The 57,671-nt window shown below is 57.4% G+C and carries 50 protein-coding genes (1 of these 50 running past the window's edge); 24 read left to right on the top strand and 26 right to left on the bottom strand.

Features of this window, described 5'->3' with window-relative positions; all coding sequences use genetic code 11:
- Positions 1 to 974: the 5' portion of a diguanylate cyclase gene (locus A462_RS23680; protein ID WP_003211472.1), read on the bottom strand. Its footprint begins 85 nt before the window's first position; only the first 974 of its 1,059 coding nucleotides appear in the window; its start codon is at positions 972 to 974; its stop codon lies beyond the left edge, outside the window.
- 189 nt (positions 975 to 1,163) lie between these two features.
- Entirely contained in the window at positions 1,164 to 1,784 is a 621-nt protein-coding gene (locus A462_RS23685; RefSeq protein ID WP_003211473.1) for a TetR/AcrR family transcriptional regulator, read from the bottom strand.
- 124 nt (positions 1,785 to 1,908) lie between these two features.
- On the opposite strand from A462_RS23685, the gene A462_RS23690 reads away from it, so the two are divergent.
- From A462_RS23690 to A462_RS23695, 3 genes are all read left to right on the top strand, one after another.
- The gene (locus A462_RS23690; protein WP_008432945.1) at positions 1,909 to 2,967 is read left to right on the top strand and encodes an MBL fold metallo-hydrolase; all 1,059 of its coding nucleotides are present in this window, start codon (positions 1,909 to 1,911) and stop codon (positions 2,965 to 2,967) included.
- A gap of 123 nt (positions 2,968 to 3,090) precedes the next feature.
- Entirely contained in the window at positions 3,091 to 3,879 is a 789-nt protein-coding gene (locus tag A462_RS0132360) for a hypothetical protein (protein WP_008432942.1), read from the top strand.
- Positions 3,880 to 4,090: 211 nt separating this feature from the next.
- Positions 4,091 to 5,473, top strand: coding sequence for an amidase family protein (locus A462_RS23695; protein ID WP_157222829.1), 1,383 nt, complete (start codon positions 4,091 to 4,093; stop codon positions 5,471 to 5,473).
- 6 nt (positions 5,474 to 5,479) lie between these two features.
- Here A462_RS23695 and A462_RS23700 read toward each other — a convergent pair whose 3' ends face one another.
- Complete coding sequence (locus A462_RS23700; RefSeq protein WP_008432939.1) at positions 5,480 to 6,274, bottom strand: SDR family NAD(P)-dependent oxidoreductase; 795 nt, start codon at positions 6,272 to 6,274, stop codon at positions 5,480 to 5,482.
- 116 nt (positions 6,275 to 6,390) lie between these two features.
- Here A462_RS23700 and A462_RS23705 point away from each other — a divergent pair, with 116 nt between their 5' ends.
- Positions 6,391 to 7,329: a GlxA family transcriptional regulator gene (locus A462_RS23705; RefSeq protein ID WP_008432938.1), complete on the top strand. Its 939-nt coding sequence runs from the start codon at positions 6,391 to 6,393 to the stop codon at positions 7,327 to 7,329.
- A 17-nt stretch (positions 7,330 to 7,346) separates the two neighbouring features.
- On the opposite strand, the gene A462_RS23710 is transcribed toward A462_RS23705, so the two are convergent.
- Positions 7,347 to 7,727: a helix-turn-helix domain-containing protein gene (locus A462_RS23710; RefSeq protein ID WP_008432936.1), complete on the bottom strand. Its 381-nt coding sequence runs from the start codon at positions 7,725 to 7,727 to the stop codon at positions 7,347 to 7,349.
- Between the two features lie 103 nt (positions 7,728 to 7,830).
- Positions 7,831 to 8,601 (bottom strand): AraC family transcriptional regulator, encoded by a 771-nt coding sequence (locus A462_RS23715; protein WP_032899076.1) that lies wholly within the window; start codon positions 8,599 to 8,601, stop codon positions 7,831 to 7,833.
- 115 nt (positions 8,602 to 8,716) lie between these two features.
- Between A462_RS23715 and A462_RS23720 the strand changes: the two genes are divergently transcribed.
- Positions 8,717 to 9,523: a sulfite exporter TauE/SafE family protein gene (locus tag A462_RS23720; protein WP_008432934.1), complete on the top strand. Its 807-nt coding sequence runs from the start codon at positions 8,717 to 8,719 to the stop codon at positions 9,521 to 9,523.
- On the opposite strand, the gene A462_RS23725 is transcribed toward A462_RS23720, so the two are convergent.
- From A462_RS23725 to argH, 6 genes are all read right to left on the bottom strand, one after another.
- On the bottom strand, positions 9,520 to 10,467 hold the full coding sequence (locus tag A462_RS23725) for a hypothetical protein (protein WP_008432933.1): 948 nt from the start codon (positions 10,465 to 10,467) through the stop codon (positions 9,520 to 9,522). The two genes, A462_RS23720 and A462_RS23725, sit on opposite strands and share 4 nt — an antisense overlap.
- A gap of 64 nt (positions 10,468 to 10,531) precedes the next feature.
- Positions 10,532 to 11,701, bottom strand: a complete 1,170-nt coding sequence (locus A462_RS23730) for an MFS transporter (RefSeq protein WP_003211499.1) — start codon at positions 11,699 to 11,701, stop codon at positions 10,532 to 10,534.
- A 147-nt stretch (positions 11,702 to 11,848) separates the two neighbouring features.
- Positions 11,849 to 12,670: an ABC transporter substrate-binding protein gene (locus A462_RS23735; RefSeq protein WP_008432932.1), complete on the bottom strand. Its 822-nt coding sequence runs from the start codon at positions 12,668 to 12,670 to the stop codon at positions 11,849 to 11,851.
- A gap of 25 nt (positions 12,671 to 12,695) precedes the next feature.
- The gene (locus A462_RS23740) at positions 12,696 to 13,460 is read right to left on the bottom strand and encodes an amino acid ABC transporter ATP-binding protein (protein WP_003211502.1); all 765 of its coding nucleotides are present in this window, start codon (positions 13,458 to 13,460) and stop codon (positions 12,696 to 12,698) included.
- A 24-nt stretch (positions 13,461 to 13,484) separates the two neighbouring features.
- Complete coding sequence (locus tag A462_RS23745) at positions 13,485 to 14,363, bottom strand: amino acid ABC transporter permease (RefSeq protein ID WP_003211504.1); 879 nt, start codon at positions 14,361 to 14,363, stop codon at positions 13,485 to 13,487.
- Between the two features lie 138 nt (positions 14,364 to 14,501).
- Positions 14,502 to 15,929 (bottom strand): argininosuccinate lyase, encoded by a 1,428-nt coding sequence (gene argH, locus A462_RS23750; RefSeq protein WP_003211505.1) that lies wholly within the window; start codon positions 15,927 to 15,929, stop codon positions 14,502 to 14,504.
- A 262-nt stretch (positions 15,930 to 16,191) separates the two neighbouring features.
- Between argH and A462_RS23755 the strand changes: the two genes are divergently transcribed.
- The 3 genes from A462_RS23755 (at position 16,192) to vapC (ending at position 18,072) form a co-directional block, all read left to right on the top strand.
- Positions 16,192 to 17,151, top strand: a complete 960-nt coding sequence (locus A462_RS23755) for a LysR family transcriptional regulator (protein ID WP_032899067.1) — start codon at positions 16,192 to 16,194, stop codon at positions 17,149 to 17,151.
- Between the two features lie 284 nt (positions 17,152 to 17,435).
- Positions 17,436 to 17,675 carry a type II toxin-antitoxin system VapB family antitoxin gene (gene vapB / locus A462_RS23760; protein WP_008432930.1) on the top strand — a complete coding sequence of 80 codons (240 nt, stop codon included), beginning with the start codon at positions 17,436 to 17,438 and terminating at the stop codon, positions 17,673 to 17,675.
- On the top strand, positions 17,668 to 18,072 hold the full coding sequence (gene vapC, locus A462_RS23765; protein WP_008432929.1) for a type II toxin-antitoxin system tRNA(fMet)-specific endonuclease VapC: 405 nt from the start codon (positions 17,668 to 17,670) through the stop codon (positions 18,070 to 18,072). Before vapB ends, vapC begins: the two co-directional genes overlap by 8 nt.
- A 41-nt stretch (positions 18,073 to 18,113) precedes the next feature.
- Here the strand turns inward: vapC and A462_RS23770 are convergent, their stop codons facing one another.
- On the bottom strand, positions 18,114 to 18,755 hold the full coding sequence (locus A462_RS23770; protein WP_008432928.1) for an HAD-IB family hydrolase: 642 nt from the start codon (positions 18,753 to 18,755) through the stop codon (positions 18,114 to 18,116).
- 345 nt (positions 18,756 to 19,100) lie between these two features.
- On the opposite strand from A462_RS23770, the gene A462_RS23775 reads away from it, so the two are divergent.
- Positions 19,101 to 19,586 (top strand): Hcp family type VI secretion system effector, encoded by a 486-nt coding sequence (locus A462_RS23775; protein WP_008432927.1) that lies wholly within the window; start codon positions 19,101 to 19,103, stop codon positions 19,584 to 19,586.
- Complete coding sequence (locus A462_RS23780; RefSeq protein WP_008432926.1) at positions 19,583 to 20,296, top strand: DUF4225 domain-containing protein; 714 nt, start codon at positions 19,583 to 19,585, stop codon at positions 20,294 to 20,296. The genes A462_RS23775 and A462_RS23780 overlap by 4 nt, the downstream gene beginning before the upstream one ends.
- A 365-nt stretch (positions 20,297 to 20,661) precedes the next feature.
- On the opposite strand, the gene A462_RS23790 is transcribed toward A462_RS23780, so the two are convergent.
- Entirely contained in the window at positions 20,662 to 21,195 is a 534-nt protein-coding gene (locus tag A462_RS23790; RefSeq protein ID WP_008432923.1) for a BRO-N domain-containing protein, read from the bottom strand.
- Between the two features lie 358 nt (positions 21,196 to 21,553).
- On the bottom strand, positions 21,554 to 22,003 hold the full coding sequence (locus A462_RS33185) for a very short patch repair endonuclease (protein WP_008432920.1): 450 nt from the start codon (positions 22,001 to 22,003) through the stop codon (positions 21,554 to 21,556).
- A gap of 809 nt (positions 22,004 to 22,812) precedes the next feature.
- On the opposite strand from A462_RS33185, the gene A462_RS33180 reads away from it, so the two are divergent.
- From A462_RS33180 to tnpC, 7 genes are all read left to right on the top strand, one after another.
- Positions 22,813 to 24,768: a UvrD-helicase domain-containing protein gene (locus A462_RS33180; protein ID WP_083853189.1), complete on the top strand. Its 1,956-nt coding sequence runs from the start codon at positions 22,813 to 22,815 to the stop codon at positions 24,766 to 24,768.
- Position 24,769: 1 nt separating this feature from the next.
- Positions 24,770 to 28,054 carry a helicase-related protein gene (locus A462_RS0132350; protein WP_032899065.1) on the top strand — a complete coding sequence of 1,095 codons (3,285 nt, stop codon included), beginning with the start codon at positions 24,770 to 24,772 and terminating at the stop codon, positions 28,052 to 28,054.
- Entirely contained in the window at positions 28,006 to 29,952 is a 1,947-nt protein-coding gene (gene drmB, locus A462_RS33175; protein WP_202948675.1) for a DUF1998 domain-containing protein, read from the top strand. The genes A462_RS0132350 and drmB overlap by 49 nt, the downstream gene beginning before the upstream one ends.
- Positions 29,953 to 29,955: 3 nt before the next feature.
- On the top strand, positions 29,956 to 31,686 hold the full coding sequence (locus tag A462_RS23795; protein ID WP_032899063.1) for a nuclease-related domain-containing DEAD/DEAH box helicase: 1,731 nt from the start codon (positions 29,956 to 29,958) through the stop codon (positions 31,684 to 31,686).
- Between the two features lie 505 nt (positions 31,687 to 32,191).
- A complete protein-coding gene (gene tnpA, locus A462_RS33165; protein ID WP_008432906.1) occupies positions 32,192 to 32,524 on the top strand; it encodes an IS66-like element accessory protein TnpA in 333 nt (110 codons plus the stop codon).
- On the top strand, positions 32,521 to 32,856 hold the full coding sequence (tnpB, locus tag A462_RS34825; RefSeq protein ID WP_008432904.1) for an IS66 family insertion sequence element accessory protein TnpB: 336 nt from the start codon (positions 32,521 to 32,523) through the stop codon (positions 32,854 to 32,856). The genes tnpA and tnpB overlap by 4 nt, the downstream gene beginning before the upstream one ends.
- Positions 32,857 to 32,917: 61 nt before the next feature.
- A complete protein-coding gene (tnpC, locus tag A462_RS23805) occupies positions 32,918 to 34,444 on the top strand; it encodes an IS66 family transposase (RefSeq protein WP_008432901.1) in 1,527 nt (508 codons plus the stop codon).
- A gap of 17 nt (positions 34,445 to 34,461) precedes the next feature.
- Here the strand turns inward: tnpC and A462_RS33160 are convergent, their stop codons facing one another.
- Positions 34,462 to 34,827 (bottom strand): hypothetical protein, encoded by a 366-nt coding sequence (locus A462_RS33160; protein WP_083853187.1) that lies wholly within the window; start codon positions 34,825 to 34,827, stop codon positions 34,462 to 34,464.
- Positions 34,828 to 35,008: 181 nt separating this feature from the next.
- Between A462_RS33160 and A462_RS23810 the strand changes: the two genes are divergently transcribed.
- Positions 35,009 to 35,809, top strand: coding sequence for an HAD-IIB family hydrolase (locus A462_RS23810; protein WP_008432899.1), 801 nt, complete (start codon positions 35,009 to 35,011; stop codon positions 35,807 to 35,809).
- Positions 35,810 to 36,068: 259 nt separating this feature from the next.
- Here A462_RS23810 and A462_RS23815 read toward each other — a convergent pair whose 3' ends face one another.
- Together A462_RS23815 and A462_RS23820 are read right to left on the bottom strand one after the other, a co-directional pair.
- Positions 36,069 to 37,739, bottom strand: a complete 1,671-nt coding sequence (locus A462_RS23815) for a DNA cytosine methyltransferase (protein WP_238544219.1) — start codon at positions 37,737 to 37,739, stop codon at positions 36,069 to 36,071.
- A 397-nt stretch (positions 37,740 to 38,136) separates the two neighbouring features.
- Positions 38,137 to 39,387 (bottom strand): ribonucleotide-diphosphate reductase subunit beta, encoded by a 1,251-nt coding sequence (locus A462_RS23820; protein WP_008432895.1) that lies wholly within the window; start codon positions 39,385 to 39,387, stop codon positions 38,137 to 38,139.
- Between the two features lie 333 nt (positions 39,388 to 39,720).
- Here A462_RS23820 and fae point away from each other — a divergent pair, with 333 nt between their 5' ends.
- From fae to A462_RS23840, 4 genes are all read left to right on the top strand, one after another.
- Positions 39,721 to 40,233 carry a formaldehyde-activating enzyme gene (gene fae, locus A462_RS23825; RefSeq protein ID WP_003212394.1) on the top strand — a complete coding sequence of 171 codons (513 nt, stop codon included), beginning with the start codon at positions 39,721 to 39,723 and terminating at the stop codon, positions 40,231 to 40,233.
- A gap of 10 nt (positions 40,234 to 40,243) precedes the next feature.
- Entirely contained in the window at positions 40,244 to 41,278 is a 1,035-nt protein-coding gene (locus A462_RS23830; protein WP_003212397.1) for an aldo/keto reductase, read from the top strand.
- A complete protein-coding gene (locus A462_RS23835) occupies positions 41,275 to 42,708 on the top strand; it encodes an NAD-dependent succinate-semialdehyde dehydrogenase (RefSeq protein ID WP_008432891.1) in 1,434 nt (477 codons plus the stop codon). The genes A462_RS23830 and A462_RS23835 overlap by 4 nt, the downstream gene beginning before the upstream one ends.
- 174 nt (positions 42,709 to 42,882) lie before the next feature.
- Positions 42,883 to 44,256: an MFS transporter gene (locus A462_RS23840; protein ID WP_023658895.1), complete on the top strand. Its 1,374-nt coding sequence runs from the start codon at positions 42,883 to 42,885 to the stop codon at positions 44,254 to 44,256.
- Here the strand turns inward: A462_RS23840 and A462_RS23845 are convergent.
- From A462_RS23845 to A462_RS23880, 8 genes are all read right to left on the bottom strand, one after another.
- On the bottom strand, positions 44,203 to 45,078 hold the full coding sequence (locus A462_RS23845) for a LysR substrate-binding domain-containing protein (RefSeq protein ID WP_008432889.1): 876 nt from the start codon (positions 45,076 to 45,078) through the stop codon (positions 44,203 to 44,205). The genes A462_RS23840 and A462_RS23845 overlap by 54 nt on opposite strands.
- 143 nt (positions 45,079 to 45,221) lie before the next feature.
- On the bottom strand, positions 45,222 to 46,391 hold the full coding sequence (locus A462_RS23850) for a hypothetical protein (protein ID WP_003218578.1): 1,170 nt from the start codon (positions 46,389 to 46,391) through the stop codon (positions 45,222 to 45,224).
- 84 nt (positions 46,392 to 46,475) lie between these two features.
- A complete protein-coding gene (locus tag A462_RS23855) occupies positions 46,476 to 48,113 on the bottom strand; it encodes a dipeptide ABC transporter ATP-binding protein (RefSeq protein WP_008432887.1) in 1,638 nt (545 codons plus the stop codon).
- A gap of 2 nt (positions 48,114 to 48,115) precedes the next feature.
- Positions 48,116 to 48,952 (bottom strand): ABC transporter permease, encoded by an 837-nt coding sequence (locus A462_RS23860; RefSeq protein WP_003218574.1) that lies wholly within the window; start codon positions 48,950 to 48,952, stop codon positions 48,116 to 48,118.
- A complete protein-coding gene (locus tag A462_RS23865) occupies positions 48,949 to 49,902 on the bottom strand; it encodes an ABC transporter permease (protein ID WP_008432886.1) in 954 nt (317 codons plus the stop codon). The genes A462_RS23860 and A462_RS23865 overlap by 4 nt, the downstream gene beginning before the upstream one ends.
- Before the next feature lie 68 nt (positions 49,903 to 49,970).
- Positions 49,971 to 51,596 (bottom strand): ABC transporter substrate-binding protein, encoded by a 1,626-nt coding sequence (locus tag A462_RS23870; RefSeq protein WP_008432884.1) that lies wholly within the window; start codon positions 51,594 to 51,596, stop codon positions 49,971 to 49,973.
- Positions 51,597 to 51,985: 389 nt separating this feature from the next.
- Positions 51,986 to 53,212 (bottom strand): M24 family metallopeptidase, encoded by a 1,227-nt coding sequence (locus A462_RS23875; protein ID WP_003218567.1) that lies wholly within the window; start codon positions 53,210 to 53,212, stop codon positions 51,986 to 51,988.
- Positions 53,213 to 53,262: 50 nt separating this feature from the next.
- Positions 53,263 to 54,144, bottom strand: coding sequence for a HalD/BesD family halogenase (locus A462_RS23880; RefSeq protein WP_008432881.1), 882 nt, complete (start codon positions 54,142 to 54,144; stop codon positions 53,263 to 53,265).
- 114 nt (positions 54,145 to 54,258) lie between these two features.
- Between A462_RS23880 and A462_RS23885 the strand changes: the two genes are divergently transcribed.
- Complete coding sequence (locus A462_RS23885; protein WP_008432880.1) at positions 54,259 to 55,173, top strand: LysR family transcriptional regulator; 915 nt, start codon at positions 54,259 to 54,261, stop codon at positions 55,171 to 55,173.
- Here the strand turns inward: A462_RS23885 and A462_RS23890 are convergent.
- Positions 55,111 to 56,343 carry an MFS transporter gene (locus A462_RS23890; RefSeq protein ID WP_023658894.1) on the bottom strand — a complete coding sequence of 411 codons (1,233 nt, stop codon included), beginning with the start codon at positions 56,341 to 56,343 and terminating at the stop codon, positions 55,111 to 55,113. The genes A462_RS23885 and A462_RS23890 overlap by 63 nt on opposite strands.
- A gap of 280 nt (positions 56,344 to 56,623) precedes the next feature.
- Between A462_RS23890 and A462_RS23895 the strand changes: the two genes are divergently transcribed.
- Positions 56,624 to 57,553 carry a LysR substrate-binding domain-containing protein gene (locus A462_RS23895; RefSeq protein ID WP_032899060.1) on the top strand — a complete coding sequence of 310 codons (930 nt, stop codon included), beginning with the start codon at positions 56,624 to 56,626 and terminating at the stop codon, positions 57,551 to 57,553.
- Positions 57,554 to 57,671 lie beyond the last annotated feature (118 nt).

Raw genomic sequence — 57,671 nt, 5'->3', positions numbered from 1 at the left:
GCGTTGAGCCACATGGCCGCGTCGGTGAAGGTGCTCTGGAAAGACGCCAGGCCAATGCTCAGGCTGACCCGCAGCTCGGGGATTTCCGGGTTGCGGTAATTGCTGAACACCTCGCGCATGCGTTCCATGACTTGCGCGGCCTGTTCCATGGGCATGTCCGGAAGAATCACACAGAACTCGTCGCCGCCGTATCGCCCGGCCAGGTCGTTTGCCCGCAGGTTGCGTCGAAGTTCCAGGCTTAGTTGGCGCAGAACCTGGTCACCGATGATGTGCCCATAGCTGTCGTTGATCTGCTTGAAATGGTCGATGTCGATCAGTGCGATGGTGGCGTTCCCATGTTGTTGCTGGCACTTGTGAAACTTCAGGTGCAGCAGGTCTTTCCACGAACCGTGGTTGAGCAGGCCGGTGAGGCTGTCGGTGCGGCTCAAGGCGCTCAGGGCGCGTTTGTGTTCCGACAATTTGATCGCCAGGCGGTAGCAGACCATGCCCAGCGCCATGGGATACAGGGTCAGCATCGGCAGGCAGGCGTAGACCTGGACCAGGCTGACGTCGGGATTGAAGTGGATGCCAAACAGCAGCCAGGACACGCCGATACCTGCCAGTTGCGCCACGATGCCGTGGAGGAACAGGCGTTTGCCGCCGGCGGCGACGTTGTTCATGGTCATCATCGACAGGATGGTCACGGCCGTCAGTGGCGTGAACTGTGTAGTCGCCGCCCAGAACCCGCCGAGCAGTGAGTCGTAGAGCAGGTTTCGCCGTTCCGCCTTGTAGGGGAAATCGGAGCGGGTCGAAAGTTGATAGGCCAGGTGCGCCCAGCCAAAACCATTGAACAGCAGCAACGCCCAGACCCAGCCTGGCATTTGCAGTGGGTAGAGCGCGGCGATGACGCTGATGCAGCCGATGCCCAGGCCGATGATCCTTGGCCTGTAGATACGTCTGGCAAATGACAGCCCTTTGCCTCGTTGGTTTTCCATAGATTCCTGGGTCGATTCTTTTTTTGCAGCTACGACGGCACACGTGATCGGGAAAACCACTGGTCGGATAATACGTGTGAATATTGTCAGTTATTCGCGTGGGAATAATCAGTGTCCTTCCAGGCCATTTGCAAAGGACACGCGGCGAATCAGATAAAAAACGACCTTGGATGTCGTTCCTGCAACAGGTCAGTGCTGCGGCACGACCTCATAGCCTGCGAGGAACAGGTCGATGGCTGACTCGATGACGTTCGCTTGAGCGTCGGCGTCCAGGGTCGGCTGGCCGAGGGTGATCTGTGGCCAGAAGGCAAAGGCCTTGAGCAGGCTTTGCACCTGATGGGCGGCGAAGCATGGGTCGGTGCAGCTCAGCCGGCCGTCTTCCTGGGCGGCGCGCACCCATTGGGTGAAGCCTTCTTCACGCTTGCTCAGGCGGTTGACCATGTCCTGGGCACGTTCCGGCGAGTGGATGGTGGCGGCAATCGCGACCCGGGCCAGGTCGAGGAAGTTGGCGTCCGACATCATCGTCATCTTGGCCTGCAGCAACCCGCGCAGTTGCTCTCGCAGCGGGCGGTCGCTGGCGTAGCTGACGTCCAGTTGCGCAACACTGCTGGCCCACAGTTGATGCAGGATCTCGGCGAACAGCTCTTCCTTGCTCGGGAAGTGGTTGTACACCGTGCGCTTGGAAACCCCCGCCGTGGCCGCAATCTTGTCCATGCTGGTGACCTCGAACCCGTTGTCACGAAACTCGGCAATGGCGGCTGCCACGATGGCTTCGCGTTTACGGTCGGTGAGGCGCAGGGGTACAGTCATGGTGGGAGTTCGGCTCTGAAGGGAAACTTACACTCGGTAGTTTACTTGCTCCCGGTTTTGTTGCAATCTAGAAACTACACTGTGCAGTGTAATTTTCAGAGCAGTCTGCAGGAGTTCCTCGGTAATGGCCACGATCTCAACCCGTCTCGACAGTTCTTCTACAGCGCCCAAGTCTTCCGAACAGCATCAAGGTCACTTCACCAATCAGAAGCCCATCCAGCATGGCGGCTTGGGCAAGACCCTGGGCATCATGTGGAAGATGCTCTTCCAGAAGCCCCGTAGCACGCGCCCGGTGGGTGAGATCCCGGTGCAGCCGCTGACTCGCGAGCAACTGTTTGCCGCCCCGGACCATAGCGTTTTCCGCCTCGGCCATTCCACCGTGCTGCTGAAAATGCGCGGCAAGTTCTGGCTGACCGACCCGGTGTTCGCCGAGCGTGCTTCGCCGTTCAGTTGGGCGGGCCCCAAGCGTTTCCATCAGCCGCCGATCAGCCTTGAGGACCTGCCGCCGATCGAGGCGGTGATTCTTTCCCACAACCACTACGACCATCTGGACCACAAGGCGGTGGTGCAACTGGCGGACAAGACCCGCTATTTCCTCGCGCCGCTGGGTGTGGGCGATACCCTGGTCAAGTGGGGCGTGGATGCCAGCAAGGTGCGGCAGCTGGATTGGTGGCAGGGCACTGAAGTGGACGGGATTCGTTTTGTGTCCACGCCGGCCCAGCACTTTTCCGGGCGCGGCCTGTTCGATGGCAACCAGACGCTGTGGTGTTCGTGGGTGATGATCGACGGCTCACGGCGAATTTTCTTCAGCGGTGATACCGGCTATTTCGAGGGCTTCAAGCGTATCGGCGAGCAGTACGGCCCGTTTGACCTGACCCTGATGGAGACGGGTGCCTACAACGTCGACTGGCCCCACGTGCACATGCAACCGGAAGAAACCCTGCAGGCGCACATCGACTTGAAGGGCCGCTGGCTGCTGCCGATCCATAACGGCACGTTCGACCTGGCGTTTCATGCATGGCACGAACCCTTCGACCGCATCATGGCGCTGGCATGGGAGCGTAACGTGTCGATCACCACACCGGCGATGGGGCAGGCGTTCATGCTCAACCAGCCGGAGCGCGGGCAGGCCTGGTGGCTGGACGTCGAGCATCAGGGCAGTGAAGCGCACGTCAGCGGATAATCACCGTCTGATCGCGCGCTCAGGGATTTTGAACGAGCCATAACCAGCCATTTCCGACAGACATCCACCTCGCTTAAGGGATGCAATCACGCCTCGAAACTCTATTCCGGGGCGTGGGAGTGTATGGACGATAAGAGTAGGAAGGTCACGGGGCCGGGCGTGCGCTGCCTGTTCAAGCCTTCAGGATCGGTGGACAGTTGTACTCCCCAGCCTTGCGCCCCCACTGCCAGCCAGGGCGTCGTGTTTGGCAGTCATGCGGCCGGTACGATCGTCAATTCGGCCACTCACCAGGGCGGCCTGGAGTTCGGCTCCACGGGCGGTTACGGCCCCAGGCTCGACCTCCCTGGTCCCATGATGCACAGCGTGCGCGATCCCGCGTTATCACTGATTGCCCTCAGCGGTGTCGACCCTGAGGGGCGGGTGATGGTGGAGATTCCACCCGTCGCTGATCCGGGTCATCTGATCAACACACCGCCCCTGGCTGGCAGCCGTATTGGTTTTGCCAGCGAGTACGTTACCGGTGATGTGCGCAAACCCGCCAAACACAGCCCGCACTTTGCCCGGGTACTGGACGTACTGCGTGCAGCCGGTGCGCAATTGGTGCCTGTGACGGCGCGGGTGACCGATGACACACGTCACTTCACCCTGGACCCCGGCAATGAGATTAACGACCGGGTCACGGAAAACCGCCTGGATGGGGTGGTGGCGGATGCGCAAGGTGTTGCTTTCCACAAAGCAGCGACTGCCGATAACCCACGCTTCAGCGTGCCCGCGGGCACCGACGTCGACGGGGTGTCGAGGGTCGTCTGGTTCTATGGTGCGCACTGGTCCAGAGATCGTCTGGCGGCGTTGGTGCGAGGTTGTCAGCAGGTTCTAGGGCGGCTTCAAGGGCCTACGCCATGGGGAGAGTGATCGTACGCCGCGGTAAGAGTTGCCCCCGAGTCATCGAGTATTTCGCTTCTTAGACTGAGGCAGGGATATCGAACGGTATCCCCAACATTCAGGCAGGCGGGGAGTATTTATGATTGGACCAGGTTTGGGCGCGGGATGGGCAGCGGGGCTTTTCGATGCAGTGGTGAACCCGCCACAGGCCTACAGGAGTGCCGACGATTTGGCGGCGGCCATGACCCGGCCCAATGGGGCCAGTTCCGATTCGGTGGTGAGGGATTCGCTGAAGCTGATCGCCACCATGGACAAGGGCTTGCAGGGCGGCAATGCGTTCATTGAGATCAATCCTGACGCTCGTGTGAAAGCCCGTGCGCTGGATCTGGACCGGGCCGAAGGCAAAGTGCGCGGGCCTTTGCATGGCGTTCCGATAGCGCTCAAGGATGTGTTCGAAACCGGCGACAAGATGCAGACCAGCGGTGGCTCCATGGCGCTGGTGGGCAGGCCCGCTTCAAGGAACGCCAAGGTGGTGGACAACCTGCTGAAGGCTGGCGTTGTGATTATTGGAAAAACCAACATGAGCGAATTGTCCAATTTTCGCTCTGAGGCGCCGGTTGATGGCTGGAGCTCCAGGGGCGGCTTGACCCTCAACCCGCATCGGCTGGATGGCCAGGCGGCGGGGTCGAGTACGGGCTCTGCGGTAGCCGTTGCACAAGGGATTGTGCCCTTGGCATTGGGGGTCGAAACCAATGGTTCAATCATTACGCCGGCGGCTTACAACGGTGTTATTGGTTTCAAACCGACCGAAGGATTAGTGAGCACTGAAGGGGTGATGACCAGTTCCCGCAAGGACACGGTGGGCACCTTCACCCGTAACGTACGTGATGCGGCGCAAGCACTGGATGCGATGACGGATACCAACCGCTACACCCAGGGAATCAAGCCTGACGCCTTGGTGGGCAAGCGCATCGGCTATACGCCGTTGCCTGAGTTATCAGCAGAAGATGCCAACGACCCGGCGAAAATAGCCGACAGGCAGCACTTCGAGGATGCCATTACGTTGCTGCGGGGCAAGGGCGCGACATTGGTACCCGTGGGTCAACTGGGTGAGGGCGTCCCGTACGAAACCCATGAGCAATATAACGACGCGTTGTTATCGGACGTTAAACACCAGCTTGAAGCCTACCTGGCCGGACGGGCAGGCTTGCCGGTGAAGTCGCTGGCTGAGCTGATTGAATTCAACGAGCGCAACAGCGGTCCGGGTGTGCCGGATCAACAGATGCTCACCATGATCAACGGGATGGATATCAGTGATGAGGCGCGCAATGAGTTATGGGCTGCCATCGGCCCGATTTTCAAAAGCACCATCGATAAGCCGCTGGCCGAGCATAAGCTTGACGCAATAGTGTCCAATTTTCACTCGTACAGTTACTACTACTCGGCAGTGGCCGGTTATCCCGGTATCTCCATGCCATCGGGAATGGACGACGAAGGGATGCCAACGGCTGTTCACTTTTATGGGGCAAATTTGAGCGAAGCCACGTTGCTGTCGGTCGCCTACGGGTATGAGCAGGCCTCCCATGCAATTAGGAAGCCTGCGTTTACACCCGGCCTGCGCTAGTCCGGATTACTTCAACCCATAACGAGCGGCGGGTTCACGGTGCGACAGGTTCGGGCCGAGGGCCAGCCGTGCGCTTTCGTAGGTGTCCCAATCGGCGCTGTCCGGCAGGGACGGAATCGTCACGGCTTCACCCTGGGCAAGGCCTGCCAGGGCGGCGTCCACCAGGTTCTCGGTGGTCATCACCATGGCTTCCGGCAGGTTGTTCACAGGCAGGCCGGCGATGTCCCAGAACTCCGTGGCGGTAGCGCCTGGCAGCACTACCTGGACCACCACGCCCTTGTCACTCAGCTCATGCTGCAGCGATTCGCTGAACGCCTGCACGAACGCTTTGGTACCGCCATACACGCCGTTCAGCACTTTGGGAGCGAGAGCGACAATCGAGCCGATATTGATAATCGTGCCACGGCCCTGGGCGACAAAGTTGGTTGCCGCGGCTTTGGCCAGGCGGGTCAGCGCCAGTACGTTCAGCAGAATCATCGCGTCCATTTTGTCGGCATCCGACTCCAGCAGCGAAGCCGTGGCGCCCACACCGGCGTTATTCACCAGCAGGCTGATACGGCTGTCTTCGTGCGCGATCCGGGCGATTCGCGCCAAGTCGGCTGGCAGATTGAGATCGGCCGCTATCACCTGCACGTCACGCTGGGTATTGGCTTTCAAGCGTGTTGCCAACTGCTCCAGACGTTGCTGGTTGCGGGCCACCAGAATCAGATCGTAGCCGGCACGGGCCAGGCGGTCGGCATACACCGCACCAATTCCTGACGAGGCACCGGTAATCAGGGCATAACCTTTGTGTTGCGACATGGCAGTTGCTCCAAATGGGCCGGGGAGGGGATCGGCCTTGTTGGAACCAAGATTATGGGTGTAATGTGATGGCTGCAATGTCATATATCCCTCCTTTAGAGACATGAGGTTTGGCCATGGTGTCCGTCGGTATTCTGCTTTTTCCCGGTTTCCAGGTGCTCAGCCTGTCCACCAGCAGCGTGTTCGAATTTGCCAACTTCGTGGTGGGGCGACCGTTCTACCGCGTGGACTTGTTGTCGGAGCATGGCGGGCCGATAAAAAGCTCCATGGGCTTTGCCATTGATAGCCTGGCGTTCGGGCAGCAGGTCTACGACACGATCCTGGTGCTGGGGGACAACGAACTACTTGAGCCCACTCCTGGCATGGTGGAGTACCTGCAAGCGTCATTGACGGCGTCGCGCCGGGTTACGTCGGCCTGCACCGGGTCGTTCCACCTGGCGGCGGCCGGCCTGTTGGAAGGGCGCAAGGCAACCACCCACTGGTACCACGCCATGACGTTTCGCCAGCGCTACCCCAACGTGAAGCTGGAGGAAGACCGGATCTTCACCGTCGATGGCCCGCTCTGGACCTCTGCCGGGATGACCGCCTGCATCGACCTGGCCCTGGCCCTGGTCGAGCACGATTTGGGCGTGGAAGTGGCTCGCGACGTGGCGAAAAAACTGGTGGTTTACCATCGCCGTGCCGGTGGCCAGTCACAGTTCTCGGCGTTGCTGGAACTGGACCCAAAGTCCGACCGCGTACAAACCGCCCTGGCGTGGGCCAAAGGGCACTTGCACGAGGACCTCTCGGTAGAACAACTGGCGCAAGCGGCACACCTCAGCCCGCGTCAGTTCAGCCGACTGTTCCGCGCCGAAACCGGGCAATCCCCGGCCAAGGCGGTAGAACACCTGCGCATTGAAGCGGCGAGGTTGATGCTCGAATCTGGCAGCCACTCCATCGACGTCGTCGCCCGGGAGACGGGCTTCGGTGACCCGGAGCGCATGCGTCGAGCCTTCCTGCGAGCGTTTGGCCAACCGCCACAAATGATCCGTCGGGCGCTGCAGTTGCAGGCGTGAGTTGATGGCCTTGCGCGCTATGCACCATTGGGCTGAGGTGTTGTTGGGTCAATAGACGCCGCTGTTGAATCCAGAAACCTTGAGATGATCCCTTTGGCGGCCGGTTGTGCCGGAGTGCTGGCGCGGCCCCGCACATTCATCCCCCAACCCGGCGCAAAGCCCGGGAAAAACACCAACCCTTCAGCCTCCAGGCGAAACGCCACACTCAAGCGGACAGCATCGTCCACATCGCCATGGCTTTCAAAACGTTGAAGGGCGTCCACTTCCACATCCGCTTCCCGGGCCAGGTCTTCCCGGCTCCAGCCCAGCATCAGGCGGGCCTGGACGCTGTGCCGTGGGGTGAATTGATGAAGGACGATCTGCTGTTCTACAGTGCTGCTCATTGCCAGAGAGGACATGGACTTTCTCCAGGTTCGACGGGGGAGGGCAAACTATACTGTGTTTTTGTACAGTTGTTTTGACCGCTCATCAACTGGATTTTCCGATAGCGCTGCCGCCGCTCTATTTCGCCCCTTCCAGGTAGGTGCTCGGTGACTGCCCAAGCACCCGGCGGAACATGCTGGAAAATGCCGCCGGGTTTTCATAGCCCAGGTCCAGGGCGATCCGGGTGACGCTTGCACCGCTGGCCAACCGCGCCAAGGCCTGCACAACACAGGCCCGCTGGCGCCACTGCACGAAGCTCAGGCCGGTTTGTTGGCGGAAATGCCGGCTGAAGGTGCGCAGGCTCAGGTGCGATTGTTGCGCCCATTGAACCGGTGACTGGTGCACGTCCGGCCGCTGCAGAAACGTCAGGCACAGAGCAAGCAGGCGAGGGTCCTCCGGCAGCGGGATATGCAGGGGCAAGTGCGTGGCGCGTGCCAGTTCATGCAACAGCAGGCTGACCAGCGCACCGTCGCGCCCGGCCTCGTCGTATTCCAGCGGCAGCTCCACCGCCTCCATCAGCAGCTGGCGCATCAGGGGGGAAACGTTGATGACGTGGCAGTCGGTGCCCAAGTCGGTGACGGCGTGCGGTTCGATATACAGGCTGCGCGTCGACACGCCGAGCATCAGCACTTCATGGGGCACTTGGGCGGGAATCCACACCGCGCGCTGGGGCGGCACAACCCAGTTGCCTTGCTGGGTGCTGACTTGCATCACCCCGGTGGCGCCATACAGCAACTGGCCGCGCCGATGGCTGTGGCGCTTGAGCAGATAGCCGTGGGGATAGTCGGTGCCGATTGCCACGACCGTTCGCGGGGTCAGGTCGAGCTGAGCGATGGAACCGTTGCGCATGGAGCTGATCCCGGAAGTGGCAATATCTCGCACATTATTGGCCGACATGCGCAAGCGGGCCAAGCCTTGAATCTCTATCGTCGACAGCTCTCCCTGATACTGAAGGCGATTCTCGATGTTCTATCTATTACTGGCACTGTTCGGCTGCATGACCGGCGTGACCGCTGTGCTGTTCGGCTTCGGTGGCGGGTTCGTGGTGGTGCCGTTGCTGTACGGCATGCTCAAGCTCAGCCGCGACGCGGGCGTGAGTGAATCAGCGATGCATATCGCGGTCGCCACCTCCACCTGCGTGATGATCGTCAACGCGCTGCTTGCCACCGGAAAACACCAGCGCAAAGGTAATCTGATTCGCCATTACCTGTGGCCGTTGGGCGGGTACATCGGGGTCGGCGCCGTGCTGGGCGCAGGGGCTGCAATGTTCGCCAGCGGCGATTTCATGCGGTACGCCTTTATCGCCTACCTGGCCATCACCATTGTCGATTGCCTGTTGCGCAGGGGCTTTCTCAGCCAGGACGACAGGCTCCAGCCACGACGCCTGAGCGGAGTGGAAGTGACGGGCGGCGGCATCGCCATTGGCCTGATCGCGACTTTCCTGGGTGTGGGCGGCAGCGTGATGACCGTGCCGCTGTTGCGCCGTTGTGGCTTGAGCATGTCCCAGTCCACGTCCATGGCTAATCCGCTGAGCGTGCCGGTGGCGCTGGCCGGTACGTTTACCTACATGCTCATGGCTGGATTCGCCAAGGTGCAATTGGGCACGTGGTATGTCGGCTATGTCGACTTGCTGGCGTTTGCCATCCTCACCCTGGGTTCGCTGCTGGGCATTCGCCTGGCCACGCCGTGGATCGGTCGCATCCCGGATGCACTGCATGCGCGGGTGTATATCGGGTTGTTGGGCGTGGTGATGGTGAGCATGCTGCTTTAGGTTTCCAACCCCGGCGCCTCGCGAATAATCAGGTGATCGAGGTTCTCGATATTGGCACTGAATACCCCGAACGTCTGCTCGGGGTTTTTCTTGCTTGGCACCTGTTTCAGCTCCGGCGTCACCCCGTAGAAGAAGCAATACAGCGCTCGATCACTGTCCACCGCGGCCTTGATCTGCTCCAGGAACGCCTTGCGCTTGCGGTAGTTCTCGATCAGTTTTTTGCTCAGGTAAACATTGATGGAGTAGGGCTTTTTGTCGAGCCAGGCTTTCTTTTCGAAGTCGATGCGAAAGCTGCTGGTGTAGTCCTTGATCTCCTTGATCTTGCCCCAGTAGATCAGGCCTTTATTGTCTTGCAGGTATTCGATCTTCTTGAAAAACGTCCAGTAGGTCGCGGTGTGATCGCCGATCTTCAAGGGCATGCTTTTGAGCTTGTCCTTGTCGCCGATATTGGACACGTAGCATTCCACTGGGTGGGCAAAGACGCTGGTCTTGTCCGGGGTAGTGTCGCTTGAGCTGTGAGACAAGGCGTAGCGGGTTGCCGGCGTTTTCGGTGGCTCTTGTGCGGTGCCACCCTCAGCACCGATGACCGGCGTTTTGCGTTCGTACTGGCGCCGCGTCAGGACAAATTCCGACGGGAAGTTTTCCTCCGGCCCATCCTCAGATTCGCCTTTTCCGGCAGGGCGACTGGCGTAACGGCAACCCTCGATATGCCGGGTGCTGGGGATGTTCTTGAAGTGGGGCGTACGCAGGTAATTGACGTTTTTTGCATTGAACGTGCCCAACACATTGCCCGCCGCAAACGCCGCCCGGCATTCATCGTTGGGGCACAGGAAACTGTCCTTGTCGGAATCGAAGGCGGCGGTTTCGTCGAAATTCAGGTCGCGCACGTCATAGATCGACAGCTTGTCGTCGAGACTCAGGCTGTAGGCCGTGTCGAATTTCATGGGGCTCGGGTCCGTGAGAGATTTCGCTATTAATAGCGGGATATCGAGCAAATATCAGTAGAAATTACGCACGGACCACCACACGCCGGCCACTCAGGAAACACAAGGTGCCTCCCACCGCCGTCAGCCCGCTGAGTACATAGAACATCGAGGCGGGCGATGCATTGATCAGCAGGTAGCCGCAGATCACCGGGCTCAGCGCCCCGCCAAATGCCGCCAGGTTTTGTGCGCCGTAATAACTGCCGCGCAGGGCGTCCGGGGCGATGGTGTCGATAAACAGGAACTCGGACGGGTAGATGATCATCTCCCCGAGGGTGAACACAAACATCGCGACACACCACGACACCAGGCCGTCCGCCATGCTGAAGCCGATCAACCCGGCAATAAACAGCGAGGTGCCGAGCACGATCCAGTAGCGCAGTTGTTCGCGCTTGAGGAAGCGGCCGATCTGGTACTGCATCAGGATCACCGTAATGGCGTTGCACGCCAGCACCGCAGAGAGAATTTTCAGCGCGTTCTCCGGCTTGTAGGCCACCAGCAGGAACTGCGACAGATACAGGGTGTAGCGCCCATGGACAATGGTGCTCAACAGGCTGCCGCTGGTGAACAGGATCAAGGTGCGATCGCTGCGCAGGGTCCTCAGGGTGCTGAGAAAACTTAAGGGTTTGTTGCTGTCGTCGCGCTGGGTCGGTGGGATGCCGATCATCAGGAACAGGCTGCCAAAGGCAATCGCGCTGGCGATCAGGAACGGTGCCAGGGGCATCTGCCCGGCAATCACCACGCCGAGCATCGGGCCGGTGGCGTAGCCGACATTGGTCAGGGTGTAGCGCAGGGAAAACACCTTGGCCCGCTGGCCCACCGGCAGGTTCTCGCTGATGATCGCCTTGGAGCCGATCAGGAACAGCGCCGAAGCGGCTTCGGTGATCACCAGGGTCAGGGTGGTCAGGTACAGGTTGCTGGCAAAGGTCAGCAACAAAAAACCGATGGAGCTGGAAAGCATCGCCAGTATCAGCAGCTTGCGCTTTTCCAGGCGGTCGATGATGTAGCCACCATAGAGGCCCAGCAGGGTGGCGATGAACACGGCGATGCCCATCAGCAAGCCGATATCTTGCTGGTTGAGGCCCAGGCGGGTGCTCAGCAACAGGGCGAGCAATGGGCTGGTCATGGCGCGGCTGACGACGATGGTCACCGAGCAGATCATCAGGCGGCGGATTACCAGGGAGTACGTGGCCACGGTGGGGCGGATGTCCTTATTCTTTTTTCAAGGCGATGAAGATCCAGTGTGGGAGCGGGCTTGCTCGCGAATGCGGTGTGTCAGTGCCAACTGTACCGGCTGATCCACCGCATTCGCGAGCAAGCCCGCTCCCACATTTAGATCGAGTTACTGGCCGGCATTGATGCTGATTTTTTCCACCGCACCCTGCTCCAGATCCCACTTCTTCAGAATCTTGCCGTACGTCCCGTCATCAATCATGCCCTGCAACGCCTCACTGATCGCCGTGACCAACTCGGTATTGCTCTTCTCGATCCCAAGCCCGGTGAACTGCTTGGAAATCGCCAGGCCCACCGGCTTGTACTTACCCTTGTCCAGCGACATCAGGTAAGGAATGGTTTCACTGCCCTGCATCGCCGCATCCAGACGGTTCTGCTGCAATTGCGCCCGGGCATCCGCCGAACCCTCGGTGCCAATCACCACGATGGCTGGCTTACCGGCCTTTTCGCAGTTTTCCTTGCTCCACGCGGCAATTTCCGATGGCCAGGTGGTACGTCGGCTGGTGCCGACTTTTTTACCGCACAGGTCAGTCAATTCCTTGAGGTCTTCACGCTTGGCCAGGGTGTACAGCTGCGGGCCGCTGGTGAAGTAGTCAATAAAGGTCACCGCCTTCTGACGCTCGGCAGTGTCGCTCATGCCCGACAGCACAATGTCCACGCGCTTGGTGGTCAGGCCGCTGAGCATTTGTTCGAAGCCGGTTTCCTGCCACTTGATCTTCACCCCCAAACGCTCGGCCAGGGCGTTGCCCAGGTCAAAGTCCAGGCCGGTGAGCTTGTTGGTGGCGGTGTCCTTGAAATCCATCGGCGGGTAGTTCGGCACGATGGCCGCGCTGATCTCACCCTTGTCCTTGATCGCTGCCGGCAATGCCGCCAAAACCGAAGTGGAGGCCATCAGGCCTACGAGCAAACTTGGAAGAAACAGATTTTTCATGGGGGCGTTCTCGTTAGTTTTTTAGTTAAGTGCGAACGGCAGAAATAAAGCTTTGGGTACGCGGGTTTTGTGGGCTTATTAGAATTTCTTCCGGGCTGCCGGCTTCCACAATCTGGCCGGCATCCATAAACACCATGCGGTTGGACACTTCGCGGGCGAAGCCCAACTCATGGGTGACCACAATCATGGTCATGCCGGTGGTGGCCAAATCGCGCATCACCGACAGCACTTCTCCTACCAGCTCCGGGTCGAGGGCTGACGTGGGTTCGTCAAACAACATCAGCTTGGGGCGCATCGCCAGCGCACGGGCAATTGCAACACGTTGTTGCTGGCCGCCGGACAACTCCACCGGGTACGCATTGCGCTTGTCCGCCAGGCCGACGCGGGCCAGCAACTCCAGCGCGTCCTCGGTGGCTTCCTTGGGCGAGCGCTTGAGCACCTGGCACGGGCCTTCGATGATGTTCTGCAACACGGTCATGTGCGGGAACAGATTGAAGCGCTGAAACACCATGCCGGTGGCCAACCGCTGACGGGCGATCTGTGATTCATTCAATTCGTGCAGCTTGTTGCCGACGACCCGGTAACCCACCAGTTCGCCGTCGACCCACAGGCCGCCCTTGTCGATTTTTTCCAGCTGATTGACGCAGCGCAGCAGGGTACTTTTGCCGGAACCGGACGGGCCGATGATGCACAGCACTTCGCCTTGTTCGACTTCCAGGTTGATGTCCTGCAACGCGTGATACTGGTCGTAATACTTGTTCAGGTTCACGGCCTTGACGATGCTTCTCATGGGGCAAATCTCCTCAGTCAGGGCTTACGAACGCTTGCCGGCGCCGCGGGCAAAACGACGCTCAAGGCGGCTCTGACCGAATGAAAGAACAGTCACCACCGCCAGGTACCAGATGCCTGCAACAATCAGCAGCTCCATGACCCGGGCGTTGGCGTAGTAGATGTTTTGCGCGTTGTGCAGCAGCTCCGAGTACTGGATCACACTCGCCAGGCTGGTCATTTTCACCATGCTGATGAACTCGTTGCCTACAGGCGGAATGATCACCCGCATCGCCTGGGGCAGAATCACCCTACGCAGCGCCTGAAGGCTCGGCATGCCGATCGACTTGGCGGCTTCGTACTGGCCGGTGTCCACCGACAACAGGCCGGCGCGCACCACTTCAGCGGTGTAGGCACCCTGGTTGATGCTCAGGCCGAGGAGGGCGGCCACGAACGGCGTCATCAGGTCCACGGTGTCGATGCTGAACAGGCCGGGAATCGCGATCACCGGGAAAATCAGCGCCAGGTTGAACCACAACAGCAGTTGCAGAATCAGCGGCGTACCCCGGAACAGCCAGGTGTAGGTGATGGCCACGTAGCGCAGGATCGGGTTGGCCGACATACGCATGATCGCCGTGATCACCCCGATCACCACGCCCAGCGCCATGGCCAGGATCGACATGATGATGGTGTTCACCAGGCCCCAGATGATCGCCTCGGACGTGAGGAACTGACCGATGTAGGACCATTCGATCTGGCCGTTGGCGAATGCACGCAGCAAGGCAGCCAGTGCGATCACGATCAACGTGGCAAAAAACATCCGCCCGTAATAGCGACGGGGCACGTGCTCGTACTGGGTGATATCGAACTGGTTCTCGGTCTGCTGGCGCTCGGCTTGCAAGCGCTCTGCCGGGGTTTGTTTCATGGTGACTCTCCAAAACAACTGAATACACTGATCGTTCCCACGCTCTGCGTGGGAATGCAGCAAGGGATGCTCTGCGTCCCCAAAGCGTGACGCGGAGCGTCACAAGAGGCATCCCCACGCAGAGCGTGGGAACGATCTTTAAATTCGAAAGCCGGTGTAGTTTTCTGCCCACTTCTGTTGCGCAGCCAGGGCCACCTTCAACCGCCCAATCTGCTCCCGCACCCGCTCCGGCGCCGTACCACCCCAACCACTGCGCGCCGCAATCGCCGCTTCCAGGGTCAGGCACTCACGCACTTGCGGCGTCAGCCGCGTATCCACCTCTGCCAACAACGCCGGCGAGGCTTCCCACAATTCAATTTCATGCTTCTCACAGGCCTGCACCAAGGCACCGGTAATCTCATGGGCCTCCTTGAACGGCACACCACGAGTGGCCAGCCAATCCGCCACCTCAGTTGCCAATGTGAAACCCATCGGCGCCTGACGCCGCAGCTCTTCCACCTGCACCTTCATCGTCGCGACCATCCCGGCCATCGCCGGCAGCACCAGCAGCAACGTATCCACGCTGTCCAACACACTGTGCTTGTCTTCACTCAAATCGCGGTTGTACGACAGCGGCAACGACTTGAGCGTGGACATCAACCCGGTCAGGTTGCCAATCAATCGCCCGGCTTTACCCCGCGCCAGTTCGGCAATGTCCGGGTTCTTCTTCTGCGGCATGATCGAGCTACCGGTGGCGTAGGCATCGTCCAACTGCACCCAGCGAAACTGCCGCGACGACCACAGGCAAAACTCCTCCGACAGCCGCGAAATATTCACCCCGAGCATGCCCGCCACAAACAGAAACTCCGCCACGTGGTCGCGACTGGCTACAGCGTCGATAGAGTTTTCGCACGGCCCGGTGTAACCCATCTCCTTGGCCGAATGCTCCGGCTGGCGAGCAATTGCAGAGCCGGCCATCGCCGCAGCACCCAACGGCGACAACGCCGTACGCGCATCCCAATCCACCAGGCGCTGCACATCCCGCAGCATCGATTGCGCATGAGCCAACAAGTGATGGGCGAACACAATCGGCTGCGCCTGCTGCAAATGGGTGAAGCCCGGGCAGATGCTCTCGATATGCTGCTCGGCCTGGTCCACCAGCGCCTGCTGCAACCCCAGCACCTCGGTGGTGATGGTGCGCGCGTGGTCCCGCAGGAACAGGCGTAAATCGTTGGCCGTCTGGTCATTACGCGAACGCCCGGCGCGCAACTTGCCGCCCAGGGCGCCCAAACGCTCGGTCAACACCCGCTCGATGAAGGTGTGCACATCCTCGTCATCCAGCGTCGGGTGCAGGCGGCCAGCGGCAAAGTCCTCACCAATCCGGTCCAGCGCTTCCAGGGTGCGCAAGGTTTCCGACTCATCCAGCAACCCGGCGCGCTGCAACTCACGGGCATGGGCCCGGGAGCCGGCCAGGTCGTAGGGCGTCAGGCGAAAATAGCGCTCGGGGCAACGGGACAGCGCCGCCAAAGCAGCAGACGGTCCGGACTTGAAACGAGCACCCCAGAGGCGATCGGTGGGCTGAGACATGGTGTTCCTCACGCTTGTTTTTAGAAGTGACAAGCCCGATGGACGTGGCTTGGCCTTATGGATTCGGAGGGCAGTAGCAAAACGAAAAGTCCTGATCGTAGTGTCAGGTTTTTAGGGGCGTTAAATCAGCCGGTAAAAGCTGTTCAACCCGCTATATTCAAGGTTGCCAAGGGCGGTTAAGTATGTTCATTATTGCCGCCCGGCGATGTTCATGGAGTAGGTCAAAGCCTGTTGAATATGGCACTTGAGGTCAACACGTATTATGGAAACCCCACTTTCCAATTCTGGAAACATACCGCCAAAACCCGGCACAAGACCGCCCCTGCAACTCAGCGGCCTGGACTTCAAATTGCTGCGGGTGTTCAAGGCTGTGGTCGAAGCGGGCGGCTTCAGCGCGGCGCAGAACGAGCTGAATGTGGGCCTGGCGGCGATCAGCAAGCAGATTTCCGACCTGGAAATTCGCATCGGCATGCGCCTGTGTACGCGAGGGCGGGAAGGGTTTGGCCTGACCGAAGAAGGCAAATTAGTCTATCAAGCGTCCATTGAATTATTTGCCTCGGTAGACAGTTTCAGAGACAAGCTTAGTTCGGCGCAGAATGAACTGATCGGCGACCTTAGTGTGGGCGTTATTGATAACACCGTCTCCGACGTTAATTCACCATTGATTAACGCGCTGGGAAGATTACATACAGAGTCGCCAAAAATAAGATTACGTCTACATGCCTCGCAACTGGACGAAGTTGAACGGGGCGTGGTGGAAGGGCGGCTGATTGTCGGCATCGTCCCGGTGTACCAGCGACGGGAAGAATTCGATTATTTCCCGCTGTACGAAGAAAAGTCCCACGCGTACTGCGGCGTCGGGCATCCGCTGTTTGAAGCGAGTGACATCAACGCAGATGTGTTGCGCCAGCATGAAGTGGTCAACCATCGTTACGCGATCCACAGCGACAAGGCCAACTTCGTCAGCTACGACAGTCAGTCCGCCTCGGCCTCACAGGTTGAAGCCGTGGCCATCCTCATCCTCACCGGCCGCTTCCTGGGCTTCCTCCCGGAACACTACGCCGCGCCGCTGGTGAAGGAAGGGCGCCTGCGCGTGTTATGCCCGGAGCAGATCCACCTGAGCACAGCGTTCAACCTTATCCTGCGCCACAACGCCCCACGAAGCCCGCTGGTCAAAGCCTTCGCAACGGCACTTGGCGTGGACCTCAAAGCGCCAATCTAACGAATTCACACCACCCTTAGAACCTACAGAGATCCCCTGTGGGAGCTGTCGAGCCCCAGCGAGGCTGCGATGGGATCAACTCGGTCTACCCGCAGACCATATCCACCCGCATCACCGCCGCAACTTGCCCAACTTCTTCTTCGCATGAAAATGCGCTTCCTGCGCCGCTACCAACAGCTACCTGTTCGGCTACGCTTGTCGGGTAGCTGCTATAGAGCTATGCAATAGAGCATCTGCAAACTATCATTCTTACCTGTCTTCCCATGCCTTAAGAGGTGTTCCTTATGTCTACTGGAACGATCTTCACCAATAACCGTACACAAAATATCCGCATCCCTGCTGACATGCGTTTTCCCGCTGGGGTGAAAACTGTAGAGGTGCGTGCCGTGGGGCGCGAACTGATTATTTCGCCGGTTGAAAACACTTGGGACAGCTTTTTCCTTGCAAGCGAATCGGTATCTGATGATTTTATGGAGGAGCGCGCCGACCAAACCCAGCAAGAGCGAGAGTCCTTTGATGATTAAGTACATGCTTGATACGAACATCGTGATCTACATCATCAAGCGTCGGCCTATGGAAATACTGGAAAAATTCAATGCGAATGTAGGTCGTATGGTGATCTCTTCGATCACCCTTGCGGAATTGATGCACGGGGCCGAAAAAAGCCAGTTTGTTGAGAGAAATACTCGGGCGGTGGAGGACTTCATCTCCCGGCTTGACGTCATTCACTACGATGACAAGGCCGCTTTTCACTACGGCTCGATCCGCTCCGATCTCGAAAAGAAGGGCACTCCAATCGGCGTAAATGACCTGCACATCGCGGGCCACGCCAGAAGCTCAGGATTGGTCTTGGTGACTAACAACGAAGGTGAGTTCAAGCGAGTGAATGGCTTGATCGTGGAAAACTGGATCGCCGCCTAAGGCAGTCAATCCAGCGCACACAGATAGGTGGTCCAGGCGATTCAGCGTTGCTTGATTCGTTTCTCCTTCGCATGAAAATGCCGAAAATGCGCATCCTGCGCCGCCGCCAACAACTCCCGATCCCCGCGCGTATCACCCCAGGCCCTGAGCCGATACTCCCCCAGATCCCCATAAACCGCCTCAAGCCGAAGTACCTTATTCTCACACCGGCAATTATTCCCCGTGAGCTTGCCCGTCAATACTCCGTCAACCACCTCAAGCTCAGTGCCTATCAACCGGATCCCAAGCCGATCCGCAAACGGCTGCAACACCAACGCCGGCGACGCCGAACACAGCGTCACCACCGCCCCGGACTTCACCTCATCGGCCACCGATTGCAGCCCGGTTGGGCGCATCAGCTTGTTCCAATACGCCTGGCAATACGCTTCCGCTTTCTGCTGAACCCACGCCTTGTCCACGCCGGTCATAAAGGTGCGGATCAACTGCGCCTTGAGCTCATCACGGCTGATGACGCGCAACAGAAACTGCGCGCCAGGCACCGCCAGCTTCACCATCCTGCGCACGAACTCGCCTTTACCAAAGGCGAACTTCAGGAACGGCACGAAGCTGTCGTGGTGGGTCAGGGTGCCGTCGAAGTCAAAGACGGAGAGCACTTTGGCATCCAAGGGGCCGGATTCGAGCATGTCTGGGTTCACGGGCGGGTCTCGATTATTTGGAGCGGGTCATCTGGTGTTCTGACAGGGACTCGCCTGTACGGTTCAGGCGGAAGACGGTGATCTGCCAGAGCGATCGCTCTCTCTGTTTTCTCGGACGCGAAAATCACGCGTCTGGTTGATCGGCGCAGTTTACTACCTCAAGGTCCATGGTTGGGCCTTCTCGAACCAATCCAGCGCGCGGTCCGGCGTCCAGCATGCGGCATAAGGCGAAATTTCCTACTCATGACTCGTACCGTTTAAAGCGAAGCGTCCGATATTTCCTATTTTGTATTTTTCGTAAGGTGCCCTTCAAAACAACAGGGCGCTTACCTTATGGCTAACCACGGCTACATGACCATCAGCGGCAAATCCCAGGGCCTCATCTCTGCAAGCTGTTCGACTCAGGACTCCATAGGCAACAAGTGCCAGGACGGGCACCGCGACGAGATAATGGTGCTGTCCTTCCACCACAATATGGCCAACCGCGGAAACGTCAGGGCATCGAGTCACGGCCCGATTGCTATCACCAAAAACATCGACAAGTCATCTCCTTTACTGGCGGTAGCGCTTTCCAATAGGGAAGAGCTTAACTGTGTCATTAATTTTTACCGTATTGCTCAAACGGGTTGGCACGAAAAGTACTACAGCGTCGATATTCGAGGCTGCATCATTACCGACCTCACCGTCGACGTGCCGCATTCTGTTCTGCATATTGACGCCGAGCCACAAGAGCATGTTGCGCTTCAATATCGGGAAATTATCTGGACTCACCATCAAGCCGGAACAAGTGGTTTCAGCACTTGGGAGACGGGTCGGTGACTATTGAAAAGAAAAAACAGAATCCGACGTTTCACGATATCTGGATGGTTAGTCAGGCGGGTGCATACTTGACTAATCAGGCATGTGCGATAAGTGCACGCCATATTAAAATTGGAACTGTTCGGTTGCAGTTCAATCGGGAGGTGGCTTATTACGCTCGAAGCATTGTTAGGGATGTCGAGGAAGGCAAGAAGAGTGTTGATCAAGGTTTGCTGGAAATAAAGAACGAACAAAAGAACTTGATGTATCAGTCTCTGGAGGTGGGGAGGAAAGGCGTTGGGGTTATTGCGGGCGCTCTCCAATTTGCGACAGGTGCAGGGATTTGCTACGCCTCGGTTGGAACGCTGTGTGTGCTGGCGGGCATCCCGATTATGGCGCATGGGGCTAATAATATGTATGAGAACGGTCGCAGTTTAATTGATGGGCAGGGAGACACAGCGGGGCCGGTGAGGAGTGGGTATCACGCTGCAGCGAAATCACTTGGGTACGGTGAGCGTGAAGGTGACATGGCGTATGGTGGCGCTGATATAGGAATGTCGATTTACAGCCTTACCAGGCTTGTGCTAAAGCCTGATGCTTGGCGGTTATTTAGATATATAAGAGCAGATAAACAGAGGGCCTATAAAACCATGGGGGGAACAGCTTTGGGCGTGGAGGCTTATATCGACTATGAGACAGGTAGACAAGTATATAAAAGGCTTGATGAGTGATTGTAATTTTGGGTTTATTTCTTTTGATGGGTAGCATGTGGTCCGCTTACGCGTTGAAGGTGAAGTTTTCTGGGGGAAATCTGAATCATGTAAAGCTGTATTTTTGCTTGATATTTAATGGTTTTTTTGTGATTACTTACATGGATGTTATAAAGTATGATGATTTTTTATATTTGGGGTATAGGCCCGATATAACGGTGGGTTACCCAATTATTGATTGGATTGCCTTAATTGGGATATTGGCTCACGCATTTGCACTTCCAATGAAGTGGAAGGTGAAGCGATGGTTTTTGAACGATAAAAAAGAAGGTGACTGACTGGAGGGGCCGTCCGAGCAGTTGCTCGGACGGATCAAGCACAAAAGGTCAGCGCGCCGTATGACCTGAAAAGCGGAAATATTCCGCGACCTTCCGCAACCAATTTCTGCTCGGGGGCGCCCGACGGCGAGTCCTGTTGAGCAATAGGTAGGGCATATCCCGGAGCCGAATCCAGCCTTCATCTTGCCAATGCAGAAGGCTCAACGACATTTCAGGCCAATCCAGCAAGCTCAACATCGGACGGTCTGCGGACCTTGATTGATGCTCATCGCGCAAAGTGGGAACCACTTGATGAGTCAGCCATTCCCGCAGCAGGCGATGCCCAGGTGTGTAGTGATACACCAGCAGCGCATACACCCCGGACTCACTGATCATCAGCATGTTCTCAGGTTGGCCGTGATATCGAATTTCCAGGGTTTGGCGCTGATCCTCGTCGAGCTTGCTGACCTTGCGATCATCCAGGTACAACCCCATCAGACGGCCGAGGTCGCGAGCACAGAACCATGGCTGGTTCTCAAGGAGTAGAGCGTGCAGGTGCAGGTTATGGCGGGTGAAGACAGTAGGCAGAAAGGGTTCATGCATGAAACACCTCCGAGCCGGAGCGTGTTTGAGAGATGGTGCAGGTACAGCTAACGTTCTTCGCAGGGATCGCAAAGTATCCAGGCATTTCCGTTACCTCTGGTTGCTTTCTTAGGGCATGCGTTATGGGTGTCGGGAGCTAAGAAACCCACCAGAGACGGGCCGGACATATTCCCCTTTCGGGTCTTGTATTCGCCCACTCCCGACATAACGGGGATTTTTTCACAGGCGTAGAGAAACCGCTGGCGAAAAAAAGCCGCATGGCTGTCGGGTGCGGAGGACCGCTCTGGTTGAGGCGTTTCTTAGGCGCCGAGTGGTGAGGGTAGGTGGGCGGTTGGAGGTCGTCAAGCTCTCAGAATTATCATTCCATTTCAGTTGATACGTGCTGACTATCGATTTCGGGGTTGATCATTTTTTGGATTTCAGCCCGCAATGTGTCTCTGTTTTTCGTCTGGCATTCCCAGATAATTGATACGCGCCAACCTGATACTTCAAGCGCTCGTTTAGCCTTCATGTCTCGTTCAACATTTTTTGCGAGCTTAGGTAGCCAAAAATCCAGTCTGCTTTTAGGTGTGTACGCGTATTTGCAGCCAGGGTGTCTATGCCAGAAACACCCGTGAACGAACAAGCATAATCGATGCTTCGGGAATACCAGGTCTGGTGTTCCCGGTAAGTCCTTTCGGTGTAGACGATAGCGAAGCCCTAGGTCATGGCACGCCGATCTAACAATCATTTCGGGCTTGGTATTTTTTCCCTTAATTCTGGACATGTTCTGAGAGCGTTGTTCTTGGGTGATGACGTCTGCACTCATTGAAGTCTCACCTCATGGGGAGCTAATTTTTAGATGTTCATCTACGCAGTTTCGGAAAGCTTTTTCTGTAGAGGCTCTACCAAGTCTTTTCAGGAGAAAATATGACTGTGTGATCGTCGTCCACGATTTCTTTAGGTGATCAGGCTGTAGGATGGCTGGGCGGTCACACTAAAATTGACGTGTTCGTCCGGCCATCACGCTTTGCATTGGTCGTCCGCTTGCCATTTATACGAAAGCAACTGATCGATTTCACTTGTCCGATGAGTCGGTAGGCGTGTGAGGAGGTCCTATAGATTCCCTTCGGAGCATGGCCACTTACCTACGCAGACTACTAGCAACTGCTTGATCGGCGCTACCGTATTCAGCGCTATAAGGCCTGCTACGGGCCACGCACTCGCCTAGCGCAGGGCCTATTCAGCGAGCATGCTCTGTTATCTGCTTGCAGTTCTAAGAGCTTGCGTCTCGCACGGTGCATGCAGTCGGCATTGCTCAGCCCGAGTTCCAATCAGGTCTCGAATCAACCCCAAATCCTCTCTGACTAATTTTTCTTCTATTGAGGATGGGTGTCCGCCATAAAAACATCGTACCAACTGCTGGCCTTTTGCCGTATTTCAGTTCAGCCTTACGTAGCCCAATAAATAAAATGGCCTCAAAATTACGACGCCCAGATGTGGGCAGCGGGAACGAGTTTGTTGTTCAACAGCTTCGCGATGACCGGATTGGCAAGGTGATCGCACCAAGAAAAATGAGAAATATTGGATTCAGGCTACGATCCAATCGGGACAAGCCTTAGCAGTCAGGGAAAACGCATGAAGCTGGATGTAGAACAAAAGGACGTGATTGAAGCATCGGCAAATCAGTGGATGCTGGTCAATGCGGGACCTGGCACCGGAAAGACTGAGGTTTCCGCGCTTAGGCTAGTTCATCTATTGCGCCAAGGACTGTATCCCGCACAGATTTTAGTACTGAGCTTCTCTAGTAGTGCGGTACGCACCTTATCTCGTCGTATCGATTGCTTGAACCTATTGGATGACGCGATCACTGAGGATCTGCGGCATCTCACAATCCGTACTTTTGACGCATGGGCTTTCCGACTATTGAGGCAGAAAGGTGGTGAAGCAAGAGCTCTCCTAGGTCGATCTTATGATGAGAATATTGCGGAGGCTACTAACTATCTCAATGACGATGACGCATATGAAATGCATGATCGTCTTAGGTCTATACGGCATGTCATTGTTGACGAGTTCCAAGACTTGCCGGGTATACGCGCAGATTTGGTTCTCGCTCTGCTGAATCGTCTTAATTGCGGTACTGCGGATCCAGTTGGGTTTACAGTGCTTGGTGACCCAGCGCAGGCGATCTATAGATTTTCGGAACGAGCGTCCGATAATGTACCGGCTGAAGATCCGTGGGTAAAGTTGAAGCGTAGATTTGCAGATGGATTGAAAGAAATCGAACTGACTAGTAACCATCGCGCGACACCTCTCCTCGCGACACAAACAGAGTTCTTGAGGGGTGTTCTTCGCAATGAAGATCTGGATGGTAACGAAAAGCTACACGCGGTCCGAAAACATCTAGCATCTTTACCATTGAAAGATTCCACCGCAAAAATCGGACCGGATTGGCTCGCTGAATTGCCTGACGGCTCAGCAGCAATTCTGACACGCACTAACGGAGAGGCCATCCTATTAGTGCAGATGCTAATGGGGCAAAGCCGAGGTGCACCACAAAAAACTATTGCTTTGCGACTGGCCGGCCGTTTACGTGCCATTCCAGCCTGGGTTGGGGGGATATTGAGCCCTTTGAAAGTATCAAAACTAACAGCCACTATCTTTAAAGTAGTGTATGCCAACGCACTTTCTCGTCTCGGGCCCAATGGAGTGATACAGCTACGCCTGCCTGACTTAGCTACCTCTTGGCAACGGCTTCTGAGAGCCAGCGGAGGTTCAGATACTGATACGTCAGTGGATATGGAAAATCTGAGAGAACGGTTTGCTTGGCCGGACAGTTTTCAAGAATCTCAGATGGATGATAACGAGCCAGCGGTATTTGTCACCACGATTCATCAAGCCAAAGGTATGGAGTTTGATCACGTCTCGCTGCTCGATATTCGGCTTTCGCACGGTAACGAAGCCGAAGAAGGAGAAACGCCAGACGATCCCGAAGAAGAGGCCAATGTTAGTTTTGTGGGTATCACACGCGCTGCTCACAGTATTGAACGGCTAAGTGCAGATTGCATCTGGACGCCACCGTACGAATACAAGCTTAGGAGCAAGAGAAAGCGTTATGTTTCTTGGAGAGGAATGATCAATATTCAATTTGGGCTTTCAGGCGATATAGATTCAACCTCCTTCGTTTCAACGCAATTACTTGGCAGTGACGAAGCTGTGAGCCAAGTGCAGGCACTCCTCGAGAATCGAGGGAAAACGCTATGTGGCCGGAAAGTGGAGCTTCGCAAGAGAGATGCAGAGAAAATTATCGACCTAAGGTATAAGATTTTTGTGCTGGAAGATGATGGCAGCGAGTCACTCATCGGATTGACCACCAAACAGTTCACAGTAGACTTATTGGAGTTGCTGATGGAGAAAAAAATCAGCCCTCCGTTCAAACTTTATAACATGCGAATTTCTGATGTTGTCACCCTCACGGCGCCTATTCGTTCCGAGGATTCTATTCCTGAACCGTGGCGAAGCAGCCGCATCTGGCTTGGCATAACCCTAATAGGAACTGCAGGTTTCAAAGGGATCAAACGAAAAGGAGCCTGATATGAAACAGGGAAAAAGCCGGAAACAAGCGGCACGAGCAGCTCTGGTAGACATGACATCTTCACTCTTGCACGGGCCGTTTCAATTCGATGAAATATTGGAGTCGGCCCCGGTCGACACCTATCTCACCGGCATACTTTGGCCAAGGGGAACGCTTGTAGGGCCTGAGGCTGATGACGATGATGTTAATTGTGACGCCAAAGGAGGGGAGGCGGGGAACTCCTCCGATTTGGAGCAAGGAATACCGGGATATCGAGCTATTCGGCCTTGCTCAATCGGCATGACCTTTTCAGTAAGTCAGAGAGTCCCTTTGACCATCTCTTTGGATCAGACCGCTAGATACGAGCCTGTCGAAATAAACGTTGAATCTGATCCGGGAGAGGCTGCGGTCGGAGCCATTTTTGATATGGGAAAAACGCGTCGTTGGGCTCGTAAAGTTCTTAACTACTCCCTCGTGATTCCAGCAGACCAAGCGGCGGGAGACCATACTCTGAATGATTTCCGAGACGCGTCAGGGAATGTGATCAGAGATCTCCGTCTTTCTGTGCGTATGCGCCTTCGACACATAAGTGGTCAGTCGGTTTTCACTTTTACCTTAGTCAATGAAGAAAAGGACAGTCCGGATAACCTTCGCGACAGCAGTTGTTTGTTTCAGGCAGGACTGGTCGTGCGCGCAGTCAATGATGAGTTGGGAGCGATTCAGCCGCGTAAGGGCCAGATCATCGATGATGCGGATGAAGATGCACTTTGCAACGCTCTGCTTTATCGGAATGTGCACGAATTTGCAGTTGGACATGGTATTGCCACAGTGTGGGATGAACCGAACAATATGCTCGTCAAAGAGGTTCGCACGGCTTGGCTGCCAATTACCAGTGTCCGAGGGACAAGCCCAGATGGACATGCGCTTCTAAAGGATTTCGTAGCGGATCACCCAGATGGCTTGAAAGCTGCTTTTCTTGGGCAGGAGGGAGCGCGTAGTACCGTCACACACTCTCTGGCCTCTTTTGTTCTTTGTTACCAGCAATGGATCAAATCGGTGCTTGTTCCGAACGTCGCCGAGTTTGACGATAAGCTGGGCAAAGCTGCAGCACTTAACCTAGAGCGTTGTGAATCCGTCCATAGACGTATGCAACACGGTCTGACGATGCTGCAACAGGATGATGATGCTTGGACCGCCTTTGCTTTAGCCAATCAAGCGATGGACAAACAGTCGCGTTATGCATCCAAAGATGAACAAGCGCGGCCACTGGTCTGGCGGCCATTCCAGCTTGCTTTTATGCTGCTGGTTTTGCCCGGCATAGTGAACCCGGATCTAGAAGACCGCTCCTGCATGGATCTTTTGTGGTTTCCAACCGGTGGTGGTAAAACCGAAGCCTATCTAGCGCTAACCGCATTCCAGATATTTCATCGACGCCTTATTAGCCAAGTAGCTAGAAGCCAGGGAGGAGTGGACGTTCTGATGCGTTACACTTTGCGGCTTCTGACGGTACAACAGTTTCAACGTGCCGCGGCGTTGATACTCGCTTGCGAAACTCTGCGTAGTCTAGATAGTCGCCTTGGTATAGCGCGAATCAGTCTTGGCTTGTACGTAGGGGACGGTAGTACCCCAAATAATATGGAAAAGGCCCGCATGGTGCTTGAAGAAGAGTATCTCGGTCAGAAGCCGACATCAACTCCTCGACAATTGCTCCGCTGCCCAGCATGCGGCAACGATCTACACGCAAGCGCTTTCAGAGCGCATCCTTCCGAGCCGCGGATTGATATTACGTGCGAAAACACGTTGTGTGAAACACAAGGGCGCGTGATCCCTGTTCTTACCGTCGATGAAGCTATATTCGCGTCACCACCATCACTTCTGATCGGTACCATCGACAAATTTGCGCAGATACCTCGCTCAGCGAAAATGAGACCTTTGTTTGGTTTGGATGGCGGTGAACCTCCAGGCTTGATCATTCAAGATGAACTCCATCTAATATCAGGACCACTGGGATCAATGGCCGGGTTGTACGAGACAGCGATTGACATGCTTTGCACTCGCGGTACGGTTAGACCAAAAGTGATCGGTTCAACGGCTACTATTGGTCAGGCGGCAGCTCAGGTGCGCGCTCTATTCGACCGCAACGTGCTGCAGTTTCCTCCTCCAGGCTTTGACGAGGATGACTCTTTTTTCGCTGTTCGGGACACCGTCGGTTCAGATCGTCTATACGTCGGGCTACCTACAGCGGGCCGAAGCCCTAAGTTTGCTTTACAGGCTCTAATGGCCGCGTTACTACAGTCGGCGCATACCTTGGTGGAAAGGGGAAGTGCTGACTTTGAAGCAATCGATGCTTATTGGTCTTGTGTAGCCTATTTCAACAGCCTTCGAGAACTGGGTGGCGCGCATGTCTTAATGCAGGACGACGTACCTCGTCAAATGGCATTTCTTGCCACAAGACTGGGAGTTTCTGTTCGACCACTTGAAGGCCAGCCAGTTGAGCTTAGCAGTCGCAAATCATCCCGTGAGTTGCCCGGTGTTTTACAGGCTCTATCTGCGACGCTACATGATTTTCATGATGCGTTGGTAAAAGGTGAAGTCACGGACCAGCCGGAAGATACCGTACTTGCATCCAACATGATCTCGGTAGGTGTTGATGTGCCTCGACTTGGCCTAATGGTCGTCAATGGGCAACCCAAGTCCACAGCAGAATACATCCAAGCAAGCAGTCGTGTGGGGCGAAGCGGGCCTGGCTTAGTCTTCACGCTATACAACTTCAGCCGGCCTAGAGATCTCTCTCACTTCGAACACTTTCGGGCCTACCACAGCGCTTTGTATCGAAGCGTGGAAGCAACAAGCGTTACGCCATGGGCGCCTAGGGCTCAGGATAAAGCCTTGCACGCAGTGGTTGCTTCTGTGATTCGTCATCTCGTACCAGGTATGTCAACAGATGAAGGTGCCCTGCGGTTCGATGCAGGTGCTCCTGAAGTGCTTGCACTGTTGGACCGGATTCTTACTAGGGCATCAGAAGCCACAGATGGGGTTGAGGAAAGTGCAACCTTGGCCGGTCTGCAAGCTATTGTTGAGCGGTGGGAGTTGCAGGTTACAAACACTAAGGCTGCCAATAGAAGATTGTTGTACTGGAAAAGACCAGCACCGTTTGGTCGATCCTTGCCACACCTGATGTGTTCAGCTGAGGAAAGCACCGGCGGTGCGGGGCAGGCGTGGCCAACACCGGGGTCAATGCGAGAAGTAGAACCGTCGTGCGCCTTCGTATTGAAGTCCATTATTCCCAAAATCAGAGATCAGTAATGGCCATTTTCAAACGGACAGAAAATCGCTCAGCCAGCGCGACGCCAACTGCTCCGGGCAGTCTTGGAGTAGAACCTGTAGGTCGCGTTCGTCGTTCCCAATTGATTTCGACATACGGAGTTGGAGCAATTGTCGATCTTGAAAAGGGCTCGTATATGCCTATGGGGCTGGAAGATTGGGATAGATCCACTAGGTCGCCAGCGCTGTCGATTAACGAGGATCGGTTGCAGGTTTTACTGGGGGTTGACCATTTTCGTTTGGCTCCAATTACAAAAGACCTCGTTCCGTCACGTCAAGTAGACCCTAAGCACGCTGTACCAGTCATACGTTTTCCAAAGTGGCATCAATGTCCGAAATGCTTTCGAATTGGAAGAGAGGGCGCGCCGTTTGAGTTGGCGGCAAATGGTTGTGAGCTCGAGTGTCGCGGACATCCCTCCCCATTACTTACTACTCCTGTTCGTTTTGTGGTCGCCTGCAGTAAGGGGCATATTGATGACTTTCCTTGGGAGTGGTGGGCACATCGTCGTCGCGAAAGTGCCTGTGAACGCCCTACCCTCGAGCTCAAGTCGGATGGTAAGTCTGCCGCGTTAGCTGATATTTATGTCCAATGCAAAAATTGTGGGGTAAGAGAGTCCCTCGGCGACGCTTTCCGCCCTGAAGCCATGAAGGGGCAGACCTGCCGAGGAAGTCGTCCGTGGCTACACGATCGAGAAGAGGGGTGTGACGCTTCGCCAAGGGTCATCCAGCGCGGCGCGTCCAATGTACACTTTCCGGTTGTCGCATCAGCGTTGTCTATTCCGCCTGCGTCAGAGGCTGCCTTTCAAATTATTGATGATCAGTGGCTTTCTTTGGGCGGATTACCGGAGGAGGCCGTTATTCCGACCTTGACCGGTATCGCCAAGTCACTAGACGTGGATTTTTCGACGTTACTGATTGCATATAGAGAGAAACAGAGGCTACTCGACGGCGCCGTAGAGCGAACGGAGATCAGCTCGCGGCGAGAGGAGTATGAAGCGCTATCCCGCGACTGTAACGATAAAGCTTTCGCAGGGATAATGCCGCAGTTCTGCAATCGGATAAATGACGCTCCAGAACCTCTGTCGAAATGGTTCGATATCGTCGGGGCGGTATCTCGGTTACGCGAGGTACGTGCGTTAGTTGGATTTACACGAATCGAACCTTATCCTGTTAGCTTGGAGAATATTCGGGATGCTCTTAACAGGGGCGTGATATCACCTTTGTCAAAGAGTCCTCGGAAATGGTTACCGGCCACAGAGATTCGAGGCGAGGGCATATTTCTCAGGTTTCGAGCAGATGCAATTGATGCATGGATCAATGCCAATCCGAATGTTTTAAATCGAATTAGAGCGTTAGAGCACCGCTCGGTAATGATCGCATCAGAGCGTAGCTATGAACGGGACTATACAATATCAGCCAGACTCCTTCTCGTTCATTCGTTCGCGCACGCACTAATCCGGACAATTTCGGTGGATTGCGGTTACTCATCGTCTTCATTGCGTGAGCGTCTGTACGTAAGTGAGGCTGATGGCGCGTTGAATCCCATGAATGGTGTTTTAATATACACAGGTTCTCCAGACTCTGAAGGCAGTCTTGGGGGGTTGGTTCGACTTGCGGATCCCGTTCAACTTACTCGGGTGATCATGAAGACAATTCGTTCTTCCCTCTGGTGCGGTAGTGACCCTGTATGCTCGGAAACAGAGCCGGAACAGTCAGGTGACAAAGTGAGTGGGGCTGCCTGCCACTGCTGCCTCCTCATTCCTGAGACCGCGTGCGAAAAATTTAATCGCGAGCTTGATCGCACTATGTTAGTCGGCTCTGTGGCTACGGAAAAAAATGGAGGCTGGTTAGGCTTCTTTGCAGATGCCAACTTGGAGTAAGTAATGGCTATTCTGATCCCCGAACAACCTAAAGACTGCACTTACAGCGAGCGAGTTTTATACGAACGTATGGGGCGAGAGCTGGACAATGAATGGATTGTCTTGCACTCACTTGGTCTACATGGACATGAAACAAAGATCTGGGGTGAAGCAGATGTTGTAGTTCTTTCTACAAGGGGATTTTTCGCGCTTGAAGTCAAAGGTGGGAGAGTTGCTTGCAAGGATGGAGTGTGGCAGTTTGGTGATCCTTCCCGTAAATCTTATAGCAAGACAGAGGATCCTTGGACGCAATCAAAAGGAACTATGTTCGCGGTGCGAAAACGTCTAAGCGAAGCAGATGCTAGATTCAAAGATTTATTGATTGGCTTTGGCGTGGTAATGCCCGGTGAACGATTCACTACGACAGGAGCAGAAATCGAGCCGGCAGTTTTACTTGATAAGCGCGAATTCAATAACAAATTGGGTTTCTACATCGGGAAGTTGGAGCGGCACTGGGCTAATGTCTATGAGTCCAAGCATGGGAGGAAGGCGCGGTTGCCTAGCAAGGAGGACGTTCATGCAGCCCGACGTATCTTACGTCCAGACGTCGTGTCTACTTACAGTCTCGGGAGCTACCTAACAGGTGTCGATGCAAGGCTTGTCGAACTAACAAATGATCAAATACGTGTATCACGTCGAATGGCCGCAAATCCTAGAACAATAGTCCGAGGTCAGGCAGGTACTGGCAAAACTGTCATCGCTATGGAGCGAGCACGACAGCTCGCGGCTCAAGGCAAACGGGTTTTGTTTCTTTGCTTCAATCAGTTATTGGCTAAGCATCTACGTCTTACGCTCGAAAGTGGATTGGTCGGAGACCTGATCGAAATTAGACACGTACATGCGCTGTATAGAGAGGTCATTGATCGCGCCGGCTTAGGTAAGTTGCTTGGTCAAGCGAAGGATGAGCAACATCTCTTTGCGGAAGTTTTTCCCTCGGTATTCCTTGAGGCGGCCATTGACTGCGAGCTACCTGCATGGGACGCGCTGGTGATTGATGAGGCTCAAGACCTGTTAACTCTAGATAACTTGGATGCCTTTGACTACATGTTGGGCGGGGCTGGCCTGAATCGTGGTAATTGGCATATTTTTTTCGATCAATTGCAAAATATTTATGGAGTTGATATTCAGGATATGGTCGAGCGTCGACTATCTGAAGCACAACCCGCCTATGACGATCTGTTCGAAAACTGTAGAAACACCAAGCAGGTGGCCGTCCAAGGGTCGATCATCTCGGGAATTGATCTGGCAATAGTAGGTGCGCCGGAAGGGCCCGCGAGTGATAATATCTATTATAGTGATCAGCGGGACTTTCTTGTGCTCTTGAACACACTAGTTACTCACTTGCTCACTCAAGACATATCGCCTGGAGATATCGCTATACTTTCGACTAGGCGAAGAGAGAATTCCTCTATTTCAGGCTTAGCTAAAATCGGTGGGCAAATACTAGTCGATGTGGCTGAGTCTAGTTTTGGTGATATGGTGTTCTCAACTATGCATTCGTTCAAAGGTCTTGAACGTAATGTTGTCATTGCTATTGATATGAGCGAAGTCGGGCAGCTAGCTTGGTCTATGCTGCATTATGCTGGGCTCTCTCGGGCGAAAACTCTGCTCTATGTGTTTTTGCCTGGATCTTTAAAGTCTACTTACTCAGCACAGGCAACTAACTATGCGCGCCGGTTGATTGAGCGGTATTAGGGATGTCTCAGGAGTTTTGGTGGGCCAAAATTGCTAAATTCTTCCATGAAGACTCCTCCCGTAAACTAGGCGGGCTGCCGCGCGATCAGTCTTGTGGCGCCGATATCGGTGATTTATTGAGCGCACGTTTGATAAAATTCATCTCTGTGTCACACGGAACTGGCCGATACTGGTGCATCGGTCACGTCGAGTAGGGTTGGGGCGCTCAGATGTCTAGTGAAAAATCGGGCGCGCTGGGGAATACTCTATAAAATATAGGTTCGATGACTAGAGCAATCGACCTTAAGATGATAACGCTGAAGAGCTAATTATCACCCGGAGTTAGCTTTTTGCCTGAGTGGGCAGTAATGAGAATAGCTTTGGCATACATTCCAAAATTCTGGGTAAGTTGACTCGATATCTGTATCCGTCCGGCCAAGTCACCTACCCAGCACCGCAAAGCCAAGACATGGTGTGCACTTAAATTTAAGTGGGCACCAGTTCTAGCCTTTTAAGCGGGTATTTCATGCAGCCAACACGCCGTTCCTATTCCAAATCCTTCAAAGCCCAAGTCATTCAAGAGTGTGCCCAGCCCGGCGCTTCGATTGCCAGTATCGCACTCGGCCATAGCCTCAACGCAAACCTCATCCACAAATGGATTCGGGTGCTCGCGCAGAAAAGCACGGCGCTGCAACCTGCATTTATTCCGTTACCCATTCCGCTGGCAGGAGCAAGCTCTCAAGCTACATCGTCGAATATCTGTGTTGAAATTCAGCACCCGCGCGGCACCGTAAAAGTTAACTGGCCAACTGAAAACGCTGCTGCCTGCGCGACCTTTCTTCGAGATCTGCTGCGATGATTCGCATCGATTCCATCTGGCTCGCCACCGAGCCGATGGACATGCGCGCAGGCACCGAGACTGCATTAGCTAGGGTGATCGCGGTGTTCGGTGCGGCGAAGCCGCACTGCGCTTATCTGTTCGCCAACCGCCGCGCCACTCGCATGAAAGTCCTGGTGCATGACGGCTTCGGTATCTGGCTGGCTGCTCGCCGATTGAACCAGGGTAAGTTTCACTGGCCAAGCATTCGCCATGGCTCTGAAATACAGTTGGATGCCGAGCAACTTCAAGCCTTGGTACTGGGCCTGCCCTGGCAACGCGTGAGTTCTGGCGGCGCGATCACACTGCTCTAACGGCAGCCATTAGCCTATCGGTCTATCGCCGCGAATTGCCCCCTCTGGCAAAATCCGCAGCATGACTTCTTCGCCCAATCTCGACCAAATGTCCCCCGATCAACTGCGTGCCTTGGCGGCGCAGTTGCTCTCGCAAGTCGAGACCATGAGCAAGAAGATCAACCGCGATAAAACGGTCATGGAGAAACTGACTCACGAGATCGCCCAACTCAAGCGATTGAAGTTTGCCAAGCGTAGCGAGCAGATGAATCCTGAGCAGGCCAGCCTGCTAGATGACCTGATTGATACCGATATCGCGGCGGTTGAAGCAGAGCTTCAGGCGTTGCAAACAGTGCCAACGACTACTGAGAAAAAGCAAAAGCCCAAGCGCACTGCATTGCCGGCAGATTTTCCGCGCACGTTGATCCATCACGAACCGGACAACACTCACTGCCAATGCGGCTGCGCCCTCAAGCGCATCGGCGAGGATGTCAGCGAGAAGCTGGACTATACGCCCGGAGTATTTACCGTCGAACGCCATGTCCGTGGTAAGTGGGTCTGTGATGACTGCGAAACACTGATCCAAGCGCCGGTTCCGGCGCAGGTCATTGATAAGGGCATCCCGACCGCTGGGCTACTTGCCCACGTCATGATCGCCAAGTTTGCCGACCATCTGCCGCTTTACCGTCAGGAATCGATCTTCGGTCGAGCTGGCTTGGCGATTCCACGTTCAACGTTGGCTCAATGGGTTGGCATGACGGGCGTGCAGTTGCAGCCTCTGGTCGATGCGTTGCGTGATGTGGTGCTCGGACAGCAGGTCATCCATGCCGATGAAACACCGGTGCAGATGCTCGCGCCAGGCTCGAAGAAAACCCACCGTTCCTATGTTTGGGTCTACGCCACCAGCCAGTTCTGCGAAACAGCGGCTGTGGTTTACGATTTCAGTCCTAGCCGTGCCGGTGAGCATGCTCGCAACTTCTTGCAAGACTGGAAGGGCAAGCTGGTTTGTGATGACTTCGGCGGCTACAAGGCCAGCTTTGAACTGGGCGTAACCGAGATCGGCTGCATGGCCCATGCACGACGCAAGTTCTTCGAACTGCATGCCACCAACAAGAGCACGCTCGCCGCGCAGGCTCTGCGCTACATCCAGTTGCTTTACGAAATCGAGGGCGAAGCCCGCGACTTGGAGCCGGATTTACGGCACCGAATACGGCAAGAAAAAGCCGTACCGGTGATGGATTTGCTGCATGCCTGGATGATCGCCCAGCGCGATCTCGTGCCCGAAGGTTCGGCTATCAGCAGAGCTTTGGATTACAGCCTGAAACGCTGGGCAGCGCTGTCGCGCTACCTCGATGACGAGGCCATACCCATTGACAACAACTGGGCCGAGAACCAAATCCGTCCATGGGCTCTTGGACGCAAGAACTGGCTCTTTGCAGGGTCGCTACGAAGTGGAAAACGGGCGGCGGCGATCATGAGCTTGATCCAATCTGCGCGTCTCAACGGCCATGATCCGTATGTGTATCTAAAGGATGTTCTAACGCGCCTGCCGACTCAGCGGGCGAGTGAGATTTCAGAGTTGCTACCGCATAGATGGACGCGAGATTAATCAACAAATCCAACCCGCTACGCGGCAAGCTCGATGTAGCTCGACTCCCCACCTCCAGTTGCCCCCGACAACCAGCCCCATACGAAGCTCAAAGTAGTACGTCCTGCGTGATCAACACCTACCGTGCCACGAGACCAACCGGCAAGAATCTCACCGTCCGTAGTCAAGCAATGATAAAGAAGCTCAATGGTATCAGTGCCTGTCACACGTCCTACTTGATTACCCATGCGGATTCGGCCGCCTTGGTAAGTGCCCCAAATGGCATCATCCTCGACATGGTAATGAAATACGGTGCCTGCACCGGATAGCCCATTGGTGTTGCCCGCCACCGTGAATCGGCGATTGTTCAAACGCTCGCTGATTTGAGAACAGAGGATTTCCATGAATGTCGTGTCCTTTAGTCGAGATATTCCATTCCAGCTTTCGCCTGATCTTAAGCTATTTTGTTGCGACTGATGAAGGTGCTGCTTCGGCTAGCTCTGGAGCTGCAAACGACTAGATAAAACGCAAGATGGGTTCACTGTCCGCTTAATTTGGAAATCCGTACTAATTGGAGTTTTATAGATGCGCCCTTTGGCCGAATGTACCCTCGAAAATTTCAAAGATATTCGTTTCGTGCTTACTGACATGGACGAAACCCTGACCTTTAAAGGTCGACTTGCTGCTGAAACGTATAGCGCGCTGGAGCGCCTGCAACGCGCCGACATTCGCGTGATACCGGTTACCGCAGCGCCCGCTGGGTGGTGTGACCAGATGGCACGAATGTGGCCCGTGGATGGTGTGATTGGAGAAAATGGAGGCTTGTTTTTTCGCCGAAGCGAGGATCCTCACCACCTGGAGCGTGACTACTGGCATCAGGGGCAAGCAGCTGAGCTGGCACGGCAGCAGAGGGAATTACTCATATCAACCATCCGCGAACAACTCCCATGGGCTCGGCTGGCCGCAGATCAAAGTTTCAGGCAGACAAGCATTGCCTTCGATATTCCGCACGAAAGTGAAAAACGGCAACAACTGAGTCAGGTGATCATCGAAGCTGGAGCCGAGCACACCTTCAATAACCTGTGGGCTCTTGCCTGGTTTGGAAGCTACGACAAGCTAACTATGGCTCAGCGAATCTTGCGGCAGGTTTATGGTTTGGTAGCTGACCAGGAACAAAGCCAAGTTTTTTACAGTGGTGATTCACTTAATGATGCCCCCATGTTTGGGCACTTCAAACACACCTTAGGTGTCAGCACTATCCATGACTGCCTGGACGAGCTGCCTTTCAAGCCGGCCTGGGTTAGCGCCGGGGCTGGTGGGAGCGGATTTGTCGAAGCCGCAGATGCGATCCTGAAGGGGCGGATCTCATCAAGGAAAAGCATATAAATTCGAAGTCCTGCCTTAGCCGGTAGGAGCTTGCACAGCAGTCTAAAATATGACGAGACTATAGCCCTACAGCTTTGCAGTTGGGAAGGTATCTCGGCTTGACGCTTACATTAACTGTAAGCGGAAGGCGTGTTCGCCATCCGCTTACCGATATCTTGAGAGGCGTGGATGCCTAAAGACAATAGTTGTTGTGAAAATGAGACTTGGCCGTAGAGTAGTCGCCTTTCAAGATGCGATTCATTTTGGCTGTTTCACTCGATCAAATATCCGTTAACGCTTGGCGATTCTTTTCTGATCTGTACGAATCAATGACTGCTGCAACTACGGCTGCGATTTTCCTAGCAAGAAGTGGCGGTACCGCGTTCCCTATCTGTGTGTACTGTTGCGTTCTATTTCCCTCGAAAAAGTAATTGTCAGGGAAAGTTTGCAAGCGGGCCGCTTCGCGGACAGTCAAGCTGCGGCACTGACTTGGATCAGGGTGTATATAGTAGTGGCCATCTTTAGCTATGTGGGCGACAACCGTTGTAGATGGGCCATTTTCCATTTGAACTCTAAAACGGTCACTAAAGGGGACCGATTCAGAGGAAACGTTCTCATGAGCTGGCAGGAGCTGTACTGGGAATTGGTGTATTTTTGGAGAGACGTCGTTCAACTTCGCGTAGCTAGCCGCAAAGATGTATCTATGCAGATCAGATCGCATATGACTTCTTGCCTCATGCTGTAGCACCCCTTTCAGTTTGGAATCGAGGAACCAGTCACGCTGCTTGGCGTTCATTTCTGGAACTACCGTCCAAGGTATGAAAGCTCCGCCGTTCGAGTTAAGCCTCTGTGCTTTAACCGCCGCATCTTTCATGGCATCGATTAACTCACTGCGGCCGGCTACATAGGGCCGTAAAAGCAAGGAACTGGCTTCATCCAGCGCTGATAACCAGGCTTCGAGCGAGTCTCCACCTCTTGAGATCTTGCTCCTGATTGGAGGGAGCCCTGATAAAGCCTGCCCAACTGTAAACACAGTTTTGCTGCGCTCCATTACTAGCTTGTGAGGACTTTCCAATAAGGCGGGACAGTTTGAGGCGACGTCAGAGCGAATCCCAAGCAGGATAACGCGATGTCTAGCTTGCGGAAGGCCGTGACGTTCTGCTTGAATGATAAAGTCGTGTGGATCTGGTTTTTCCACGTCTTTAGGGACGACTAAAGAGCGAATGTTGTACGAGAGATCTCTGGCAGGAGCTGAGAGGTCTTCTAAAATTTGCTGGAATATGTGCGAGCCACTGTGTTTTGAGGACAATATGCCTTTAACATTCTCCATTACGAAGATCGTTGGTTTGAACTCGCGAATAATCCGCAAATACTCTTTATAGAGGAAGTGCTTCTCGTCGCTCTCAAACTCCTCTTGGCTCTCGCGTGTACGACGGGCCCGTCCCGCGACAGAGTATGCTTGGCAAGGCGGTCCGCCAATGAGAACCCAATCTTCAGCGCCAGCCAAGGCTTCCTTGATCCAATTGTCGACTTCGTCCGGCGAAATTTTACCAAGCTCTGCGAGCTTAGCTTCTTGCGCGGCCTCTACGGCTTCTGCCGGGACGTCTGGGTGATTGAAAAGATCTTCACGCGTAATCTCTCCCCGGATGTATTGGTAATAAGCTTCTGGCGCTTCGCCTTTTGGGAACGCGCGAAACAATGCGCGGAGGGATAGTGTGGCGTGAGCGATAGGATCTTTCTCGATCGAGACGCGAAGCTGGAACTTACGCACTCCCTTCTCATGGCCGCCAATTGAAGAGAATCCCTCCCCTAGTCCGCCCGGGCCCGCAAAGAGGTCGATGACCGGGATAGATTCCTTATATTTCATTGATTTAGTCGATGCGCCTGAGACAAAAATAAAAAAAGCGCATTGCAGCGCTCGGGAGAATTGCGGCACCGGAGAGGCACGCATTTATATGCGATAAATGGTAACGGTTCACCAGGTACTCGGCAAGAAATGAACCTCGGAAAGAGGAACTGAGTTTCACCGTATACAGATGCACGGTGGGGCGTGAATTTCGCCTCATTATCCAAGCGACCAATAAATGACTGAAACCTGGCGATTACCAATCTAGCGGAGTATTGGAAACTCTACGTCCGTGAGACGAAGCCCGGTAAGGCCATCGCTCGCGCGTAAGGTGTAGGTCTTGGCGGGCGCGCCCATCCAGTAAAAAGTCTGTATCAATAACTCTAAGTGATGTCCGCATGATGAAATTTATATCCTGGAGTGCAAAAAAGCCCTGAATAGATCAGGGCTTTTTTACACGTTTTAGCTATTCTCAAGCCTAGCAAATTCGCTGGCTCAGGAATCAATCCCAGCTCAACGCACCACCAGTCTGATACTCGATCACACGAGTCTCAAAGAAATTCTTCTCTTTCTTCAAGTCCATGATTTCGCTCATCCACGGGAACGGGTTGGTGGTGCCTGGGTATTCTTCTTTCAAACCAATCTGCGACAGACGACGGTTCGCGATGAACTTGAGGTARTCCTCCATCATCGCCGCRTTCATSCCCARCACCCCACGCGGCATGGTGTCACGCGCRTATTCRATCTCCAGCTGAGTCCCTTGCAGGATCATCTGGGTCGCTTCTTCCTTCATCTCGGCATCCCACAARTGCGGGTTTTCGATTTTGATCTGGTTGATCACATCGATGCCGAAGTTCAGGTGCATCGACTCATCCCGCAGGATGTAYTGGAACTGYTCSGCCACGCCGGTCATTTTGTTGCGACGGCCCATGGACAGGATCTGGGTGAAGCCGCAGTAGAAGAAGATGCCTTCCAGGACGCAGTAGTAGGCGACCAGGTTACGCAGCAGCTCTTTGTCGGTTTCGACGGTGCCGGTTTCGAACTTCGGATCGGAGATCGAACGGGTGTACTTCAAGCCCCARGCMGCYTTYTTSGCGACCGATGGAATCTCGTGGTACATGTTGAAGATCTCGCCTTCATCCATGGCCAGCGATTCGATGCAGTACTGGTAGGCGTGGGTGTGGATCGCTTCTTCGAAGGCCTGGCGCAGGATGTACTGGCGGCACTCCGGGTTGGTGATCAGGCGGTACACGGCCARTACCAGGTTGTTSGCGACCAACGAATCCGCAGTGGAGAAGAAGCCGAGGTTGCGCATCACGATGCGACGTTCGTCGTCGGTCAGGCCTTCCGGRTTTTTCCACAGGGCGATGTCGGCGGTCATGTTGACCTCTTGCGGCATCCAGTGGTTGGCGCAGCCGTCGAGGTAYTTCTGCCAGGCCCAGTCGTACTTGAAAGGTACRAGTTGGTTGAGGTCGGCGCGGCAGTTGATCATGCGCTTTTCGTCAACGGCGACGCGGGCGGCGGAGCCTTCSAGYTCKGCGAGGCCTTCGGCGACGTCGAGTTTGTCGAGGGCGGCCTTGGCCCGGATGATCGCGGCGGAGTCGCTGGCGGTCACGTTGCGGGCTTCAAGGGCGGCAGCAGCGCCGGCGCCGTCGAGGCGGTCCATGTTGGCTTCGGTGGCGTGGCCGGCGTTGGCGCCCCGGATGACTACGTCACCGGTGTCTGGTTGATCTGCTTCATCCCAACTCAGCATTGAATTGCTCCTTCGTGGTCCGTCTGACGGCGTGGGCTTCGATTCACCCAGCGTGTTCAAAAATGTGCGTTTTGCAGGCTTCAAGGCATTGAAATACGGCGCATAGTGTGGTCGGTGCTCAGCGTTCTTGCACACTATGTAGTGGTTGTCTGTGTTTGTGGGCACACTATATGGGGTGTAACAACGATGGTCAACGCACAAGACCTGGCCGATGGTCGCAGGGCCATGACTAAAACTCACAGCCCCATGACTTTTAATGGTTACGGCCGCTACCCGGGCCAGTGCTAAAAATTCGCCAACCAGCTCCCCATAACAAAAAAGAGCGTTTGCGAAATGAAAGCACTTGATCTGTACATCGGCGAAGGCTTCGAAGGCCCAGGCGTCAATGCTGCCCACATCAACATCCTCATCGGCCCGCGCAACGGTCCGGCCGGCCAGGCGTTTGCCAACAGTTTGGCGTCGCCAAGCCAGGGCCATTGCCCGTTCATGGTGATTGCCCAGCCGAACATCCCGGTCAAACCCATGACCCTCTACGTCAACAAGGCCGCCATCGGCAGCGACCTGCACGGCAATGCCACCTGGGGCGCGTCCCAGGCCGGGATCGCCAAGGCGGTGCTCGAAGCCCTGCTCGACGGCACCCTGCCGCCGGAAGCCGAGGACGAGTGGGCGATTGTCACCGCCAACTGGGTCAACCCGGCCTGCGATGACCTGGATGCGGTCTACCTGAACAACTACAACGCCTGCCGCACCGCGATCCGCGCCGCCCTCACAGGCTTGCCGCACACCGCGCAACTGGCGGATGTGGTCAACCACATCAGCAACCCTTTCTACACGCCAAAAGCCTGAGGACATTCCCATGCAATACATCCGTTTGGGCAACTCCGGCCTGCAAGTCTCGCGCCTGTGCCTGGGCACCATGAACATGGGCACCCCGGACTGGAAACCGTGGATCTTCGACGAGAAACAAAGCGAACCCATCGTTGCCCATGCCCTGGCCAACGGTGTCAACTTCATCGACCTGGCGGACTTCTATTCCGCAGGCGTCGGCGAGGAAGTGGTCGGGCGCATCCTCAAGCGCGTTGCGCGCCGTGAAGACATCGTGGTCACCACCAAGGTCGGCTACGGCACCCGCAGCGGCATCAATGCCAGCGGCCATTCGCGCAAGCACATCATGGACAGCATCGACGCCTCCCTGAGCCGCCTTGGCATGGATTACGTCGACGTGTTCATGCTGCATTACTTCGACGTGAACACCCCGGTGGAAGAAACCATGGGCGCCCTCAACGACATCGTGCGTTCCGGCAAGGCGCGCTACATCGGCGTGTCGACCATGCTCACCGGGCAACTGGCAAAAATCCTCATGGCCTGCGAGCGCAACGGCTGGGTCAAGCCGATCAACATGCAGCTGCAACTGAACTGCGCCTACCGCGAGGAAGAGCGCGAGATGATCCCGTTCTGCCGCGACCAGGGCCTGGGCGTGTCGGTGTTCAGCCCGCTGGCCCGTGGCTTGCTCACCGGCGAAGTGCAGTCGACCCGCAACCAGACCGACTTCTTCACCCAGCAGATGTACAGCGACCAGGCGTCGTTCGACATCGCCCACTCGGTGCAACGTGTGGCCCGTGCCCGTGGCGTGTCCAACGCACAGATTGCCCAGGCCTGGGTGGCCAATCATCCGGGTGTGGACGTGATGCTGGTGGGCGCCGACACCACCGCACAATTTGATAGCGCGCTTGCAGCCCTCGACACCCAACTGGATGCCGAAGAACTGCACGAGCTGGAACGCAACTACACGCCGTGCGATGTGATCAACGACTACACCGCCGGCAAACGCATCTTGCGCAGCGCCCGTCCGGGCCTGGACCGTTTTAAGCTGATAGAGGCCGTGGCATGAACCCGCTGATTCGCACAGGCAATTTCATTGATGGCCAATGGTCCAGCGGTGGGCCGGTCTACCCGGTGCGCAACCCGGCCAATGGTGCGCAGATCGCCGAAGTACAACGCGCCGGTGCTGAAGAAACCAACCTAGCCATTGCCGCCGCCAACCGCGCGTTGCCGGCCTGGCGCAAGCTCACCGCCAAGGAGCGCAGCCAGCGCCTCAAGCGCTGGAGCGAGTTGATGCTGAGCAACCAGAAGGACCTGGCCCACCTGCTCAGCCTGGAACAGGGCAAGCCGCTGGCCGAAGCCATGGGCGAAGTGGTCTACGCCGCGAGCTTCCTCGAATGGTTTGCCGAAGAAGCCAAGCGTGCCTATGGCGACGTGATCCCGAGCCACAAGGCCGACGCCCGCATCATCGTGACCAAGGAAGCCATCGGCGTGGTCGCAGCGATCACCCCATGGAATTTCCCCCTGGCCATGGTCACCCGCAAGGTTGGCCCGGCGCTGGCGGCGGGGTGCACGATGATTCTCAAACCGTCGGAAGAAACCCCGCTGTCGGCCTTTGCCCTGGCGGTGTTGGCAGAACAGGCCGGGATTCCGGCGGGCGTGTTCAACATCGTGTCCGGCGATGCCGTGGCCATCGGTGGCGCACTGCAAGCCTCCAGCATTGTGCGCAAGCTGTCCTTCACCGGCTCCACCCGCACCGGCAAGCTGCTGATGCGCCAGGCCGCCGACACCCTGAAAAAGGTCTCCCTGGAACTGGGCGGCAACGCACCCTTTATCGTGTTTGACGATGCCGACCTGGACGCTGCCGTCAAAGGCGCCATGGCTTCCAAGTTTCGCAATACCGGGCAGACCTGCGTCTGCGTCAACCGCTTCTTTATCCAGGACGGTGTGTACGATGCGTTCACCCGCAAGCTGGCCGAAGCGGTCTCTGCGATGCGCGTCGGCAGCGCCCTCGAGGGCGAAACCGAACAAGGCCCGCTGATCAATGCGGCCGCGTTGGCCAAGGTTGAAGCCCACGTCGGCGACGCCCTGGAGAAAGGCGCCAAGCTGCTGTGCGGCGGCCGTCGCCATGCCTTGGGCGGGACGTTCTTCGAACCGACCATCCTCACCGAAGCCCACGGCGAGATGCTGATTGCCCAGGAAGAAACCTTCGGCCCGGTGGCGGCCTGCTTCCGCTTCAAGGACGAAGCCGAAGTGCTGCAACGGGCGAATGACACGCCGTTTGGCTTGTCGGCCTACTTCTACAGCCGCGACATCGGCCGCGTATGGCGCATGGCCGAAGGCCTGGAAGCGGGCATGGTCGGGATCAACGAAGGGATCATCTCCACCGAAGTCGCACCGTTTGGCGGGATCAAGGAGTCGGGCCTGGGCCGTGAAGGTTCCAGGTACGGCCTGGAGGATTACCTGGAGATCAAATACCTTTTGATGGGCGGTCTCTGACCCCATTTACCCAAACAACCCCGATCCAATGTGGGAGCGGGCTTGCTCGCGAAAGCGGTGGGCCTGCCACCACATGCATTGACTGACACACCGCCTTCGCGAGCAAGCCCGCTCCCACAGGGAAATGGGCTTGCCCGCTGTTACTCCGTCAAGAACAAAAATATGGAGAACACCATGTCCACTCAACCCATCAAAATCGACGACCTGCCCATCGGTCGCTTCCACCTTAAAATCGCCGGCCTGACCTTCGGCGCGCACTTCACCGACGGCTATATCCTCGGCCTGATCGGCATTGCCTTCACCTTGCTCAGCCCACAGATGCAACTGGACGCCTTCTGGCAAGGCCTGATCGGCGCCTCGGCCCTGATCGGCTTGTTTATGGGCAGCCTGTTCTTTGGCTGGATCTCCGACACCCTCGGCCGGCAGAAAATCTTCCTGGTCAGCTTCGTCCTGATCACCGTTGCCTCGGTGATGCAGTTCTATGCCGAAACCGCCATGGGCCTGTTCCTCTGCCGGGTGTTGATCGGTATCGGCCTGGGCGGCGACTTCAGCGTCGGCCACGCGATGCTTGCCGAGTTCTCACCCAGGAAACATCGCGGGGTACTGCTGGGCTCCTTCAGCGTGGTGTGGACGGTTGGTTACGTGGCCGCGACCTTTGTCGGCACCGCCATGCTCAGCCTCGGCGATGATGCCTGGCGCTGGATGCTCGCATCGTCGGCAATTCCTGCCGGGCTGATCCTGATCGCGCGCATCGGCACGCCCGAATCGCCGCGCTGGCTGGTCAACCAGGGCCGGATTGCCGAGGCCCGAGCCATCGTCAAGAAACACCTCGGCGAACACGTGGTCCTCGATGAAGAGCCGTCGACGCAAACCCGTTCCGGCTACGGCGTGCTGTTCAGCCGTGAATACCGCAAGCGCACCGCGTTCAACTGCCTGTTCTTCGTGTGCATCGTGATGCCGTACTTCGCCATCTACACCTTCCTGCCGTCGATCCTGCAGAAGATGGGCCTGGCCGAAGGTTTTGGCACCGAGCTGATGCTCAACCTGCTGCTGATCATCGGCGCCTTGATCGGCATCTGGTGCACCGTGAAATTCTCCCGGCGGGGCTTTCTGATCAACTCGTTCATCATCCTGGCGGCGGCGCTGTTCCTGCTGGCGGTATTGCCGGGCAGCATGGCGTGGTTGATGGTGCTGACGTTCGGCGTGTTCACCCTGGTGCTGTCGGCGGTGAGCAACCTGGTGGGCGTATTCCCGGCGGAGAGCTTCCCGACCGAAGTGCGGGCCAGCGGCATCGGCCTTGCCACAGCCGTCAGCCGCCTGGGTTCGGCGGTGAGTACCTTCCTGTTGCCGGTGAGCGTAGCGGGGATCGGCCTGAGCCCGACCATGGGCATCCTCGCCGCTATCCTGGTGCTGGGGGCGATCATCTCCTGGGCCTGGGCGCCGGAAACCAAGGCGTTGACCTTGAGCCAGGCGTGCAAGGCCGAGCCTGCGGTGTCAGGGATTGCTCACCCGGTTCAACCACTGCGTAAACAACCGAACCTTGGATAAACCCTGCTTGTCACTTGCCACATCCAGCCAATAGCCATACGGGCCGATCACCTCCACCGGGGTGATCGGCAGCAGGCTGCCATTCGCCAGTTCGCGCTCGATCATCTGCCGGTCGATCACCGCGAGCCCACCGCCGGCCAGGGCGGTGTGGATCACCTGGTCCAGGGTGCTGAATTCCAGGCCCTGGCCTGCATCGATATCTTCCCGGCCCATGGCCGCCAGCCAGTTCTCCCAAACCTTCAAGCGCTTGCCGTCGTGCAGGATGTGCAGCAGCGGAAAGCGCCGCAGGTCGGGCGGCTGACCGTCGCTGAACAGTTCCGGGCTGGCGACGGCGATGTGGCGTTCCATCACCAACAGTTCACTGCTGCACTGCGTGGCCGCTTCCAGGCCGAAGCGGACCTGGCAGTCGATTTCCGCCAGGCTCGCGTGGGTGTTTTGGTGGGTGACGCTGAGGTTGATGTCCGGGTAACGCTCGCAAAACCGGCGCAGGTGGGCGGACAGCCAGCGGGTGGCCCAGGTGGGCGGGGCGACGATGCGCAGGCGCTGGCGCAGGTTGGGCACGCGCACGGCGTGCAGGGCGCGCTCGATATGGTCGAAGGCGTCGCTCAGGTGCGGGGAGAGGGCGAAGCCGGCTTCGGTCAGGGACAGGCCCTGGGGCGTGCGGATGAAGAGGGCGACGCCGAGGTAGTCTTCCAGTTGTTTGATCTGGCGGCTGACGGCGCCCTGGGTGACGTTGAGGCCCACGGCGGCCTGGCTGAAGCTGCGGTGGCGGGCGACTTCTTCGAAGACACGGAGCATGTTGAGGGAGGGCAGTTGGCGCATGAAATGGATTCCACACCTGTTGTTTTTATGGTGTTTTTGGCGGCCTCTTCGCGAGCAAGCCCGCTCCCACATTTGATCGGCGCCGCGGTCAAAATGTGGGAGCGGGCTTGCTCGCGAAGGCGTCAGTGAAGACGCCGCCTATTTTAGAAGTAGTAGCCAATGTTCATATACAACTGATTCTCCCACTGGTTACTCCCCCCAGCTCCCAAGCTCTCGGTATAGCTGCTCCCACCAATATACGGATCGTTCTTGCCGATCAACCACTCCGTGGCCACCCACAGTTTACTCACCGAAAACGACGTGCCCAGGATCACCCGCTGCGAGGTCTTGAACTGATCCTCGGACTTGTCAAACGCACTGTAGTTGGCATACAGCTTAACGCCGCTGACCTGGTCAAACAGGTACTTGCCGCCCACGTCGTAGCTCAAGTCCGCCACATACAGATTGCCGCGGCTGGCCACGTTGAACGTGCCGTCATACCCGCCCAGGGTCACCACGCTGTCGGTGCCCGGGTTGCGCGGCGACATCTGCTGGCGTGCCGCCTGCAATTGCACGCCCCACGGGCCGTTCTTGCCCAGGTAGTGGATCGCCACCGCGTTGCGCCGGCCATCGTCGTTGGTGTCCTTGTTCTCCAGGGTGGAGGTCAGGCCGGACAGCCCGACTTCCGATTTCCATCCGCCCAGATCCATGGCCTTGGCCACCCGCACCACCACGGTGTTGCGTTCCTGGTTGTTGCTGCCGTCGCCCACGTAGCTGTCGGCCTCGGAGATCACGCTGGAGTAGGTCACGCCCTTGCTCGTGCCTTTGCCTTGCCACGCCGGGCGCAGGTAGTAACCGGCCTGGATGTTCCAGTCGCCGCTTTGCTGGATGTACTTGGCGCCCACCTGCTGCACATCTTCCAGGCCGATCACGTTGCCCAGGGTTTCGTAGAAGGTGCTGCCGAAGTACGGCTGCAAGCCAAACGGCACGGTGTTCAGGCCCACTTGCACCTGCTGGTCGGGGTTGAACTTGTAGCCCACCCAGGCGAACTTGGCGAACTGGATATCGCCGTAGTTCTTGGTGTACTGGTACGGGTAGGAGCGCCCGTAGAAACGGTACTGCGCTTCGCCGATCCAGGTGTCGGAATTGTACTTGGCGCTGAGGTACGCGGTGTCGAGGCCGAACTTCTGGATGTCGCGATCCGGGTCGTAGTCCCAACGGGCGCGCACGGCGCCGCCGAGGTCGAGGTTGTCGGTGACTTGAATGGCCATGGCCGGTGCCGCAAGGGCGCCAAGCACAGGGACCAGAGCGATGTAACGGAAGGTTGGTCGCATGGTTTTGCTCTCGTTATTGGTTATTTTTTGGCAACAGCAGCCCCTTGCCGCAACGAACGCTGCGACGCGGGGTAAAGGGTTGACTCAGTATGCTTGCGGGCGAATCAGCCGCAGCGGCGGGCCGGCGGCGGGCAGCTCCGAGGCGCCGGGGGCGGCGGCCAGCAAGGTCTGGGTGTAGGTGTTCCGGGGGCGCAGCAGCACTTGCTCGGCAGTGCCGTACTCGACGACTTCGCCCTGGCGCATCACCGCGATGTAGTCGCTGATCTGCGCCGCCACCCGCAGGTCGTGGGTGATGAACAGGATGCTCAGGTTCAGGCGCTGCTGCAGTTCGGCCAGCAGTTCCAGCACCTGTTTCTGCACCGAGACATCCAGGGCCGACACGCTCTCATCGGCGATCAACACTTCCGGGCGCATCGCCAGGGCGCGGGCAATGCCGATGCGCTGGCGCTGGCCGCCGGAGAACTGCCGGGGCTTGCGCTTGAGGGCGTCGCGCTTGAGGCCCACCTGTTCCAGCAAATCTCCGGCTTCAGCCCACGCATCCTTGGCCGACAACCCGCGCAATTGCGCGGCGCGGGCGATGATGTCGCCCACCCGGTGCCGAGGATTGAGCGAGCCATACGGGTCCTGGAAAATCATCTGGATGCGCCGACGATTCGCCGCCAGCGCCGAGCCGCGCAGGGCCAGGAAGTCGGTGTCACCGACCCATACGTGGCCGCTGTCGCTGTCCACCAGGCGGATCGCGGCTTTCACCAACGTGCTTTTGCCCGAACCGGACTCGCCGACAATCGCCAGCGTCTTGCCCCGTGGCAGTTGCAGCGAGACATTGCGCAAGGCCGCCACCGAGCTGCCGCCGACGGTGTAGGTCTTGGTCAGGTGCTCGATGCGCAATGCCAGCTCGCCGTCGGCACTCGGCTTGTGCAGCTCCGGGTGCAGCGCCGGCACGGCCGCAATCAGCTTGCGGGTGTAGGCGTGGGCCGGGGCATTCAGCACCTGGTCGCGCTCGCCGATTTCCACCAGCCGGCCGCCTTCCATCACCGCGATACGGTCGGCAATCTGCGCCACCACGCCGAAGTCATGGGTGATAAACAGAATGCCGTGTTGCCCGCGGCCGCGCAGCTCGCGCACCAGCTTCAGCACCTGCGCCTGGGTGGTCACGTCCAGCGCCGTGGTGGGCTCGTCGGCGATCAGCAGATCCGGGTTCATCGCCAGCGCCATGGCAATCACCACCCGCTGGCACTGGCCGCCAGACAATTGGTGCGCAAAGCTGTTGGCGATGCGTGGCGGGTCCGGTAGTTGGGTGGATTCCAGCAGCGCCAACATGCGCTCGCGACGCTCCGCCGCCGGCATCTGCGGTGCGTGAATATCGAAGATCTCTTCCACTTGCTTGCCAATGCGAATCGCCGGGTTCAGCGCCGCCATGGGCTCCTGGAAAATCATCGCGATACGGTTGCCCCGCAGCTGGCGCAAACGCTCTTCGTCGAGGGTGCAAATGTCATCGCCGAGGAAGTCGATCACGCCTTCGGTATGCCGCAAACCCTTGGCATAGTCGCCCATGATCGCCGCCGACAGCACGGACTTGCCGGAGCCGGACTCGCCGATCACGCAGAGGATTTCGCCCTTGCGCACCTCCAGGCTGATGCCTTGCACCGCGTGGCTGCGGTCGGCGCCGGCGGGCAATTCGATGGACAGGTTCTGCACCCGCAGTACTTGCGTGTGGTTCATGCTCAACTCCTTGCGCCTTTCTGGGCGTGTTCATCCAGGCCGTCCGCCAACAGGCTCAGGCCCAGCATCAGGGTGGAGATGGCGATGCACGGGAAGATCACCAGGTGCGGGAAGGCGATGGCCATGGCGCGGCCGTCATTGATCATGCCGCCCCAGTCCGGTGTGGGCGGCGGCAGCCCGAGTCCCAGGAAGCCGAGGGCGCCGATCATGATCGCGGTGTAGCCGATGCGCAGGCAGAAATCGACAATCAGCGGCCCGCCGCAGTTGGGCAGGATTTCCACCAGCATGATCCGCAGCGAGCCTTCGCCCTGGGTGATGGCGCTGAGCACGTAGTCTCGCGAGCGGATGTCGATGGTCAGGGCGCGCATGATCCGGAAGATCGCCGGTGCGCTGGTGAAGGTCACCGCAATCAGGATATTCAGCGCCGAAGCACCGAGGGCGATGATGATCACGATGTACAACACCAGCACCGGGAACGACAGCACCGTGTCGGCCACATACGACAGCACGCTGTCGACCCAGCCGTTGAAGTAGCCGGCGCACAGGCCCATGGCGATGCCCACGGCAAACGCGGTGAGCGTGGCGAGGATCGACCAGAACAGCACGGTGCGGGTGCCCCAGATCAGCCGCGAGAGAATGTCGCGGCCAATCATGTCGGTGCCCAGCAGGAAGCTCTGGCCGTTGTCGCCGACGGTCATTGGCGTCAGTAAGGGCGTGAAGCTTTCCAGCGGATCATGGGGCGCGATCCACGGTGCGAACAGCGCGATCACCACCCAGCCGCCCACCAGCAGCAGGCCGAGCAATGCCAAGGGATGTTTGAACGAGTGCAGCAGGTTCATTGGGCACCTCCGCCGAGGCTGCGCAGGGTGATGCGCGGGTTGAGCCAGGTGTAGGCCAGGTCCGAGAAGATCTTGGTGATGCCCACCACCACGGCACTGACCATCGCGCAGGCTTCGATCAGGTACACGTCATGGTTCAGCGAGGCGGTGTACAGCAGCGAGCCGAAGCCCTTGTAGGCGAAGAACACTTCCACCACGATCACGTTCGACAGCAGCCACGGGATGTACAGCATGATCACCGTGACCGGCGCGATCAGCACATTGCGCAGGGTATGCCGCAGCACAATGCGTGAGGTCGACGCCCCCTTGAGCCGCGCCGTGCGGATGTACGGCGCCTGCATCACTTCCACCATCGAGGCCCGGGTGATGCGCGCCAGGTAACCGATGCCGAACAGGCACAGCACCATCAGTGGCAGCACCAATTGCACGACGCTGAAGCCTTCGCTCATGCTGCTCACACCGGGCAGCCAGTTAAGCCAGAACACAAAGATCGCCGAGACGAAAACCGCGCTGGCGAAGTCGGGAATCGAGGTGGTGACGATCGACAGGAACGACACCAGGCGGTCCAGCGCCGAGCCCTGGCGAATCCCGGCCAGAACGCCGAGGGTCAACGCCACCGGCACCATCACCAGCAAGGCCAGGCCGGCCAGGGTCAGGGTTTGCGCAAGGTTCGGCAGCAGCAGCTTGATCACTGATTCGCGAAAGTACACCGAGGTGCCCCAGTCGCCGCTGACAAAGTCCTTGAGCCACACCAGGTAGCGCCACACAAAGGGTTGGTTATAGCCATGTTCCACCAGCCACGCGGCGCGCTGGTCGGCGGCGGAGTAGGGGCCGAGGACGTTGATCGCCACGTCTTCGATATTCAGTTCCAGGGCCAGGAACACGATCAATGACACCGACAGCAGGGTCGCCACCAGCGCCAATAACTTGCGCATCAGAAAATGAGCCATGGGTGCATGCTCCGACTGTTCAAGGGATGCCTGCCCGTGTGCGGGCAGGGAGGAGGGCGTGCGCTAAATCAAGCGCTCATCCACACACTGTCCATCGGGTAGAAGTCGGAAGGGTGCACCTGGAAGCCCTGGACCTTTTTGCTCACGGCGGTGAACTTGTCGCCCCAGAACGGCTGCACGATCACGCAGGCGTCCTGCAGGATACGTTCGACATCTTCCATCGCCCCGGCGCGCTGTTTCGGGTCGATGATGCCCATGGCCTTGTCCAGCGCGGCATCAAACGCCGGGTCGCTGTAATGGCTTTCGTTCCAGGCACCACCGCCACGGTAGGCCAGTTCCAGGGACATTACGCCCAGCGGGCGGTGGGCCCAGTAGGTCAGGCTGAAGGCGGCCTTGTCCCAGATCGGCCAGTACTGTGCAGCAGGGATCACCTTGAGGTTGATGCGGATCCCGGCTTCCAGGCAGTTCTGTTGCAGGATCTGCGCGCAGTCCTGTTCATAGCGGCCCTGGGTGTTGCCGACGATCAGGTCAATGTCGATGCCGTTGGGGAAGCCGGCTTCGGCCAGCAGCTTCTTGGCCGCCGCCACGTCGCGGTTGCGTTTGGGCAGCGGGAAATATTCGGGGTGGGAAGGCGCCACATGATGGTCTTCGCCGAGGGTGCCCATGCCGCGATAGGCGATCTTCAGCATCTGCGCGTTGTCGGCGCACAGCACCACCGCCTTGCGGATGCGCAGGTCGGTGAACGGTTTCTGGTCGCAGGCCATGCGCATCACCACGGTTTGCGCCGACTTGCAGGTCAGCAACTGGGCCCCGGGCAAGCGCTTGGCCAGGTCCAGTTCAGCCACCGTCACGCGGTAAAGCACGTCGACTTGCCCGGCTTGCAGGGCGGCGAGGTGGGTGGACACGTCGGTGCCCATGTCGATGTAGCGCAACTCGTCAAGGTTGGCTGGTTTGCCCCAGTAGTCGGCGCGCTTGGCGAAGGTCGCCTGCTTGTTCACGGCGAATGAAACCAGCTTGAACGGCCCGGTGCCCAGCGGGTTTTTCGCCCAGTCGTCACCGGCCTTGAAGCTACGGTGCACGATGGCGCAGGTGAAGGCGTTGAGCATCTCCGGGATCGCCAGGATCGGCCGCTTGAGCACCAGGCGGAACTGGAACTCGCTGACTTTTTCGAAGGCCTTGATGTCCTGGAACGCGGTGCGGTTCACCGACTTGGAATCGGCGGCGATCCAGCGTTCGATATTGTGCTGCACGTCGTCGACGTTGAAGGTGTCGCCGTTGCTCCACTTCACGTTCTGGCGCAGGTTGAAGGTCCAGGTAGCGAGGTCTTCCGACGGGCTCCAGCTCTCGGCGAGGTAAGGGTGGGTGATGTTGTCGGCGTCGACCCAGGTCAGGTATTCCACCGAGTTGCGCAGCAGGTTCGAGGCTTCGATCCAGGTGATCAGCATCGGGTCCTGGATTTCCTGGATCGCGCAGGCAAACCGCAGGCTGCCGCCCTGGCGTGGCTCGGCGGCCTGGGCGTCATTGCCCAGCAGTGCGGAACCGAGAAAGGTGCTGGCACTGGCGACGGTGATGCCCAGCAGCGCGGCCGTGCGCAGGAATTGGCGGCGGTTGATTTCGCCGCTTTGCACTTGGGCACACAGATCATTTACGGCTGGATGCGGCGCGGCGCCGTCCAGGGTAGTCAATTCTTTCATAAGCCTCTCCGGTACTTGCGAATATGCGTTTTTTTGTTGAACCGCAAGGGTCAATGGCAAGCGCCGCGAAGGCGCGACCGTGACCGCTGTGAAGCCGGCAGAAGAACAAGGCGCAACGAAGTCGGGAGGGTGGCAATGGGACAGGACATAGGGCAGCTCTCATGTTGTTTTTATTAGAGATGCCCGCAGTTTTGTCATTTGCGCAAAGATCGACAAACGACAAATTCTGCGTTGGAACGTTCTATAAACGCATGTTACATATCGCTCCCCACCGACCGATCGTTCCCACGCTCTGCGTGGGAATGCCGCCCCGGACGTTCCGCGTCCCCTCTGCGAAACGGTGACGCAGAGCGTCACGGGATGCATTCCCACGCAGAGCGTGGGAACGATCAGTACCTCAACAAGCGCGGGTCGAACGGGTAGTCGGAGAGCAACTCGATGCCGTGTTCGTGGATGTAGATCTGCTCTTCGAGCTTGACCCCTTCGCCGCCGTCGTCGTGGCCGATGTAGCTTTCAACGCAGATGGTCATGCCGGCTTCGAACACGCCGTCGTAGCCCAGGGCATCAATGTCTTCGCGATGCACCACGTAGGGGTATTCACCGGTCATGCCAACCCCGTGCACCAGGGCGAAGTAACGGTTGTTTTTGTAATGCTCGGGAATCTTCCAGGCCAGTTCCGCGTACTCCTTGAAACTGCGCCCGGCCTTGAGCATTTCCATGTTGGTCTGCACTTGCTCGTAGGCCAGTTTGTACAGCTCCTGCTGCTTGGCGGTGGCGGCTTGTTCACCGCACAGGAAGGTCCGCGAGAAGTCGGCGTAGTAGCCGAAACGCCCGACCACGTCAGTGTCCAGCGCTACCAGGTCGCCGGCTTCGATGGGCCGGGTGCTGCACTCCTGGAACCACGGGTTGGTGCGTGGGCCGGAGGACAGCAGGCGGGTCTCGACGTAATCACCGTCGGTGGCGATCACGTGCTGGTGCAGGTGCGACCACAGCTCGTTCTCGCTGATGCCGGGGGTGAGTTTGCTTTCCATCAGGCGCACCCCGGCTTCAGTGGCACGCAGGCTGGCGCGGATCATCTTGAGTTCGTTCGGCACCTTGATGCAGCGCGCACGTTCCAGCGGTTCCTGGGCATCAAATATCTGATAGCCGAGCTTTTGCAGTTCGAAGGCCGCAGCGGAGGTGGCGCTTTCAATGGCGATGCGTTTGCCGCCGCCGCATTTGCGCACCAGCTCATCGATTTCCGCGGCCCAGTCGGCGGTGACATTGCCCAGGAAACTTTCGCAGAAGTAATAGGAGATGGCTTTGGCCGGGCGCACTTCATCGACGGTGTTGAGGGTTTCGGCCAGGTGCAGGCAGCCGCCGAACTCGAACACCACCACCGGGCCTTCTGCCGGGATAAACGCATAGCGGGCCGGGTTGCGCGCCGAGTACACCTGCATGTTGCGTGAGCCGGTGGCGTAGCGCATGTGGGTAGGGTCGAACAGTACGCAGGCGGCGTAGTCGCGTTTTTTCAGCTCGTTGCGTACCCGTTGCAGACGGTCCAACTGGATCTGCTGGATCTCGTCATGGGTAGGTTCGCAGTCAGCGGGGTTGCGGTTGGGGCCGGACAGACTCATAGGGTGTTCCTCGCAGGGCAAATACGGTTTCAAGGTTTCTTGGGTGTGAATCAGTCGAGCAACTGGTCGCTGCGGACCAGGTTGCGTTCGGCTTGCAGATGGGCTTCGGACAGGCGTCCGTAAAGCTGCTTGGTGCGCTGGGCACGGCCAATGATTCCGGGCTTTTCGGAGTAGGCGAAGATCGCCGTGTTGCGCTCGGTGGCGCCTTCCACGCGGGTCACCCGGTGCACCGAAAAACGCCCTTTGAATATCTGCAAATCGCCGGGATTCAGCTCCAGTTCCTGCACCCGCGAACGGTCCTCGCCACGCACCACCTTGCCGACGGCGCCGAGGTTCTCCTGGGTGCGCGAGCGAATCATCGGCGCGTACTCGAACAGGCCGCCGGCCTCGGGCTTCTGGGTCATCATGCTGACGATGAATTCGTTGGTATCGAAGTGCCAGGGCTGCTCGGTGCCGTCCGGCATCACGTTGATCACCAGCCCGGCGAACGGGTCGGCGTACTCGAAGATTTCCGGCTCATTCAGGCAGGCACCGATAAAGCGTTTCATCATCGGCGACACGTACAGCCGGTGGATGATCGCGTCCGGGGCGATCATGTCGCGGGTCACAAAGCCGCTGGTGCGCTCCATGAACGTGCGGCGCGGGTCATCGTGGGGCAGGGAGGTGTCGTCCTCGGTGAAGTAGGCGTTGACCTTGCGCACCGAATAAAACGTCTTGCCCGACAGCGCCAAACCTTCCAGGCGCGCCTGCTCAAGCGCTGCGGGGCGCAGGAAGTTCTTCAGCAGGCAGCAGCCGTCTTCGGCCAGTTCGGCCCGGGCGTGTTCGATCAGGGCCTGTAATTGAACATGGCCCGAATCATGTATGGGATACAGCTCGGTATTAATAATGTCGCTGATATCGCCCACTTCAGCGTCAGCAAGTTGAAGGCTCATGCAAGACTCCCGGAACTATCAGTTGGTGTTTTTTGGCTGACCCGATAGTTGCTGAACGAGGTGCAAAGTGGAAATTACAAGTTGTGATCGAATCCATCGGCGAGGGCGATAGTTATGTCGGGCGAACTGGATGGCACCCTGCTTAAAGTGTTTGTGGCAATTATCGAGTGCCAGGGGTTTTCGGCGGCCGCCGAGCGCCTGCACAAGACCCAATCCACCGTCAGCCAGAGCCTGCAACGCCTGGAAGACATCGTCGGCACGCCACTGATCCGCCGTACCAGCCGCTCGGTGGGCCTGACCCCCGGTGGCGAAACCTTTTTGATCTACGCCCGGCAGATCCTCAAGCTGCACAGCGAGGCCGTCAGCGCCGCGCAATTGCCCAATGAACAGGTGTGTATCCACCTCGGCATGCCCGAGGACTACGCCGAGTACTGCCTGGGCGGGATGCTCAAGGACTTCCAGGCGCAGTTCTCCCAGGTACGGCCCGATGTGTGCTGCGAGATGTCGACGGCCCTGGTGGGGCGCCTGCAACGGGGCGAGCTGGACCTGGTGCTGGGGGTGGAACACTCAGGTTTGCAGAGCGGGGAATACCTGTGCGACGAGCCGTTGGTGTGGGTCGCGGCGCCCAGCTGGAGTTGCGTGGGGCGTCAGTCGGTGCCGTTGGCGGTGTACGCCGAGGGCTGCGCGTTCCGTGCGAACGCCGTGCAGGCGCTGGCCCAGTCCGGGCGTTCGTGGCAGGTGGTTTACACCAGCCAAAGCCCGCGCGGCATTGCGATTGCGATCGAGCAGGGCTTGTCGGTGGGCGTGATGGCGCGGCGCCTGGTGCCACCCGACTGGCAGATTCTGGAGGAGCGCCAGGGCTTCCCGCCGATTGCCCCGGCGCGCCTGATGTTCTGGCGTTCAGCCGGTTGCCAGGTGCCGGAAGTGGATGCCCTGGTGGAGATTCTGCGCCGGCAACTGGGCCACTCAGGGCATCTGGGCGGCCAGCGCTTCACGGGTGTGTCGCTGGGCCATGCGCTTGAGCAATAACAGGCTGGCCAACACCCAGGCCGCGATCCAGCCGTGCACCACCGCAAATTCGCCAGTGACTTGCAGCAGCCAGCCGCACAAGGCATTGCCGGTGGCACTCGCCAGGCCGTAGCTGACCATGCTCAGGCTCACCACTTGCAGGCTGTGCACCGGGCTGAGCCGGGCACCGACGTAGGCGGCCATCAAGCCCCAACACGGGAAATAGAACAGCGCGAACAGCCCGGCCGCCAGCCAGCTCAGTACCAGGCTCGGGTGCCCGAGCAAGCCGAGCATGCTCAGACCAAACGCGCCGATACTCAGGGCCATCACCCGCAACGCCCCCCAACGATCTGCCAGCGTGCCCAGCAGCAAGCCGCCGATCACACCGCCGATCCCGATCAGCGTCCACATCGAGCCGGTGACGGAAGCGCTGGCCTGTAGCTGCTCGCTGACGAACGCCGACAGGAAATTCAGAAACGGCCCGCTGATGGCGCCGATAAACGCGCTGAGCAAGACGATCTGCATTGCCACCGGTTGTGCCATGCACAACTTCAGCCATTGGCGCAGCACTTGGTTCAGCGCCGGCGCCATGGTCTCGCGTGGTGTCGGTTGCTTGATCGGGGCCAGTGCCCACAGGGTCAACAGCGTGACAACCAGCGTCAACCCGGCGCAGATCAGCCAGAACTGGCGCAACGACAACCCCTGCAACAGCGCGATCAACAGCCCGTTCAAGCACAGCGCAAAGGCTGAGCCCGAGGACGCCAGCCCCAGCACCCGGCTGCGATGTGTAGTCGGGATCACCTCTTGAGCGAGGGCCGAAATCGCGTTCCAGTTCGACACCGCGCACGCCGACACCAGTGCCAGGCACAGGGCAAACGGCAGCACCCACGGCGTGGCGACGGCCAGGGCCAGCAGGGCGGGGCTGAGGACGATGGTCAGGCGCACCATATTGCGCGGGCTGATCCACGCCGCCGCCAGGCCGCTGGCAATCGAGGCGCCCATGTAGAACAGCTGCAACAACGCGGCGATCAATGCGGCCTGGCTGTAGCTGAGCTCAAAGGCCAGGCGGATCTGCGGCAACAGCGCCGAATACAGGAACACACTGAAACCGTGGGTGGTGGCGTTGCAGGCGGTAAACACCAGTGCCAGCAAGCCAATACTTCGCCGGGATGAAACGGGTGCGTTGGACATGGCGATGACTCGATAAGTTAATCGCGAAAGAGAGGGGCGAAGTTACAGGAAATACATCGGCAGACTAGCGTTTATAGTCTGGCGACGACCAATGCTTAATTGTCTTAGTGTGCATGCGTTATACGCAGGCTATTTATTCGTGAGCGACGGTCTGTAGCGATAAACGACACTTTCAGCGGTTGCGACGATTAATTGTTTGTCAGGCTGGGGTGCTACCGCTGACCCAATACAAAAAGGTATGTTGTGCAGGTTATTTCCCCTGTGCTCCCGAGTGTCGTCCATGAAACGCAAAATGCCCGGTCTCAACGCCCTCAAAGCTTTCGAAGTCGCCGGCAGTACCGGCAGTTTTACCCGGGCCGCCGAGCTGTTGAACGTCACGCAGAGTGCGGTCAGCCGCCAGGTGCGCCAGCTTGAAGAACAGTTGGGCGAGGCCCTGCTGGAGCGTCGTCACCATCACCTGGAATTGACCAGTGCCGGGCGGGTATTGCTGCGGGCGTTGCACCAGTCGTTCGACAAGATCGAGCTGACGGTGCGCAGTATCCAGCAGAAGTCCCATGCCAATCGACTGCACATCAATGCGCCGCCGACGTTTACCAATCGTTGGTTGATGCCGCGGTTGGGGCGCTTGCGCGAGCAGCATCCGGAGTTGGAGTTGAGCATTACCACGCGGTTGCAGGACAGCCTGGCGGAGACCAGTACGCTGGATTGTGCGATTCGGTTTGGCGATGGGGAATGGGATGGGTTGGACAGCTCGCTGTTGATTCAGGAGCGGCATATCGCGGTGTGTGCGCCGTCGTTGTATGCCCGGGAGTGGAGTGACGGGATTGATCTGAATCGCATGACGCTGCTGCATGTGCTGGCGCGGGAGGATCAGCGGTATCTGACGTGGAAGCATTGGCTGGATGCGGCGCGGATCAGTGGGGTTGATATCGAAGGGGGGTATGAGTTTGACCTGCTGGATTTGGCGATTCGGGCGGCGATCGATGGGTTGGGGATTACCATTGCGGATTGGCATATGGTCGCTTCGGAGTTGGCCAGTGGGCAGTTGACGCAGGTGCTGAATGTGCATGTGGAGGGGCATCAGTCGTATTGGCTGGTGACCCGACCGGAGCAGACGGATACGCCGCAGTTGCAGGTGTTTGCGCAGTGGCTGCAGGAGGAGATTTGGTTGGCTCAGCGGCAGTTGGAACCTTCTTTGGCGGCTGTTTGATTCGGTGTACATATCCGTTATTTAGGTAACGGCGACTTATGGTTCCGCTCTTACAGCGGSTCACTTTTGAASAGCGCAAAAGTAAGCAAAACGCTCTTGCCCCACCACTCGGCACCTC

The organism is Pseudomonas sp. Ag1, assembly GCF_000278565.1.
Lineage (GTDB): Bacteria > Pseudomonadota > Gammaproteobacteria > Pseudomonadales > Pseudomonadaceae > Aquipseudomonas.
Note: the sequence above shows the minus strand (reverse complement) of the source record. Positions and strands in the feature narration are given on the sequence as shown.

Excerpts from the sequence above, each read along its gene's own strand:
- fae (WP_003212394.1), top strand. The coding sequence starts at position 39,721 with ATGAAAGCACTTGATCTGTACATCGGCGAAGGCTTCGAAGGCCCAGGC.
- A462_RS23720 (WP_008432934.1), top strand. The coding sequence starts at position 8,717 with ATGTTCTATCTATTACTGGCACTGTTCGGCTGCATGACCGGCGTGACC.
- A462_RS23745 (WP_003211504.1), bottom strand. The coding sequence starts at position 14,363 with ATGAAACAAACCCCGGCAGAGCGCTTGCAAGCCGAGCGCCAGCAGACC.
- A462_RS23890 (WP_023658894.1), bottom strand. The coding sequence starts at position 56,343 with ATGTCCAACGCACCCGTTTCATCCCGGCGAAGTATTGGCTTGCTGGCA.
- A462_RS23835 (WP_008432891.1), top strand. The coding sequence starts at position 41,275 with ATGAACCCGCTGATTCGCACAGGCAATTTCATTGATGGCCAATGGTCC.
- A462_RS23770 (WP_008432928.1), bottom strand. The coding sequence starts at position 18,755 with ATGCTCGAATCCGGCCCCTTGGATGCCAAAGTGCTCTCCGTCTTTGAC.
- A462_RS23740 (WP_003211502.1), bottom strand. The coding sequence starts at position 13,460 with ATGAGAAGCATCGTCAAGGCCGTGAACCTGAACAAGTATTACGACCAG.
- A462_RS23725 (WP_008432933.1), bottom strand. The coding sequence starts at position 10,467 with ATGAAATTCGACACGGCCTACAGCCTGAGTCTCGACGACAAGCTGTCG.
- A462_RS23875 (WP_003218567.1), bottom strand. The coding sequence starts at position 53,212 with ATGAGTCTGTCCGGCCCCAACCGCAACCCCGCTGACTGCGAACCTACC.
- A462_RS0132360 (WP_008432942.1), top strand. The coding sequence starts at position 3,091 with ATGGACGATAAGAGTAGGAAGGTCACGGGGCCGGGCGTGCGCTGCCTG.
- vapC (WP_008432929.1), top strand. The coding sequence starts at position 17,668 with ATGATTAAGTACATGCTTGATACGAACATCGTGATCTACATCATCAAG.
- vapB (WP_008432930.1), top strand. The coding sequence starts at position 17,436 with ATGTCTACTGGAACGATCTTCACCAATAACCGTACACAAAATATCCGC.
- A462_RS23880 (WP_008432881.1), bottom strand. The coding sequence starts at position 54,144 with ATGAGCCTTCAACTTGCTGACGCTGAAGTGGGCGATATCAGCGACATT.
- argH (WP_003211505.1), bottom strand. The coding sequence starts at position 15,929 with ATGTCTCAGCCCACCGATCGCCTCTGGGGTGCTCGTTTCAAGTCCGGA.
- A462_RS23845 (WP_008432889.1), bottom strand. The coding sequence starts at position 45,078 with ATGCGCCAACTGCCCTCCCTCAACATGCTCCGTGTCTTCGAAGAAGTC.
- A462_RS23870 (WP_008432884.1), bottom strand. The coding sequence starts at position 51,596 with ATGAAAGAATTGACTACCCTGGACGGCGCCGCGCCGCATCCAGCCGTA.
- A462_RS23690 (WP_008432945.1), top strand. The coding sequence starts at position 1,909 with ATGGCCACGATCTCAACCCGTCTCGACAGTTCTTCTACAGCGCCCAAG.
- A462_RS23775 (WP_008432927.1), top strand. The coding sequence starts at position 19,101 with ATGGCTAACCACGGCTACATGACCATCAGCGGCAAATCCCAGGGCCTC.
- A462_RS23790 (WP_008432923.1), bottom strand. The coding sequence starts at position 21,195 with ATGCATGAACCCTTTCTGCCTACTGTCTTCACCCGCCATAACCTGCAC.
- A462_RS0132350 (WP_032899065.1), top strand. The coding sequence starts at position 24,770 with ATGAAACAGGGAAAAAGCCGGAAACAAGCGGCACGAGCAGCTCTGGTA.
- A462_RS33185 (WP_008432920.1), bottom strand. The coding sequence starts at position 22,003 with ATGAGTGCAGACGTCATCACCCAAGAACAACGCTCTCAGAACATGTCC.
- A462_RS23855 (WP_008432887.1), bottom strand. The coding sequence starts at position 48,113 with ATGAACCACACGCAAGTACTGCGGGTGCAGAACCTGTCCATCGAATTG.
- A462_RS23705 (WP_008432938.1), top strand. The coding sequence starts at position 6,391 with ATGGTGTCCGTCGGTATTCTGCTTTTTCCCGGTTTCCAGGTGCTCAGC.
- tnpB (WP_008432904.1), top strand. The coding sequence starts at position 32,521 with ATGATTCGCATCGATTCCATCTGGCTCGCCACCGAGCCGATGGACATG.
- A462_RS23810 (WP_008432899.1), top strand. The coding sequence starts at position 35,009 with ATGCGCCCTTTGGCCGAATGTACCCTCGAAAATTTCAAAGATATTCGT.
- A462_RS23860 (WP_003218574.1), bottom strand. The coding sequence starts at position 48,952 with ATGAACCTGCTGCACTCGTTCAAACATCCCTTGGCATTGCTCGGCCTG.
- A462_RS23700 (WP_008432939.1), bottom strand. The coding sequence starts at position 6,274 with ATGTCGCAACACAAAGGTTATGCCCTGATTACCGGTGCCTCGTCAGGA.
- A462_RS23850 (WP_003218578.1), bottom strand. The coding sequence starts at position 46,391 with ATGCGACCAACCTTCCGTTACATCGCTCTGGTCCCTGTGCTTGGCGCC.
- A462_RS23710 (WP_008432936.1), bottom strand. The coding sequence starts at position 7,727 with ATGTCCTCTCTGGCAATGAGCAGCACTGTAGAACAGCAGATCGTCCTT.
- A462_RS23865 (WP_008432886.1), bottom strand. The coding sequence starts at position 49,902 with ATGGCTCATTTTCTGATGCGCAAGTTATTGGCGCTGGTGGCGACCCTG.
- A462_RS33180 (WP_083853189.1), top strand. The coding sequence starts at position 22,813 with ATGAAGCTGGATGTAGAACAAAAGGACGTGATTGAAGCATCGGCAAAT.
- A462_RS23830 (WP_003212397.1), top strand. The coding sequence starts at position 40,244 with ATGCAATACATCCGTTTGGGCAACTCCGGCCTGCAAGTCTCGCGCCTG.
- A462_RS23885 (WP_008432880.1), top strand. The coding sequence starts at position 54,259 with ATGTCGGGCGAACTGGATGGCACCCTGCTTAAAGTGTTTGTGGCAATT.
- A462_RS23715 (WP_032899076.1), bottom strand. The coding sequence starts at position 8,601 with ATGCGCAACGGTTCCATCGCTCAGCTCGACCTGACCCCGCGAACGGTC.
- A462_RS23685 (WP_003211473.1), bottom strand. The coding sequence starts at position 1,784 with ATGACTGTACCCCTGCGCCTCACCGACCGTAAACGCGAAGCCATCGTG.
- A462_RS23795 (WP_032899063.1), top strand. The coding sequence starts at position 29,956 with ATGGCTATTCTGATCCCCGAACAACCTAAAGACTGCACTTACAGCGAG.
- A462_RS23895 (WP_032899060.1), top strand. The coding sequence starts at position 56,624 with ATGAAACGCAAAATGCCCGGTCTCAACGCCCTCAAAGCTTTCGAAGTC.
- A462_RS23735 (WP_008432932.1), bottom strand. The coding sequence starts at position 12,670 with ATGAAAAATCTGTTTCTTCCAAGTTTGCTCGTAGGCCTGATGGCCTCC.
- A462_RS23815 (WP_238544219.1), bottom strand. The coding sequence starts at position 37,739 with ATGCGTGCCTCTCCGGTGCCGCAATTCTCCCGAGCGCTGCAATGCGCT.
- tnpA (WP_008432906.1), top strand. The coding sequence starts at position 32,192 with ATGCAGCCAACACGCCGTTCCTATTCCAAATCCTTCAAAGCCCAAGTC.
- tnpC (WP_008432901.1), top strand. The coding sequence starts at position 32,918 with ATGACTTCTTCGCCCAATCTCGACCAAATGTCCCCCGATCAACTGCGT.
- A462_RS23695 (WP_157222829.1), top strand. The coding sequence starts at position 4,091 with ATGACCCGGCCCAATGGGGCCAGTTCCGATTCGGTGGTGAGGGATTCG.
- A462_RS23840 (WP_023658895.1), top strand. The coding sequence starts at position 42,883 with ATGTCCACTCAACCCATCAAAATCGACGACCTGCCCATCGGTCGCTTC.
- A462_RS33160 (WP_083853187.1), bottom strand. The coding sequence starts at position 34,827 with ATGGAAATCCTCTGTTCTCAAATCAGCGAGCGTTTGAACAATCGCCGA.
- A462_RS23755 (WP_032899067.1), top strand. The coding sequence starts at position 16,192 with ATGGAAACCCCACTTTCCAATTCTGGAAACATACCGCCAAAACCCGGC.